At 70.6% G+C, this 55,866-nt stretch carries 55 protein-coding genes and 1 pseudogene (1 of these 56 only partly in view); 27 read left to right on the top strand and 29 right to left on the bottom strand.

Annotated features, from left to right (window positions below; genetic code table 11):
- Positions 1-879 carry the start of a VMAP-C domain-containing protein gene (locus tag ACWGDX_RS26125; protein WP_453629298.1) on the bottom strand. It extends 1,227 nt beyond the left edge of the window, so only the first 879 of its 2,106 coding nucleotides appear in the window; the start codon lies at positions 877-879; its stop codon lies beyond the left edge, outside the window.
- Positions 876-1,505 (bottom strand): CU044_2847 family protein, encoded by a 630-nt coding sequence (locus ACWGDX_RS26120; protein WP_453629296.1) that lies wholly within the window; start codon positions 1,503-1,505, stop codon positions 876-878. Before ACWGDX_RS26120 ends, ACWGDX_RS26125 begins: the two co-directional genes overlap by 4 nt.
- Positions 1,506-1,693: 188 nt before the next feature.
- Between ACWGDX_RS26120 and ACWGDX_RS26115 the strand changes: the two genes are divergently transcribed.
- Positions 1,694-1,876, top strand: a complete 183-nt coding sequence (locus ACWGDX_RS26115) for a DUF6104 family protein (RefSeq protein ID WP_453629294.1) — start codon at positions 1,694-1,696, stop codon at positions 1,874-1,876.
- On the opposite strand, the gene ACWGDX_RS26110 is transcribed toward ACWGDX_RS26115, so the two are convergent.
- Positions 1,797-2,690 carry a hypothetical protein gene (locus ACWGDX_RS26110; RefSeq protein ID WP_453629292.1) on the bottom strand — a complete coding sequence of 298 codons (894 nt, stop codon included), beginning with the start codon at positions 2,688-2,690 and terminating at the stop codon, positions 1,797-1,799. The genes ACWGDX_RS26115 and ACWGDX_RS26110 overlap by 80 nt on opposite strands.
- A gap of 170 nt (positions 2,691-2,860) precedes the next feature.
- Between ACWGDX_RS26110 and ACWGDX_RS26105 the strand changes: the two genes are divergently transcribed.
- On the top strand, positions 2,861-3,769 hold the full coding sequence (locus tag ACWGDX_RS26105; RefSeq protein ID WP_453629290.1) for a DUF4097 family beta strand repeat-containing protein: 909 nt from the start codon (positions 2,861-2,863) through the stop codon (positions 3,767-3,769).
- A 1-nt stretch (position 3,770) separates the two neighbouring features.
- Positions 3,771-4,835, top strand: a complete 1,065-nt coding sequence (locus tag ACWGDX_RS26100) for a helix-turn-helix transcriptional regulator (RefSeq protein ID WP_453629288.1) — start codon at positions 3,771-3,773, stop codon at positions 4,833-4,835.
- Positions 4,836-5,090: 255 nt separating this feature from the next.
- On the opposite strand, the pseudogene ACWGDX_RS26095 reads toward ACWGDX_RS26100, so the two are convergent.
- The 3 genes and pseudogenes from ACWGDX_RS26095 to ACWGDX_RS26085 all read right to left on the bottom strand — a co-directional run.
- Positions 5,091-5,183, bottom strand: a pseudogene (locus tag ACWGDX_RS26095) (Clp protease N-terminal domain-containing protein); the annotation flags it as partial.
- Positions 5,184-5,217: 34 nt separating this feature from the next.
- Positions 5,218-6,180, bottom strand: coding sequence for a zinc-binding dehydrogenase (locus ACWGDX_RS26090; RefSeq protein WP_453629286.1), 963 nt, complete (start codon positions 6,178-6,180; stop codon positions 5,218-5,220).
- 122 nt (positions 6,181-6,302) lie between these two features.
- On the bottom strand, positions 6,303-7,628 hold the full coding sequence (locus ACWGDX_RS26085) for an NAD(P)-dependent malic enzyme (protein ID WP_453629284.1): 1,326 nt from the start codon (positions 7,626-7,628) through the stop codon (positions 6,303-6,305).
- A 518-nt stretch (positions 7,629-8,146) separates the two neighbouring features.
- Here ACWGDX_RS26085 and ACWGDX_RS26080 point away from each other — a divergent pair.
- From ACWGDX_RS26080 to ACWGDX_RS26070, 3 genes are all read left to right on the top strand, one after another.
- Positions 8,147-9,109 carry an ABC transporter substrate-binding protein gene (locus ACWGDX_RS26080; RefSeq protein ID WP_453629282.1) on the top strand — a complete coding sequence of 321 codons (963 nt, stop codon included), beginning with the start codon at positions 8,147-8,149 and terminating at the stop codon, positions 9,107-9,109.
- Between the two features lie 69 nt (positions 9,110-9,178).
- Entirely contained in the window at positions 9,179-10,129 is a 951-nt protein-coding gene (locus ACWGDX_RS26075; RefSeq protein ID WP_453629280.1) for an amino acid ABC transporter permease, read from the top strand.
- Positions 10,130-10,167: 38 nt separating this feature from the next.
- Positions 10,168-10,920 carry an amino acid ABC transporter ATP-binding protein gene (locus ACWGDX_RS26070; protein ID WP_363085977.1) on the top strand — a complete coding sequence of 251 codons (753 nt, stop codon included), beginning with the start codon at positions 10,168-10,170 and terminating at the stop codon, positions 10,918-10,920.
- A 137-nt stretch (positions 10,921-11,057) separates the two neighbouring features.
- Here the strand turns inward: ACWGDX_RS26070 and ACWGDX_RS26065 are convergent, their stop codons facing one another.
- Positions 11,058-11,819 carry a class I SAM-dependent methyltransferase gene (locus ACWGDX_RS26065; RefSeq protein WP_453629278.1) on the bottom strand — a complete coding sequence of 254 codons (762 nt, stop codon included), beginning with the start codon at positions 11,817-11,819 and terminating at the stop codon, positions 11,058-11,060.
- 89 nt (positions 11,820-11,908) lie between these two features.
- On the opposite strand from ACWGDX_RS26065, the gene ACWGDX_RS26060 reads away from it, so the two are divergent.
- Positions 11,909-12,556 carry a CGNR zinc finger domain-containing protein gene (locus tag ACWGDX_RS26060; protein WP_453629276.1) on the top strand — a complete coding sequence of 216 codons (648 nt, stop codon included), beginning with the start codon at positions 11,909-11,911 and terminating at the stop codon, positions 12,554-12,556.
- On the opposite strand, the gene sodX is transcribed toward ACWGDX_RS26060, so the two are convergent.
- On the bottom strand, positions 12,442-12,876 hold the full coding sequence (gene sodX / locus ACWGDX_RS26055; RefSeq protein WP_453629274.1) for a nickel-type superoxide dismutase maturation protease: 435 nt from the start codon (positions 12,874-12,876) through the stop codon (positions 12,442-12,444). The genes ACWGDX_RS26060 and sodX overlap by 115 nt on opposite strands.
- Before the next feature lie 150 nt (positions 12,877-13,026).
- On the opposite strand from sodX, the gene sodN reads away from it, so the two are divergent.
- Positions 13,027-13,422 (top strand): superoxide dismutase, Ni, encoded by a 396-nt coding sequence (sodN, locus tag ACWGDX_RS26050; protein WP_066955106.1) that lies wholly within the window; start codon positions 13,027-13,029, stop codon positions 13,420-13,422.
- A gap of 7 nt (positions 13,423-13,429) precedes the next feature.
- Here the strand turns inward: sodN and ACWGDX_RS26045 are convergent, their stop codons facing one another.
- Both ACWGDX_RS26045 and ACWGDX_RS26040 read right to left on the bottom strand, forming a co-directional pair.
- The gene (locus ACWGDX_RS26045; RefSeq protein ID WP_453629272.1) at positions 13,430-14,569 is read right to left on the bottom strand and encodes a tyrosine-type recombinase/integrase; all 1,140 of its coding nucleotides are present in this window, start codon (positions 14,567-14,569) and stop codon (positions 13,430-13,432) included.
- A gap of 24 nt (positions 14,570-14,593) precedes the next feature.
- Positions 14,594-15,094, bottom strand: coding sequence for a helix-turn-helix transcriptional regulator (locus ACWGDX_RS26040; RefSeq protein ID WP_453629270.1), 501 nt, complete (start codon positions 15,092-15,094; stop codon positions 14,594-14,596).
- 121 nt (positions 15,095-15,215) lie between these two features.
- Between ACWGDX_RS26040 and ACWGDX_RS26035 the strand changes: the two genes are divergently transcribed.
- The 6 genes from ACWGDX_RS26035 (at position 15,216) to ACWGDX_RS26010 (ending at position 21,029) form a co-directional block, all read left to right on the top strand.
- Positions 15,216-15,410 (top strand): helix-turn-helix transcriptional regulator, encoded by a 195-nt coding sequence (locus ACWGDX_RS26035; protein WP_030207232.1) that lies wholly within the window; start codon positions 15,216-15,218, stop codon positions 15,408-15,410.
- A gap of 520 nt (positions 15,411-15,930) precedes the next feature.
- A complete protein-coding gene (locus ACWGDX_RS26030; RefSeq protein ID WP_453629268.1) occupies positions 15,931-17,211 on the top strand; it encodes a DUF3631 domain-containing protein in 1,281 nt (426 codons plus the stop codon).
- A gap of 315 nt (positions 17,212-17,526) precedes the next feature.
- Entirely contained in the window at positions 17,527-18,102 is a 576-nt protein-coding gene (locus ACWGDX_RS26025; protein ID WP_453629319.1) for a hypothetical protein, read from the top strand.
- Positions 18,092-19,789 carry a relaxase/mobilization nuclease domain-containing protein gene (locus ACWGDX_RS26020; protein ID WP_453629266.1) on the top strand — a complete coding sequence of 566 codons (1,698 nt, stop codon included), beginning with the start codon at positions 18,092-18,094 and terminating at the stop codon, positions 19,787-19,789. The genes ACWGDX_RS26025 and ACWGDX_RS26020 overlap by 11 nt, the downstream gene beginning before the upstream one ends.
- A gap of 57 nt (positions 19,790-19,846) precedes the next feature.
- Complete coding sequence (locus ACWGDX_RS26015; protein WP_453629264.1) at positions 19,847-20,287, top strand: hypothetical protein; 441 nt, start codon at positions 19,847-19,849, stop codon at positions 20,285-20,287.
- Between the two features lie 169 nt (positions 20,288-20,456).
- The gene (locus ACWGDX_RS26010) at positions 20,457-21,029 is read left to right on the top strand and encodes a hypothetical protein (protein ID WP_453629262.1); all 573 of its coding nucleotides are present in this window, start codon (positions 20,457-20,459) and stop codon (positions 21,027-21,029) included.
- A gap of 141 nt (positions 21,030-21,170) precedes the next feature.
- Here the strand turns inward: ACWGDX_RS26010 and ACWGDX_RS26005 are convergent, their stop codons facing one another.
- From ACWGDX_RS26005 to ACWGDX_RS25990, 4 genes are all read right to left on the bottom strand, one after another.
- A complete protein-coding gene (locus ACWGDX_RS26005; RefSeq protein WP_453629260.1) occupies positions 21,171-21,716 on the bottom strand; it encodes an HAD domain-containing protein in 546 nt (181 codons plus the stop codon).
- A gap of 37 nt (positions 21,717-21,753) precedes the next feature.
- Positions 21,754-22,446, bottom strand: coding sequence for a class I SAM-dependent methyltransferase (locus ACWGDX_RS26000; RefSeq protein ID WP_453629258.1), 693 nt, complete (start codon positions 22,444-22,446; stop codon positions 21,754-21,756).
- Between the two features lies 1 nt (position 22,447).
- Complete coding sequence (locus ACWGDX_RS25995; RefSeq protein ID WP_453629257.1) at positions 22,448-23,359, bottom strand: phosphotransferase family protein; 912 nt, start codon at positions 23,357-23,359, stop codon at positions 22,448-22,450.
- Between the two features lie 78 nt (positions 23,360-23,437).
- Complete coding sequence (locus ACWGDX_RS25990) at positions 23,438-24,187, bottom strand: hypothetical protein (protein ID WP_453629255.1); 750 nt, start codon at positions 24,185-24,187, stop codon at positions 23,438-23,440.
- A 223-nt stretch (positions 24,188-24,410) separates the two neighbouring features.
- On the opposite strand from ACWGDX_RS25990, the gene ACWGDX_RS25985 reads away from it, so the two are divergent.
- The 3 genes from ACWGDX_RS25985 (at position 24,411) to ACWGDX_RS25975 (ending at position 29,921) form a co-directional block, all read left to right on the top strand.
- Positions 24,411-25,766, top strand: a complete 1,356-nt coding sequence (locus ACWGDX_RS25985; protein WP_453629253.1) for a tetratricopeptide repeat protein — start codon at positions 24,411-24,413, stop codon at positions 25,764-25,766.
- Position 25,767: 1 nt separating this feature from the next.
- Entirely contained in the window at positions 25,768-26,298 is a 531-nt protein-coding gene (locus ACWGDX_RS25980; protein WP_453629251.1) for an NUDIX domain-containing protein, read from the top strand.
- A 560-nt stretch (positions 26,299-26,858) separates the two neighbouring features.
- Entirely contained in the window at positions 26,859-29,921 is a 3,063-nt protein-coding gene (locus ACWGDX_RS25975; RefSeq protein WP_453629249.1) for a hypothetical protein, read from the top strand.
- Positions 29,922-30,438: 517 nt separating this feature from the next.
- Here the strand turns inward: ACWGDX_RS25975 and ACWGDX_RS25970 are convergent.
- From ACWGDX_RS25970 to ACWGDX_RS25960, 3 genes are all read right to left on the bottom strand, one after another.
- Positions 30,439-30,771, bottom strand: a complete 333-nt coding sequence (locus ACWGDX_RS25970) for a hypothetical protein (protein ID WP_365903982.1) — start codon at positions 30,769-30,771, stop codon at positions 30,439-30,441.
- 49 nt (positions 30,772-30,820) lie between these two features.
- Positions 30,821-31,639: a metallophosphoesterase family protein gene (locus ACWGDX_RS25965; protein ID WP_453629247.1), complete on the bottom strand. Its 819-nt coding sequence runs from the start codon at positions 31,637-31,639 to the stop codon at positions 30,821-30,823.
- A gap of 255 nt (positions 31,640-31,894) precedes the next feature.
- Entirely contained in the window at positions 31,895-32,968 is a 1,074-nt protein-coding gene (locus tag ACWGDX_RS25960; protein ID WP_453629245.1) for a LysR family transcriptional regulator, read from the bottom strand.
- A gap of 205 nt (positions 32,969-33,173) precedes the next feature.
- Here ACWGDX_RS25960 and snpA point away from each other — a divergent pair, with 205 nt between their 5' ends.
- Together snpA and ACWGDX_RS25950 are read left to right on the top strand one after the other, a co-directional pair.
- A complete protein-coding gene (gene snpA, locus ACWGDX_RS25955) occupies positions 33,174-33,836 on the top strand; it encodes a snapalysin (RefSeq protein ID WP_453629244.1) in 663 nt (220 codons plus the stop codon).
- A 117-nt stretch (positions 33,837-33,953) separates the two neighbouring features.
- Positions 33,954-34,649 (top strand): hypothetical protein, encoded by a 696-nt coding sequence (locus tag ACWGDX_RS25950; protein WP_453629242.1) that lies wholly within the window; start codon positions 33,954-33,956, stop codon positions 34,647-34,649.
- Positions 34,650-34,943: 294 nt separating this feature from the next.
- On the opposite strand, the gene ACWGDX_RS25945 is transcribed toward ACWGDX_RS25950, so the two are convergent.
- From ACWGDX_RS25945 to ACWGDX_RS25930, 4 genes are all read right to left on the bottom strand, one after another.
- Positions 34,944-35,390, bottom strand: a complete 447-nt coding sequence (locus ACWGDX_RS25945) for a DUF6304 family protein (RefSeq protein ID WP_382863345.1) — start codon at positions 35,388-35,390, stop codon at positions 34,944-34,946.
- 269 nt (positions 35,391-35,659) lie between these two features.
- Positions 35,660-36,289, bottom strand: coding sequence for a GNAT family N-acetyltransferase (locus ACWGDX_RS25940; protein WP_453629240.1), 630 nt, complete (start codon positions 36,287-36,289; stop codon positions 35,660-35,662).
- A gap of 81 nt (positions 36,290-36,370) precedes the next feature.
- Positions 36,371-37,435: a family 2 encapsulin nanocompartment cargo protein polyprenyl transferase gene (locus tag ACWGDX_RS25935; RefSeq protein WP_453629238.1), complete on the bottom strand. Its 1,065-nt coding sequence runs from the start codon at positions 37,433-37,435 to the stop codon at positions 36,371-36,373.
- Positions 37,436-37,690: 255 nt separating this feature from the next.
- The gene (locus tag ACWGDX_RS25930) at positions 37,691-39,097 is read right to left on the bottom strand and encodes a family 2B encapsulin nanocompartment shell protein (RefSeq protein ID WP_453629236.1); all 1,407 of its coding nucleotides are present in this window, start codon (positions 39,095-39,097) and stop codon (positions 37,691-37,693) included.
- A 512-nt stretch (positions 39,098-39,609) separates the two neighbouring features.
- Here ACWGDX_RS25930 and ACWGDX_RS25925 point away from each other — a divergent pair.
- Together ACWGDX_RS25925 and ACWGDX_RS25920 are read left to right on the top strand one after the other, a co-directional pair.
- Positions 39,610-40,200 (top strand): N-acetylmuramoyl-L-alanine amidase, encoded by a 591-nt coding sequence (locus ACWGDX_RS25925; RefSeq protein WP_453629234.1) that lies wholly within the window; start codon positions 39,610-39,612, stop codon positions 40,198-40,200.
- A gap of 171 nt (positions 40,201-40,371) precedes the next feature.
- Entirely contained in the window at positions 40,372-41,403 is a 1,032-nt protein-coding gene (locus ACWGDX_RS25920; RefSeq protein ID WP_453629232.1) for a pyridoxal-phosphate dependent enzyme, read from the top strand.
- Positions 41,404-41,452: 49 nt separating this feature from the next.
- On the opposite strand, the gene ACWGDX_RS25915 is transcribed toward ACWGDX_RS25920, so the two are convergent.
- Positions 41,453-42,037 carry a TetR/AcrR family transcriptional regulator gene (locus ACWGDX_RS25915; RefSeq protein WP_453629230.1) on the bottom strand — a complete coding sequence of 195 codons (585 nt, stop codon included), beginning with the start codon at positions 42,035-42,037 and terminating at the stop codon, positions 41,453-41,455.
- Between the two features lie 144 nt (positions 42,038-42,181).
- The gene (locus ACWGDX_RS25910; RefSeq protein ID WP_453629228.1) at positions 42,182-43,789 is read right to left on the bottom strand and encodes a Na+/H+ antiporter; all 1,608 of its coding nucleotides are present in this window, start codon (positions 43,787-43,789) and stop codon (positions 42,182-42,184) included.
- 35 nt (positions 43,790-43,824) lie between these two features.
- On the opposite strand from ACWGDX_RS25910, the gene ACWGDX_RS25905 reads away from it, so the two are divergent.
- The 3 genes from ACWGDX_RS25905 (at position 43,825) to ACWGDX_RS25895 (ending at position 45,746) form a co-directional block, all read left to right on the top strand.
- Positions 43,825-44,085 carry a UBP-type zinc finger domain-containing protein gene (locus tag ACWGDX_RS25905; RefSeq protein WP_453629226.1) on the top strand — a complete coding sequence of 87 codons (261 nt, stop codon included), beginning with the start codon at positions 43,825-43,827 and terminating at the stop codon, positions 44,083-44,085.
- Between the two features lie 267 nt (positions 44,086-44,352).
- On the top strand, positions 44,353-44,766 hold the full coding sequence (locus ACWGDX_RS25900; RefSeq protein ID WP_066950067.1) for an ATP-binding protein: 414 nt from the start codon (positions 44,353-44,355) through the stop codon (positions 44,764-44,766).
- A gap of 35 nt (positions 44,767-44,801) precedes the next feature.
- Positions 44,802-45,746, top strand: coding sequence for an RNA polymerase sigma factor SigF (locus tag ACWGDX_RS25895; protein ID WP_363079689.1), 945 nt, complete (start codon positions 44,802-44,804; stop codon positions 45,744-45,746).
- Between the two features lie 133 nt (positions 45,747-45,879).
- On the opposite strand, the gene ACWGDX_RS25890 is transcribed toward ACWGDX_RS25895, so the two are convergent.
- Complete coding sequence (locus ACWGDX_RS25890) at positions 45,880-46,314, bottom strand: hypothetical protein (protein WP_453629224.1); 435 nt, start codon at positions 46,312-46,314, stop codon at positions 45,880-45,882.
- 147 nt (positions 46,315-46,461) lie between these two features.
- Here ACWGDX_RS25890 and ACWGDX_RS25885 point away from each other — a divergent pair, with 147 nt between their 5' ends.
- Both ACWGDX_RS25885 and ACWGDX_RS25880 read left to right on the top strand, forming a co-directional pair.
- Positions 46,462-47,430: a diacylglycerol/lipid kinase family protein gene (locus ACWGDX_RS25885; RefSeq protein WP_453629222.1), complete on the top strand. Its 969-nt coding sequence runs from the start codon at positions 46,462-46,464 to the stop codon at positions 47,428-47,430.
- Between the two features lie 316 nt (positions 47,431-47,746).
- The gene (locus ACWGDX_RS25880; protein WP_004937597.1) at positions 47,747-48,004 is read left to right on the top strand and encodes a WhiB family transcriptional regulator; all 258 of its coding nucleotides are present in this window, start codon (positions 47,747-47,749) and stop codon (positions 48,002-48,004) included.
- Between the two features lie 252 nt (positions 48,005-48,256).
- Here the strand turns inward: ACWGDX_RS25880 and ACWGDX_RS25875 are convergent, their stop codons facing one another.
- Together ACWGDX_RS25875 and ACWGDX_RS25870 are read right to left on the bottom strand one after the other, a co-directional pair.
- Entirely contained in the window at positions 48,257-49,762 is a 1,506-nt protein-coding gene (locus tag ACWGDX_RS25875) for a PAS domain-containing sensor histidine kinase (RefSeq protein WP_453629317.1), read from the bottom strand.
- 433 nt (positions 49,763-50,195) lie between these two features.
- Positions 50,196-51,266 carry an SIS domain-containing protein gene (locus tag ACWGDX_RS25870; protein ID WP_453629221.1) on the bottom strand — a complete coding sequence of 357 codons (1,071 nt, stop codon included), beginning with the start codon at positions 51,264-51,266 and terminating at the stop codon, positions 50,196-50,198.
- A 159-nt stretch (positions 51,267-51,425) separates the two neighbouring features.
- On the opposite strand from ACWGDX_RS25870, the gene nagB reads away from it, so the two are divergent.
- Entirely contained in the window at positions 51,426-52,208 is a 783-nt protein-coding gene (nagB, locus tag ACWGDX_RS25865; RefSeq protein WP_453629220.1) for a glucosamine-6-phosphate deaminase, read from the top strand.
- A gap of 138 nt (positions 52,209-52,346) precedes the next feature.
- Here nagB and ACWGDX_RS25860 read toward each other — a convergent pair whose 3' ends face one another.
- From ACWGDX_RS25860 to ACWGDX_RS25850, 3 genes are read right to left on the bottom strand one after another with little or no spacing between them, the layout of a single operon-like run.
- Positions 52,347-53,879: a glycoside hydrolase family 3 protein gene (locus tag ACWGDX_RS25860; protein WP_453629218.1), complete on the bottom strand. Its 1,533-nt coding sequence runs from the start codon at positions 53,877-53,879 to the stop codon at positions 52,347-52,349.
- Between the two features lie 7 nt (positions 53,880-53,886).
- Positions 53,887-54,804, bottom strand: coding sequence for a carbohydrate ABC transporter permease (locus ACWGDX_RS25855; RefSeq protein ID WP_453629216.1), 918 nt, complete (start codon positions 54,802-54,804; stop codon positions 53,887-53,889).
- Complete coding sequence (locus tag ACWGDX_RS25850) at positions 54,801-55,796, bottom strand: carbohydrate ABC transporter permease (protein WP_453629214.1); 996 nt, start codon at positions 55,794-55,796, stop codon at positions 54,801-54,803. The genes ACWGDX_RS25855 and ACWGDX_RS25850 overlap by 4 nt, the downstream gene beginning before the upstream one ends.
- Positions 55,797-55,866: the final 70 nt, after the last annotated feature.

Raw genomic sequence — 55,866 nt, 5'->3', positions numbered from 1 at the left:
CGGGGTGAGCGCGCGGTCGGCGCCCGCGCCGAGTCCGCTCTGCACATCGGCCCAGGTGCGGCCGGTGCCCACCCGGCTGGTGTGGCGGTCCGCGTGATAGCGGTCATGGGCGTGGAACACGGCCTGGTAGTCGTCGTCGGACTCGGCTCCGGCCATCGCGGCGGGCACCGGCAGCGAGCGGAGCTGCTCGATACCGATCGAGGTGCCGCCCAGACCGCCGACGAGCTGCGACTTGAGCACACCGACCACCTCGCCGCGGGCCGGGTCGACGGCGGGTCCGCCGGAGACACCCGGCGGCAGCAGGTCCCCGCCGAGCCGCATCTGCTCGTCCGGATCGCCCCAGCCGCCGAGCGTGCCCTGCACGGTGCAGAAGCCGCTGAGCCGCTTGAGCCGGCCGCCCACCTCCGTCCACCCGGAGTAGAGCACCTGCCCGCCGGCGAAGTAGGCCGCGGGCCGCTCGGTGACATAGACACAGGGGTGCTCGATGGGTCTGCCGAGTCTGATGAGCGCCAGATCGGGGCCGGGCCAGCTCCCGGGCGTACCGAACGAGCGTGCCGCGAGCGCGTCGCGCGGCGGCTCGGGAAGCGCGGCGACCACGGAGCCCGTCACCGACGACTCGCCCTCGCCGCTGCCGGGGCCGGTCTCGAAGACCACTGTCACGTCCCGCCCCTCCCCCTGCATCGCCACATGCGCACACGTGAGAACCCAGCTCGGGGCGATGAAGAAGCCGCTCCCCAGGAAGCCGCCGCCCGGTTCATCAGGGGCATACCCGTAGGCCGGGCCATGGATGCGCACGGTCGCCGCCGCGACGAGGTCCTTGAGCGCACGCCGGGTCTCGTCCGAGGCGCCCGGCGCGCCCCGGCCGAACCCGTCGATCATGGTCCGCTCCCGGCCGGAGGCGTGAGCCCGCCGGGGTGCGCCGGTGCGCCGGGTGGTGCGCCCCCGGGCTCCGCGCCGGGCGCCGGAGCCGTCGGCGCGCCCCCCGCCGATGCCCCGCCGGAGGGCGCCGCTCCGGACGGCTCGCCTCCGGGCGATGCCCCGCCGGGCGATGTCCCGCCCGGTGACGCTCCGCCGGACTGCGGCGCCCCGGAGGGTGCGGCCGTGGGCGGTGCCATCGCCTGGGGAGGCACGAGCGGCGCCGCCGACAGATCAGCGGGCGGTCCGCCGTTGTTCCAGGTGAGAGTCACCTTGATCGCCCCCTTGGCCTCACCGTCCGCGAGCAGTCCCACGACCTTGCCCGCCTTGGCGGTCAGTTCGATGCCGAACTCGATGCTGACCTCGTCGGGCCGCACCGTCCTCAGCGGTCCCGCCAGCGACCTCGCGACACTGGTGACCACCCCGTTCAGACTCTCCACCCGCGCCTGCACCTGATCGGCGAATCCGGTGTCCGAGTAGGTCAGCCCCCCGGAGGGCCGCCTCAGCTCCTCGGCACCCGAGATCCGGGCCCATACGGGCGTGCCGTCAGGCATCTCGATACGGGTGATACGGACTTCTCCGTCCTCCATGACGCCCCCGTTCCCCCAATTCCCCGCAGGTTAACGGCAGTACGGAGCCGAAGCGAGGCAATGGAGGAGGACGGCGATTCGCCCCCGCCCGGTTCCCCGGTGGTCCCGGACGCGGCCGGGAGGCCGGGCCGCGCGCCGCCGTACCGCCCCTCACCAGGCATTGAGGACCAGGCATTAGGCTGTTCGGCATGTACTTCACCGACCGTGGGATCGAGGAGCTGGAGAAGCGGCGCGGCGGGGAGGAGGTCACTTTCGAGTGGCTCGCCGAGCAGCTCCGTACGTTCGTCGACCTCAATCCCGACTTCGAGGTGCCGGTCGAACGGCTCGCGACATGGCTGGCCCGGCTGGACGACGAGGACGAGGACGGGTGAGCACCCGGCACGGTCCGGCGCGCAGCCGGTCGTACGCGAGCGTCAGCATCCCCTGAGTGATCAGCAGGGCACCGGCGAAGGCCCATCCCGCGCTGTGGCGGCGCGCCGCCCAGAGCGTGAGCGGGACACCGGCCGCGAGCTGGCCCGCACCGGCCAGCCGGGCCCGGGGGCCGCGCAGCCAGGGCCCGAGCGGCCCCTCCTCGACGACATCCAGCTCGGCCCGTACGGTGTCGCGCCAGCCCGCCCACTCCACCTGCTCGGCACCCGGCTGGACACGCGCCACCTCCCGCAGCCGGTCGGCCGGTTCACCCGGACCCAGCCCGACCGGGAGCACGACCCCGGCCCTGGAGAGATACGCGGCGAAGGCGAGCAGCCGGTCCCGGGAGTCGGCGTCCGGGTCCTGACGGGTCAGCGGTTCCAGGGCCGGGAGGTCCAGTACGGGATCGAGGCCGAGACGGGCCGTGAACGTACGCATCGCCTCGTCCTCGCCCACCGGGGTGCCGTCCGCCAGCCAGACATAGCCGACCGTGCGCCGGAATCCGGCCGCCAGGGTGTATCCGGCGCGGTCCGCGTCCCACCAGAGGGCGAGCACCGGCCAGTTGACGCCGACGGCGAGCGCGGTGGACCAGCCCGCGACCACACGGTCGACCGGCTCGCCGCCGTCCCGCCAGGGCTTGCCCTCGGGCACCAGCACGCTCCAGCCGGGGCCCGCCGGGACGAGCAACAGCCGTTCGCGGAGCAGATGGGCGGCGGGCCGTACCGCCGCCGGCTCGGCCCGGCAGAGCAGCAGAGCCCCCACGGAAGTCGCGTTCATGCCTCTTACGCTAGGACACTTCGCCCGGATATGAGCGCTATGCCCGTCGAGAGCCCCTGGGGTTCCCTCGGGTTCGGCCACCCGGCCTTGACTTCCCGGAACCGCGATATATCGTGTTTCTCAGGAGACGCGATATGTTGCGTCAAGGCAGGCCCTGGGAGGTCAGCACGATGCCAGAGTCGACATGGGAAGTCGCCGGGCCGACGAAGCTCGCCTTCGACGACCCGGTGACCGCGGTCCATGTGCGCATCGTCGACGGGACGGTGAATGTCGTCGGCACGGACGAGTCCGCGCCGAGCCGGCGGGGCGGCGCCCGGCTGGAGATCTCCGGTGTCGAGGGACCGCCGCTGACCGTGACCCGGAGCGGCTCCACGCTCACCGTGGCCCATGGGGAACTGCCCTGGAAGGGCCTCCTCAAGTGGCTCGACCGCGGCGGCCCGCACCGCAGCGCCGTCGTCTCCCTCGCCGTCCCCTCGGGCGCGGCGGTGGAGGTCGGGGTGGTCGGGGCGGGGGCCGTGGTCTCCGGGATGCGGGGACGTACGGACGTCCGGGGGGTCAGCGGCGACACCACACTCGTCGGGCTGTCGGGCGAGGTCCGCGCCGACACCGTCTCCGGAAGTCTGGAGGCACAGGCCGTCACCGGCGATCTCCGCTTCAACTCGGTCTCGGGCGATCTGACGGTCGTGGAGGGCGCGGGATCCTCCGTACGGGCCGACTCGGTCAGCGGCGACATGGTCGTCGACCTCGATCCGGGGGACCGGCCCACGGACATCAAACTGACGTCGGTCTCCGGCGAGGTCGCGATCCGGCTGCCGCATCCCGCGGACGCGCGGGTCGAGGCGAACACGGCGAGCGGCCGGGTGGCCAACGCGTTCGAGGATCTGCGGGTCAGCGGGCGGTGGGGGGCCAAGCGGATCACCGGCACGCTGGGGGCGGGCACGGGCACACTCAGGGCGACGACGGTGTCAGGATCGATCGCGCTGCTGAGAAGGCCGCCGGCGCGGTACGAACCGGCCGTCCCGGTGCCGACGGACGCGGTGCCGACCGACGCGGTGCCGACCGATGTGAAGGAGCTCTGACATGCCCCCGGTCTTCGCCCATGGCCGACTCCGGCTCTATCTGCTCAAGCTCCTCGACGAGGCGCCCCGCCACGGGTACGAAGTGATCCGGCTGCTGGAGGAGCGCTTCCAGGGCCTGTACGCGCCGTCCGCCGGGACCGTCTACCCCCGGCTGGCCAAGCTGGAGGCCGAGGGGCTGGTGACCCATGCCACCGAGGGCGGGCGCAAGGTCTACTCGATCAGCGACGCGGGCCGCGCCGAACTGGCGGGCCGCGGCGGCGAACTGGCCGATCTGGAGCTGGAGATCCGCGAGTCGGTCTCCGAACTGGCCGCGGAGATCCGCGAGGACGTACGGGGCGCGGCGGGACAGTTGCGCAGCGAGATGCGCGCGGCGGCCTCCGAGACCCGTAAGGACGGCACGCGGACGGACTGGGACACGGCGTTCGCGGACAGCGAGTCGTGGCGCGCGGCGAAGGAGGAGCTGAAGCGCGCGAAACAGGAGTGGAAGGAGCAGGCACGGCGCGCGAAGGACGAGTCCCGCCGGGCCCGCGAGGACGCGCAGCAGGCGCGCCGTCAGGCCAAGGAGGCCCAGGAGACGGCTCGTCAGGAGATGCAGCGCATCGCGAAGCAGGTCCAGGACCAGGTGCAGGACCACTTCCTGCGCGGCGACTGGCCGACGGGGGTACGGGAGGGCCTGTCGGAACTGGCCGGCCAGCTGGGCGGCCTGACCTGGGGTGCCAGGCCCGAGCCCACACCCGCCAAGCCCGGCGCCGGGGAGTCCGGGGCCGCCGAGCCCGGGGCCCGAGAGCACAGCTCCACCCGCCCCGGATCGGCCGAGCCGGCGTCAGCCCGGTCCAGTACGGCCGAGCCCATGGCACCGGCGCAGGACCCCGCCTGGCTCAAGGAGACCCCGGAGACCGGTGACCCTGCCCGCGATCTGGACCGTCTCCTGGACCGCTTCCGGGACGACATCCGGGACGCGGCGCGGGACAACGGCGTAACCCCCTCCCAACTGGCCTCCGCCCGCCGCCACTTGTCCACGGCGGCGGCCCATATCAGCGCGGTGCTGCGGTTGCCGGGGGACTGACGGGCGGCCCCGAATGGCCGAGAACGGACTGAAGTGCCTGTAGCGGGGCGGTTCGGAAGGAAGATATGAAGCCCCGGAACTGGACAATCGCGGCGGGCATTTCGTTCCTCGCCATGACGCTGACGGCGCTCCGGCGTCGGCGTGCTGTCCGGCTCCGCGCGAACGCACGGTGACCGACCGTCCCGTTCGCCGGGGGGCTGTCGGGCCGTCAGCCGGTCGCCGGAGGGGCTGACGGGGGTCCGACGGGGGCGCGCCGCCGAACATCGTCCGCTCCAGCGTCCCGTACGTCGCCCCGTGGTCGGCCAGGACCTCCGCCACCACGCCCGGCCTGGCCGTCAGAGCCAGGAGGCTCCGGGCGCCGCGGCCGGACGACGTCAGGGCGTCAGGGCGTCAGCACGACCTTCCCGAACAGGTCGCCCGCCGCCATCCGTTCGAACCCCTCCCGCGCCCGGTCCAGCGGCAGTACCGCGTCGATCACCGGACGTACCCCCGCCGTCGCGCAGAACGCGAGCAGATCCTCCAGCTCGTCCTTGGTGCCCATCGTCGAGCCGACGACCCTCAGCTCCAGGAAGAAGATCCGGGTCAGCTCGGCGTGCGCCGGGCGGTCACCGCTCGTCGCACCCGAGATCACCAGGGTGCCGCCGCGCCGCAGACACTTGATGGAGTGCGACCAGGTCGCCGCACCGACCGTCTCGATGACCGCGTCCACCCGGTGCGGCAGCCGCGCGCCCGGCTCGAACGCCTCCAGCGCGCCCAGTTCGACCGCGCGCGCCCGCTTGGCCGCGTCACGGCTCGTCGCGTACACCCGTAGCCCCGCCGCGCTGCCGAGGGCGATCGCGGCGGTGGCGACCCCGCCGCCCGCGCCCTGGACGAGCACGGAATCCCCGGGCCGTACCCCGGCGTTGGTGAAGAGCATCCGGTACGCGGTGAGCCAGGCGGTGGGCAGACAGGCGGCCTCCTCGAAGGTGAGACCGGCGGGCTTGGGCAGTACGTTCCACACCGGCACGGTGACCTGCTCGGCGAAGGTGCCCTGGTAGTGCTCGGTGAGGATCGAGCCGGTCTCCCGGGGCCCGACGCCATGACCGGTCTGCCCGATGACGGAGTGCACGACGACCTCGTTGCCGTCCTCGTCGATCCCGGCCGCGTCGCAGCCGAGGATCATCGGGAGCCTCTCCTCGGGCAGCCCCACCCCGCGCAGCGACCAGAGATCGTGGTGGTTGAGGGAGGCGGCCTTCACCGTGACGGTCGTCCAGCCGGGCCGTACCCCGGGCGCCGGGCGCTCACCCAGCACCAGGCCGGCGAGGGGGTCGTTGAAGTCGGTACGCGCTACGTAGGCGGCAAACATGATCTCGACCCTAGAGGCGCGGGGCGGCGCGCGGGAACTGTCCGGGCCTGTGACGCGGGCCGCGCCGCACCCGTCGAGGGGTACGACACGGCCCGTACGCACACAGCGCCGCCGACGGTGCGTCAGCGCCGCGCCACGCCCTCCGCGCGCGCCGCCGCGGCCACCGCCGCCGTCACGGCGGGCGCGACCCGCTCGTCGAACGGCGAAGGGATCACATAGTCCGCGGCGAGTTCGTCACCGACGACATCCGCGAGCGCGTTCGCCGCGGCGAGCTTCATGCCCTCGGTGATCCGGGACGCCCGCACCTGGAGCGCTCCCGCGAAGACCCCCGGGAAGGCCAGCACGTTGTTGATCTGGTTGGGGTAGTCGCTGCGCCCGGTCGCCACGACCGACGCGTACTGGTGCGCGATGTCCGGGTGGACCTCGGGGTTCGGGTTGGCCATCGCGAAGACGAACGCCCCCGGCGCCATCGAGGCGATCGCCGGCTCCGGCACCGTACCGCCGGACACGCCGATGAAGACGTCCGCGCCGGAGAGCGCGGACTCCAGCGAGCCGGAGAGCCGGGTCCGGTTGGTCAGCCCGGCGAGCTCCCGCTTGACGTCGGTCAGATCGCCGCGGTCCGGGCTGACGAGGCCCTTCCTGTCGGCCACGGCGACATCGCCGATGCCCGCCTCCAGCAGGAACTTGGCGATGGCGACACCGGCCGCGCCCGCGCCCGAGATGACGGCGCGCAGCTCGCCCAGGGGACGCCCCGTCAGCTTCGCCGCGTTCCGCAGGGCGGCGAGCGTCACGATGGCCGTGCCGTGCTGGTCGTCGTGGAAGACCGGGATGTCGAGCCGCTCCTGGAGCCTGCGCTCGATCTCGAAGCAGCGCGGCGCCGAGATGTCCTCCAGATTGACTCCGCCGAAGGAGGGCGCGAGCCGTACGACGGTCTCGATGATCTCGTCCGTGTCGGTGGTGCCGAGCGCCAGCGGCACCGCGTCCACCCCGCCGAACTGCTTGAACAGGATCGCCTTGCCCTCCATCACGGGGAGCGAGGCCTCCGGCCCGATGTCGCCGAGTCCGAGCACCGCCGTACCGTCCGTCACGACGGCGACGACCTGCGACTTCCAGGTGTAGTCATGGACCAGCTCGGGCCGGTCCGCGATGGCGCTGCACACCTTGGCGACGCCGGGTGTGTACGCGAGGGACAGATCGTCCTTGTCCCGGATCGGCACGGTCGCCTGGATGGCCATCTTGCCGCCGCGGTGCAGCGCGAAGGCCGGATCGAATGCCTGATCGAAGGGCTCGCCCTGAGCGCTGCCCGTACCGCTCCGGGCGCTGCCCGTACCGCCCTGAGCGCTCCCCGTACCGCCCGGACCGCCACCGGCGGTGCCACGGGCGGCGCCACGGGCTGTGCCACTGGTGCCGGCGTCGGTGCTGCGAGGATTCACGATCTCCGCTGCCATGTGCTGATGACCCCTTACGTCTTCATGGTTGAGGGTGGCCACTCCTGGTTGAGGAGGGGTGGGTGGGCACCGCGTCCGTGCCCCGCGAGGGCGGTTGGCCCGCCCGGCGGGGTCCCTGCGGACGCGCGGGCGCGCCGCACACGCGCCCTGGGCCCCGGATGAGGGGTGTGATGTCCTTCTTACCCGACGGACCTCCGCGTCCACGAGTCCATATGGCCGCGACGACACGACCCATGGCCGAACCGTCCGACATCGCTGACATACGGCATGGATCATGTTCGGGAACGGTAGGGAACCGGAGATCCTCCGGCCGGAAGAAGGCATTCCAACAGATGGTCCGGTCTTGAGGTACCGCCATGTTGGGGGTGGGGGGTGTCCCGTTACCCGATTTTGACATGCTCGGCCCCCTGAATGGGCCAGTCCGAATGGCAGGATGCCCTAATCACAAATGGTCGCGGTACTCGAAGGCGCGTTCCCGGCCACTTGGCAGCTCCCCTCACCGCCGGAGGATCCTGATCATGATCGCACGCACCACCCGCCGTACGACCGCCGCGAGGTCCCGGATCGCCACGGCCGGCGCGATCGCGGTCGCGGGCACCCTGCTGCTGACCGCCTGCGGCGACCAGACGGACAGCGGCAACGGAGGTCCGAAGACCTCGGAGACGAACAAGGCCCCGCTCTTCGATCAGCTCCCCAAGGCGATCCAGGACAAGGGTGTCATCAAGGTCGGCTCGGACATCGCGTACCCGCCGATCGAGTTCAAGGACGAGTCCGGCAAGACGGTGGGCTTCGACCCGGACCTGGCGGACGCGATGGGCAGACAGCTCGGGGTGAAGTTCCAGTTCGAGACCGGCACGTTCGACACCCTGCTCACGGGTCTGCGCTCCAAGCGGTACGACATCGCCATGTCGGCCATGACGGACACGAAGGACCGTCAGAACGGTGTGGACGGCGACACCGGCAAGAAGGTCAGCGAGGGCGTCGACTTCGTCGACTACTTCACCGCCGGTGTCTCGATCTACACCAAGAAGGGTGACGACAAGGGCATCGCCGCCTGGTCCGACCTCTGCGGCAAGAAGATGGTCGTCCAGCGCAACACCGTCTCGCACGATCTGGCCGAGGCCGAGAGCAAGAAGTGTACGGCGGCGGGCAAGGGCAAGATCTCCCTGGAGCCCTTCGACAACGACCTGGAGGCCCAGACCCGGCTGCGCGCCGGTGGCGCCGACGCCGGCTCCAGCGACTTCCCCGTCGCCGCGTACGCCGTGAAGACCTCGGGCGGCGGCAATGACTTCCAGCTCGTGGGCGAGCAGGTCGAGGCCGCTCCGTACGGCATCGCCGTGGCCAAGGGCAACGAGCTGTCGAAGGCGCTGCTGGCCGCCCTGAACGAGATCATCAAGAACGGCGAGTACGGCAAGGTCGTCGCCAAGTGGGGCGTCGAGGCCGGCGCTGTCACGGAAGCCAAGCTCAACGGCGGATCCTGAGCCCGTCCGCGCACGGCTTCGAAACACAGCCTCGGAACACGGCCTCGAAGGCCCTGAAAGGCGACATCCGTGACGGTTGACATCCACACATCGGACGGCCCCCAGGACGGCCCAGGCGACACGGCACCCATCCCGCCGGAATCCATCAAGGCGATTCCGGTGCGGCACTACGGGCGGTACGTGTCCGCGGTGATCGCGATCGGCGCGCTGGTCGCGCTGGTCTACGCCTTCGCGAAGGGCGACGTGACCTGGGGCGCCATCCCCGACTACTTCTTCGACAGCCAGATCCTGACGGGCGTCAGGAACACCGTGGTCATCACGGTGCTCGCGATGGTGCTCGGGGTCGTGCTGGGCATCGTCCTGGCGGTGATGCGGCTGTCGAAGAACCCGGTGACGTCCACCATCGCGTGGTTCTACATCTGGTTCTTCCGCGGCACCCCCGTCTATGTACAGCTCCTGGTCTGGTTCAACCTGGGCATCGTCTTCGAGTACATCAACCTCGGACCGATCTACAAGGACGAGTGGTCCTCGTTCATGACCCCGTTCCTCTGTGCGCTGCTGGGCCTCGGGCTCAACGAGGCGGCGTACATGGCGGAGATCTGCCGGGCCGGCCTCCAGTCGGTCGACGAGGGCCAGACGGAGGCGGCGCACGCGCTGGGCATGAGCCACGGCAAGACGCTGCGCCGGATCGTCGTACCGCAGGCGATGCGGGTGATCGTGCCGCCCACCGGCAACGAGGTCATCAATATGCTCAAGACCTCGTCGCTGGCGGTGGCCGTGCAGTACACCGAACTGCTGCGGGCGACCCAGAACGTCTCGCAGAGCTCGGGCGCCACGGTCGAGATGCTCTTCCTCGCCGCGGTCTGGTACATCATCCTGACCTCGGTGCTCAGCATCGGCCAGTACTACCTGGAGCGTCACTACGCGCGCGGGTCGAGCCGCAGCCTGCCGCCGACACCGTTCCAGCGCGTCCGTGCCAATCTGCTCTCCCTCGGCCGGCCCAAGGGAGGCACGGCATGACCCGGACGGTGAAGGACGGCGATATGAACGGGACCCCGATGGTGCGGGCCGAGGGCGTCCACAAGTCCTTCGGTGCCGCGCACATCCTCAAGGGCATCGACCTGGAGGTCGCGCCGCGCGAGGTCTTCTGTCTGATCGGGCCCTCCGGCTCCGGCAAGTCGACCTTCCTGCGGTGCATCAACCATCTGGAGAAGATCAACGCCGGCCGGCTGTCGGTCGACGGCGAGCTGGTCGGCTACCGCCAGAGGGGCGACAAGCTGTACGAGCTGAAGGACAGCGAGGTGGCCAGGAAGCGCCGGGACATCGGCATGGTCTTCCAGCGCTTCAATCTCTTTCCGCATATGACGGCGATCGAGAACATCATGGAGGCGCCGGTCCAGGTGGCCGGCGAGACCAAGGCCGTGGCCCGTGCCCGTGCCGAGCGGCTGCTCGACCGGGTCGGTCTGGCCGACAAGGCCGGCAGCTATCCCTCCCAGCTCTCCGGCGGCCAGCAGCAGCGCGTGGCGATCGCCCGCGCGCTGGCCATGGAGCCGAAGCTGATGCTCTTCGACGAGCCGACCTCGGCGCTCGACCCCGAGCTGGTGGGCGATGTCCTCGATGTCATGCGCGATCTGGCCCAGGACGGCATGACGATGATCGTGGTCACCCATGAGATGGGCTTCGCCCGTGAGGTCGGCGACGCCCTGGTCTTCATGGACAACGGTGTGGTGGTCGAATCCGGCCATCCGCGCGAGGTCCTGACGAACCCTCAGCACGACCGGACGAAGTCGTTCCTGTCGAAGGTGCTGTAACGGAGGCATGGACCGGCGGAAGCATCGGCCGGCGGGGCGGTACGGACGACTCCGTACCGCCCCCGCCGTACGGCGCCGCCGTACGGCCCCCGCCGGCGCGGCGGTGGCTACTTGGGCGGTGGCTACTCGGGCGGTGGCTACTTCAGCGCGAGTACGAGGGTGTCGGAGGGCGAGGCCCACACCGCGCGCGCCTCACCGAAGCCCGCCTCCAGGAGCGTCCGCGTGTGCCAGTCCAAGGAGGGGGTGTCCCCGTCGGCGTGCTCTCCGTAGATCTCGAACCGCTCGGCGGTCGGCGCGGCGAGGACGGGGTCCTTGCCCGCGAGGTCCCACCAATCGGCCCAGTCGAGGGCGCCCGCGGCCCTGGCGCGGTCCATACCGGCGTGCCGGTGCGCGCGCTCCACCGCGTTGATCCGGGGGGTGTCCGGGTCCGTCATGTGGTCGGCGTTCATAAAAACGCCGCCGTCCCTGACGAGCCCCGCGAGCTGTCCGTACAGCGCGGCCAGCGGCGCGGTGTTGAGCCAGTGGAGCGCTGTCGCGGTGAGGACGGCGTCGTACGGACCGGGGGGCAGCAGCCGCGTCCAGCCGGGGTCCGCGAGATCCGCGGTCACGAAGCTCACGCGCTCGTCCCCGGCGAAGTAGCCCCGGGCGATGGCCAGAAGGGCCGGGTCGAGGTCGACACCGGTGCTGGTGGCGGCGGGGAACCGGCGCAGCAGCCGGTCCGTGATGCTCCCCGTGCCGCACGCGAGGTCCAGCACCCTCGGCTCCGGGCCCGCCACGGCCTCGACCATGTCCAGCATCACCCGGAAGCGCTCCTCGCGGTCCGGCATGTACCACTCCTGCTGGCGGTCCCAGCTCTCCTGCCAGGCCCGCCAGTCGGTCCCGGCCGCCGTCTCGGTCATGAGCGCCTCCCTTGTAATACCCTAGAGCCATAAACAGCCATTACATCCCTGCCCGCCCCGACTTTAGACCGCTTCCGTAAGGACTACAAGTGGAACTGGCCTCTTACTCGGACTCCGCCGTACGCCTGGTCAACACCGAGGAACCGGCCCGCGGCACGGACACCCTGACCTCGGTCGAGGCCGTCCGCGCCCTCTTCGGCCCCAGCTCCCAGGCGGCGCGCCGCGCCACCGACGCGGATGTCACCCGCTTCCGCTCGGTACGGGCCCGGCTGCGCGCGGTCTTCACCGCCGCCGACGCGGGCGAGGCCACCCAGGCGGTGGATCTGCTCAACTCGCTGCTGCTGGAGTTCCCCGTCAGCCCGCAGATCTCCGGCCACGGCTATCTCGACGACGAGGGCCATCCGCGCTGGCACATGCATCTGGCGGACCACCCCTCGAACGCGACGGCCGGATACGCGGCGACCGCGGCGATGGGGCTCGCGTTCCATCTGACCGAGTACGGGGTCGACCGGCTGGGGCTGTGCCAGGCGGCGCCGTGCCGCAACGCCTATCTGGACACCTCCACCAACCGGTCGCGCCGCTACTGCTCCGACCGCTGCGCGACCCGGGCCAATGTCGCCGCCTACCGGGCCCGCAAACGCCTGGAGACCGAGCGCTCCGCCGGGACCGGCCGTACCGCGGAGACCGTCCGCACCGCCGAGACGAGCCAGGAGATCACCGCGCGCACCGACCGCTGATCGCCCAGCGGCCGGTACCGCGCCCTGACCCGCCCCAGCAGCAGTTCCTCGGGCACCGTCCCGAACACCCGGCTGTCACCCTCGGCGCCGGGATTGTCCCCGAGCACCCACCAGCCGCCGTCGCGCCGCTCCACCAGCCGTTTCACGATGAGCAGGTCCTGTTGCAGCGGGTGTTTGAGCACCGCGACGTCGCCCGCCTTCACCGGGGCGCGATAGTGCACCAGGAGCTGATCGCCGTGTTTGAGCGTCGGATACATGGACGGACCCATCACCTCCGCGATCCCCAACTGCACTCTCGGCTGCCGCCCGTGCTCCGTCATCCGGCACCTCCCGGTCCCACGGTACGTTCCGCCACCAGTCCCATATTCACCCCGGACTTTTGTCCTAAGCCCTAGGGGGCACTCGCGAAATCAGACTTCTCACCGAGTAATGTCGCACCTGAGAAGACGATCACGAGGAAGGACAGCTCCATGCTTTCCCGCCTGTTTGCCCCGAAGGTGAAGGTCAGCGCCCACTGCGACCTCCCCTGCGGTGTGTACGACCCCGCCCAGGCCCGCATCGAGGCCGAGTCGGTCAAGGCCGTCCAGGAAAAGATGCAGGGCAACGACGACGCCCACTTCCAGGCGCGCGCCACGGTCATCAAGGAGCAGCGCGCCGAGCTCGCCAAGCACCATGTCTCGGTGCTCTGGAGCGACTACTTCAAGCCCCCGCACTTCGAGAAGTACCCGCAGCTCCACCAGCTCGTCAACGACACCCTCAAGGCGCTCTCCGCCGCGAAGGCGTCCACAGACCCGAAGACGGGCGAGAAGGCGCTGGAGCTCATCGCCGAGATCGACCGTATCTTCTGGGAGACGAAGAAGGCTTGATCTTAGATCATGCCCTCTGACCTGCGATTTCCTTGGTTGCAGTGTCTCCGAGTCCGCACCCGGTCCGCAGGCCGCCGAGAACGGCGTCCATGACGGTCCGGGTGCGGTCTTCTTCGCCCGGCCACAGGTGGGCGTAGATCCGCAGCGTGATGACGGCGGACGCGTGACCGAGGACCAGCTGGACCTGCTTGACGCTCGCACCGCCGGCGATGAGCGCGGAGGCGTAGAAGTGACGCAGGTCGTGGGTCACCATGTGCGGCAGCTCGACGGGCTTGCGGCCCTCGCGCTCGGCCGCCTGGAGCGCCTTGCGGGCGCAGTTCCATTCGGTCTTCCAGCGGCGGTAGTTGAGCGGTTCGCCCTCCTCCATGGTGAACAGCCACTCCTTGGAGGGGCGTGCGGCGAGGTGCGTGAGGAGCGCATCGGTGACGACTTCGCCGACCGGGACGGTTCGCCGGGACTTGGCGGTCTTCGGCGGGCCGATCTTCCCGGACTGGAGGCGCTGGCGCTCGACTCGGATGACGCCGACCTTGAAGTCAACGTCCGACACCTTGAGGCCGAGCAACTCGCCTATTCGCAAGCCTGATCCGGCAAGCGTGACGATGGCCGCGCGGATGTACGGCGGCATCGTGCGCGCCATGGTCTCGACCTGCGCAACCGTGGGTGGGGTGACCTCCTCGTCCTGCATGGGCGGGAGGGTGATCCGGCGGCACGGGCTGGAGGCGATGACCTTGTCCTCGACGGCCGCGGTCATGAGGCGTACGAGGACGTCGTAGACGTTGCGCACGCTGCCGGGACCGAGCTGCTCGGACAGGCTCTTGAAGAGCACCTGGAGGTCGTTGCGGTGTATCGCCGCCATGGCGCGGGCGCCAAGTGCCGGGACGAGGTGGAGCCGGAGCGCGTTGTCGGTGATCCGCTCACCCGCCTCGCTTGAGATGAGCGACTCCTCCCATTTCTTCGCGTACTTCTCGAACGTGATCCGTCCGGCCTGCGGGTCAACGTACTGGCCCGTGACGATGCTGGCCGTGACCTCGTCGAGCCAGCGCTGGGCGTCGAGCTTCCGGTCGAAGTGGCGGGCGTGTTCCTTGCCGTCGAGGTCGCGATATCGGGCCCGCCATTTGCCGTTGGGGCGCTTCTGGATGTTGGCCAAGTGGCCTCTCCTTCGTCTCGGTTGTCAGTAGTGGCCACCGTCCTCGATGTCGCCGCTGAGGGTGCGAGCGTCCCGCTCGTCGCCCATGAGGCGGAGGCACTGCTCGTGGATCGCCCGCGAGCTGTCGGGATGGGCCTTGATGTGGTCGGCGATGGCGACCACGGCGTGATGGAGGCGGTCGCGTGCGTCGCGGGCCTCGTAGAACGACTCGACGGCTTCTTGGACCAGCCGCCGACTGTCGATGTCGAGCCCCTCCAGGGGTGGGGACATCAGCTCTTCGAGGGGGAGCTCGAAGACGCGGGTGAAGGCAAGGGCCTCGTCGAGATTGATGCGTCGGCGAGGTGTGCCGTTCTCGATGCGCCAGACCGCTGTCTGGTTCATCTTGACGCCAGCTCTGGTCACCCGCTCCGCCAGCTCGGTCGTGCTCCACCCTCTGACCTCGCGCTCCAGGGCCACACGCGCGGCCACATTCCCCTCGCTGTAGAGCAGCGGCACCTCGCCACCCTCGGGCCTATCGCCTGCCACCGAACCTCCATCATCACCGTAGCTATCCAAATTGAAACATGAGCTTCCCGATTTGGGTAACCGGGGATCGTCGGGTACGACTCTATGCAGATCGAATCACCACCTACCCGAATGGGAATGCATGCGATACCTGACCACCGCCGAGGTCGCCGAGCGTTACCGCACAGCCGAGAGCACCGTCCGCTACTGGCGCCAGATCAAGAAGGGACCGCGCGGCATCAAGGTCGGCAAGCGGGTGCTCTACCCCGAGGCCGAGCTGCTGCGCTACGAGCGCACGCTGATCGACGGCCGAGACGAGTGGGGTCTGGCCTCATGAGCCGCCAGCAGCCCCGAACACAGCAACGGCCCCCGGCGCGCCAACGCCGAGGGCCGGAGATTCCCCAGCACGTCGCCCATCCCTGAACGCACGAACCGATGAGAGGCGGGACCTTGCCCGTCCCGTCCCTCACCTGAGAGGAACGTCGATGGAGGACTCTACGTCCCCCGCCACCTCGAACACATCCCACAAGGTCGTCTGGCCCGCCGCCGCGGTCCCCGGCCAGGGCATCCCGTGGCTCGGCCCGGACCGAGCGGACGGCCGGTCCGCCCTTCCGGGGGCCGGCGATCGACCGGACCGTGCCGCTGGTCCGGGCGGTCCGGGACCGGACCAACCCACGGCCGAAACCCGGACCGAAGTTCCGGACAACCCGGACCAGGAACCCGGACCGACGGAGAACGCGCAGCTCAACGGCCTATCGGACCGGACCGGGAACCCGGACCATGGGCCCGGTCCGGAAGCCACGAACCGCGCGGAGAGTTCCGGTCAGTCGGATGGCGAACCCGGACCATCGGTCCCGGTGGACCACGGTGATCCGGGGACGGTCCCCGAACCCGGACCGGGAATTGGGGACCGCGAGCGCGCCGGTCTCACGGCGGACCGGGACCAGGACGGGACCGCCGTACTGGACGAGCTGCGTGCCGCGATCGGCCGGTACGTCGTACTGCCGAGCGAGGAGGCCCTGACCGCAGTCACCTTGTGGGTGGCGGCCTCCCACATCCAGCCTGCCCTCCAGCACGCGCCGCGCCTGGCGGTGGTGGGGCCGACCAAGGGATGCGGCAAGTCCCGCGTCCTGGACGTGCTCCACGAGACCGTGTCCCGGCCGATGATGACGGTGAACACCTCGTCGGCGGTGGTCTTCCGGATCATCGGCGAGGACCCGCCGACACTTCTGGTGGACGAGGCCGACACCATCTTCGGCCCCAAGGCCGGCGACAAGGAGGACCTCCGGGGCCTGCTGAACGCCGGACACCAGCGCAACCGCCCCGCCTGGCGGATATCCGGGCCGGAACACAAGCCCACCGCGTTCCCCACCTTCGCCATGGCCGCGCTGGCAGGCATCGGCGACCTGCCGGACACGATCATGGACCGCGCCGTCGTGCTCCGCATGCAGAAGCGCAAGCCCGGCGAGAAGGTCGCCCCCTTCCGCTCCCGGCACTCCGTCCCGGAACTGAACGCGCTGCGCGACCGACTGGCCGCATGGCTGACCCCACTCCGCGGGACCGCGCACCGGCTGGTGCCACCGATGCCGGTCGAGGACCGAGCCGCGGACACCTGGGAGCCCCTGGTCATCGTCGCCGACATGGCCGGCGGCCACTGGCCCGCCCAGGCCCGCGCCGCCTGCCTGGCGATGACCCGGAACAAGGTGGTCCAGGACGAACAGACGACGCTGAAGACCCGGTTGCTCCGGGACATCCGCCGAGTCTTCGAGCAACAGGGCGACAAGGAAGCGCTGCGCAGCCACGACCTGCTCGCCGCCCTCCTCCAGGACGCAGAAGCGCCCTGGGCCGAGTACGGCACCAAGGGCCTAAACGCCTACCACCTGGCCAACCTGCTGCGCGACTTCGGCATCAGCCCGGCCAACCACCGTTTCGAGAACGGCAGGCAGGCCAAGGCGTACGCCCGAAACCAGTTCCTCGACGCCTGGGCCCGCTACTGCCCCGACCCCGCCCCACCGGCCCCCGCAGCCGGCGAGACCGCGCCCACACGTCGGGCCCAGGGCAAGCCACCGACCCCTCCGTCGGGGACGTTGCCCATCGGTCCGCCCGGCGGGCCTGCCGGCCCCAGGCCCACTCGCTGACACCAGCTCCGTATCAATCCGTCGCATCCGTCCCCGCGCAGGTCAGCGCGGGGACGGAGTTCCTCGCCGATACGGATCACTCCGTACCTGCGACCGCCTCCGTACCTGTCCTGACCAGCTACGGGACGGATGCAACGGACGTGACGAAGCCCCACCGCACACGACCACCGGAGCACCACCATGCCCGAAACGAGCACCGACAACGCCCCCACCCGCCGCCGCAAGGGATTCTTCGGCCTGACCCGCCGATCAGCAGCAAGCTGGAGCGAACGAGCCTCTAACGAGGCTTCGTCCGCGATTGCCCCCGCCCCAGGGGTGGCGGAGGAGAAGGCCGAGCGCCAGGGGGCGCCCGAGACGGAGGAGGGTGCAGCCGAGACCAGCTGCTCGCCCGCACCCGACTCCGTCGCCCCGAGTACTCAGCCGCCGACCGACGTCCAACCGCCCGTCGAGCAGCCCTCCTGGCGGGATCTCGATGCCCCCGTCCTGCCCGCGCTGATGAACCGCAAGCGCACGGTGGAGAAGCGCGACCAGGAGAAGACCATCCGCTTCACGCGGACCGCTGTAAGCGTGATCAGCGCCGCAGCCCACCAGCGCGGTCAGAAGTTCGCCGGATTCGTCGGGGACGCCGCCCTGGCCGTCGCGCTAGGCAAGGCGGGGCTGGTCGGCAGCCCGGAGGACGTCCCGGTCCGCCCGCTGATCGAGGCCGTTGAGGCACACACGGTCGCGCTGAACCGCATCGGCGGCAACCTCAACCAGATCACCGCAGCCATCCACCGAGGAACGGTGCCCGAGCGCGCCGAGGCGGTGCTGGACCGCGTCGAGCAAGCGGCTGAGAGCAGCTACCGACTGATCGACCAGCTCCTGACGGAGGGCACCGCGCATGGTTCCTGACGTCTCCACCGGCTCCGACACCCGCGGACTGATCGTCTACCTGTTCGGCCCCGGCCGCCGCGACGAACACACCGACCCGCACATCGTCGCCGCCTGGGACATGGACGGCGCCCCTGACCCCGGCCGCGACCCGGCAGCCACCTACTCCCTGCTCGCCAAGCGCCTCGACCACCATGTCGACCTGCGCACCAGGGAGCTGGGCGGCAAGAAGCCACCTCAGCATGTCTGGCACTGCCCGGTCCGTACCGCGCCTGGCGACCGCTACCTCACCGACGCCGAGTGGGCCGAGGTCGCCCGCCGCATCGTTCACGCCACAGGCATCGCCCCCGAAGGAGACGAGAAGGCATGCCGGTGGATCGCCGTGCGGCACGCCGACGACCACATCCACATCATGGCCACCACCGTCCGCGCCGACGGCCGCCGCCCCCGCACCCACCACGACGGACAGCGGGCCCAAGCCGAATGCCGAGAGATCGAGACCGAGTTCGGTCTGCGCCGCCTGAAGCCCGGCGACCTCACCGCGCCCCGCACTCCCACCGGCGCCGAACGTGCCAAGGCGGAACGCCAGGGCCAGACGGTCACGGCACGGCAGTGGCTGCGCGAGCAGGCGTACGCGGTCGCCGCCGCCGTACGAACCGAAGCCGACTACTTCACCGTGCTGCAGTCCCTCGGCATCAAGGTCAAGACGCGCCTCGGCCCCGAGACCGGCGACGTGATCGGCTACAGCCTCGCCGCACCTGGCGACACCAACGCGGCTGGCGAACCCGTCTGGTATGGCGGCTCGAAACTCGCCCCCGACCTCTCCATCAACCGTCTACGCGAACGCCTCCCCGACCAGAAGGTGGCCGACCACCCGCGGTATGTGGCGGACCCCACCGACCCATGGCGGCACACCACCACCGCCATCCACACCGCACGCACCGTCCTCGACTCCGATGACGATGCCGCCGCCCAAGGGCACCTGTCCGCCTTCGGCGATGCCCTGCACAACATCGCCAGCGCCGCGACCGGCCCCCACCGGGCGGAACTGCGGGCGGCGGCGATGGCGTTCAACCGCGCCCGCCGCTCCGCCACCCGCGCCGACCACCAGGCCGCCACCGCCCTGCGCAAGGCCGCCAAGGAACTCGCCTACGCCTCCAACAAGCCGGGCGGGCTCGCCGTCGCCCTGCTCTTCGCCACCGTGCACCTGGCCCGCGCCGCCGCCAAGTGGCACGAACAGCGCGGCCACGAACAGCAGGCCGCTGCGGCCGAGGAAGCCCTCCGCCACCTCCAGGCGGGCTACCAGCGGGCCGCCGCACCCGTCCTGGCCGACTTGGCCCACCGCGCACCACGAGCCGCAACCGCCCGCCGCTACGAGCAAGACGTTCGCGAGGCCCTCCCCGACCACACCGACCGGATCCTCGCCGACCCCACTTGGATCGCCCTGACCACCACCCTCGCCCACGCCGAAACTGCCGGCCACAACCCCCGACGCCTCCTGGCCGAAGTGGGCACCCAGCGGGAACTCGACAGCGCCGAGCACCCCGCCGAGGTCCTCCACTGGCGCATCACCGCTCAACCGAACCGGCGGACGCAAGCAGCTCGCAGCCGAAGCACCACCAGCGGCACCTCGGCCATGTCCGCCACGCCACACCCTCCGGCCACACCAGTGGCCATGAGGCCCGAAGAGCGCAGTCGACACCGCTGACCCCGGTCAGATGCCCTTCTGCGGGCGCGTGTCCTCATCACGCCATAGCCTTCCGGCGTGCGCTATCTCGCAGAACCATTCATCGTCGGCGTCCTGAAGCGGGGGCGTTCCGTCGAGCAGTTCCTTGGACCGACTGGAACCCCCGAGAGGCCGGGGGTCCGCTGGGTCGAAATACGACCGTCCCGAGGGTCCTACGAGGTCTACCTCCACACCGCTCTCGACTGCGAACCCCTGACTGGCGACCTGGATTCGCTGCCACCGTTGTTCGACGACGAGGAAGAGGACTTCGGCCTGCTCTTGGCAACCGCGAGTGAGCCGCTTGCTGCCATGCACGCTGCCGAGAGCCAAACCGGAGCCGCACTCGAACGCTGGGTGAACCAGTCCATGGCAGGCGATGAGTACCGCGACTACGTACTGGCCGGCCGCCCCGCAACGACACCTGACGACCGGCCGTGGCCCACTCCGCAGTCGTCGGCCGCCAGGTCGGCGACCTCGTAGACGATCAGCGGGACCCGTTATCCAGCCCTCGCGTGGGCACCGGAAGCCGTCGCCGGAGGCGATCGCTGAGTTCACAGCCTTTCGCGCCCGGCCGCACCCGGCAGTCTGCTGGTCGGTGATTGACATGATGGGCGCCGGTGAGTTCTCAGGTGTCTCTAGAGGAGCGACTATGGCGGTCAAGGCCGAAGCCGATTTCGGAGTCGCCGGACGGGACGAGTGGTCCTACGCGCCGGCTGTCGGCGTGGGACCGCTCCGGTTCGGTATGACCGTCGACGAAGTGGTCGAGGCGGCTGAGACACCCGGCCAGACGAAGGTCAGCGATTGTGCACCGGACCACGCGATCTTCTCGCCGACCTGGAAGGTCGAGGTCCGCCGTCACGGGGCGGCTCCTTCTCCATCTGCCGTCACAACCTATGTGAGTCAAGCTGTGGGCCTCTTCTGCATTGCTGTCGACGCCGTGTACGGTCCCCAGGTCGCATACGACGGAATCCCGCTGGTCGGGCGAGACCTGTCGGAGCTGGAGAGCGACGCAATCGCGTATGCCGAGGCAATGGACGTGTACTTCCGCTACACGCCCGAGGGCTACGCAGGACCGGATGATCCCGGGGTCGTCATGCGCGGGCAACTAGTCGGGCCGGTCCTCCGATCGCGCCCGTTGTTCATGGTGACGCGCGACGGCGCGAATACCGAATGGGACTCGATGCCCTCCGAGGAGTACCGCCTCAACGGGTCGACGGCCTGACGTGGCGTGACTCATGACGAGGAGGCCCGAATACGCCAGCCCACCACCCGAATACCCCAGCCCACCAGTCGAGGTCGCGTTCGGGCCGCCCGCTACGCACCCTGATGCCCTCGCTGTCCGTGGCAGCGAGGGCATCAGTCGTCAGGCGGCTCGGGCTACGGGAAACTGCGCGACCCACTTCGTCACCTCAGTCAGGTGCTCGGGCTGCAGCCCGAGGTGTGGGTCGGGCTGAACGAGAAGGGTCGCCGTTCCGCGGGCGGTGCGCTCCGCCGCCCAGGCGTGGTCGAGGCCGGTGAAGTCGTCGTCGATCCAGACGGCGGGGGCGTCGCCCAGCCAGGCGTCGACGTGGTCGCGCTTCCAGAGGTAGCCGTTGGGGTGGCTGGTAGTGATCTGGGGACGTGGCAGGTCGACGTGCGGCAGGGCCGGGAGGTCGAGAAGGGGCCCGATGAGGGTGGTGGCGTCCTGGCGCCAGCTGGTGCACCAGACGGGAGTGACCAGGCCGGTGCGGATCACGTCCATGAGAAGGCGGCCGTGGTCGGGGTTGAGCCAGACGGTGACCGGGTTGTCGGCGCTGCGGCCGGTGGGGACGACGTCGTGGCGGTCGTGGGTGGCCGGGGTCGAGCCGTCCGCGCCAGGGAAGGGGATCAGGACGCCGTCGATGTCGAGGAGCAGATAGGGCGGGCGCATCGGTTCCTCCAGGGGAAGCCGGGGCGACGGATGGCTGTCAGAGCTTGCGGGCGCGGATCAGCAGGGTGGTGGGCCAGTGGCCCCTGCGGGGGTCGGTGAACTCCTGGGCCGAGATGAGCCAGAAGCCGGCCTGGCCGAGGTGCCTCTCCCAGCGGTCGGTGTCGAACTCCCAGCGGGCGATGGGGAGCCGGGTGCGGTCGGGAAGAGTGACGTGGTCGTGGCAGGGACGGTCGTCGCCTGAGGGGCTTCGGCCGCCACGCTGCGGGTGCGGGACGGAGAAGGCGAGCACCCGGCCGGGCGTGAGGTGCTCGGCGACGGCTGGGAGGAGAAATTCGGGGGCTACGAGACCGACGGCGCCGAAGACGGAGTAGACGGCGTCGAACTGCTCTTCGGAGGCCTGCAGTTGGTGCAGGGCGTGGCCGACGACGAAGGTGAGGTTGTTCAGCCGTCCGTAGTGGGAGCGGGCCCGGCGGACCTGGAGGCCGACCAGGTCGATGCCGGTGACGTGGGCGCTGTGGCGGGTAGCGAGGTGGGCGGCGTTGTGGCCGGGGCCGCAGCCGAGTTCCAGGAGTCGCTTGCCCCGCAGGTCGGGGCCGAGGACGTCGGCTCCGGGCCCTTGGCCGGGTCTCGTCGTCCACTCCATCCGGGCGGGTACTGCCAGAGGTTCGGCGAGTCCGGCGGCGGTGCGTTGGAGGGCGTGGGCGTGCCAGGGGGATGCCTGGGCGAGCACGTCAGATCTCCAGGAGGTGGAGGACGTCGGTGAGGTGGCGGCGGACGGCCTTGATGTAGGCGGGGTCGGTTGCCGGGTCGTTGATCCAGCGGACGGCCTGCTCCATGAACCACTCGACGGCCCACATGCGGTGCCAGCCCAGGGCCCAGTTCTCGGCGGTGAGCCCGCCGCGCGGAGCGAGGGCGTCGGGGGTGCCGCCGACGGTGACGTACTGCTCCAGGAAGACGCGCAGGCGCACGGGGTGCGGGGGATCGATGGTTCCGTGCCAGCTGGCGACGTCGAGCAGGCCGGGACCCGTGAAGGCGCGGGCGAAGTCGAGCAGTCGCCAGCCGCGCTCGCCGATGTGGAGGCTGGTGGGGTGGAACTCGGAGTGCACCCAGCCGAACGGTTCCAGCGTCGCTCCGGCCGAGCGGGCCTCGGCCGCCTGGGCGATCCGGTCGAGTGCATCCTCGATGTCGTCGGCGTCCTGCCACCGGTCGGCCTTGCGCAGCCGTTCGAGATGCTCCAGCGCCCGAGTCGGCAGCGTGCGCAGTCGCTCCTGGTCGAGGACGGGCAAGGGAGGAGCCGTACGGGTGCCGTGCAGGACCACGGCCGCGGCGACGCCGTCGAGGTCGTCAGCCTCGCGGACGGACGGTCCGAGGTCCTCCATGAGCATGCCGAGCCAGCCGTCCAGGACGGCGGAGGCGTGGACCTGGGGGACGGGGACGCCGAGGGTGTGGGCCAGGCGGAGGGCCTGGTCCTCGCTGTCGAAGGGTTTCTTGGCGTATTTGAAGATGGCGGTGGCGCCGTCGGGGAAGGTCACGCGCTCGACGCCGGACATGGACCACACGCGTACCTCCTCCCGTACGGCGGTGGTCTGGCCGGTCGCGGTGAGCAGGTTGTCGAGGAGTTCGGTGCTGGGGTTCGTGGTCACGGGAGGGCTCCGGGGAGATGGTGGCGTCCGGGGCGGGCGACGGATGCCGGCCCGCCCCGGAGCCTGATCGGGTGGTGGTTACGCGGCGGGGTTCACGCGGTGGGCGTAGACCTGCTCGATCCAGCCCGCCTTGAACGCGGCGAGGTCGTCACGGAAGTTGGCCATCGAGGCGCCGTAGGGCGCGACCACGCCGCCGGACTGGTCCGGCACGGACTGGCAGCCGTGCACGAGCCGGCCGCCGAGCGCGGCGTGGGCCTTGATGGACTCGATCCGGCGGTGCTCGTTGAACCAGCCGCCGTGGTAGACCTCGTCGAGCATCCCGCCCATCTCGTCGTCCAGGTCGAAGACGACGGAGGTGGCGGCGGGGAAGAACCAGCACGGGCCGACGTTGGAGATGTGCCCGTCCAGCTCCACCTTGTTGAGCGCCATGAACGTGGCCGCCTCGCGCAGCATCCGCAGGTGGCCGGCGGTGATCTGCGGCAGGCCGAGGCCGGCCAGGTGCTCGTCGCGGAACAGGTACGCGTACACCTCGTACGCGGTCGCCAGGACCTGGGCGGCGTCGGACGTGGACTCACCGTGGTTCTTGATGAAGTCGAGCGCGAGCTGCTCGACCGCGCTCTCGGTCGTCTCGTCCACGTCCAGGAGCTGGACCTTGACCAGCTTCCAGTCGGCGACGAGCCAGGTGTTCGACTCGAAGCGGAAGAAGTACTCGGCCGGGTCGATCGTGATGCGTCGGCCGTCGACCTGGATGCCGGGCAGGCGGCTCCAGCGCGGGTCGAACGCCTCGGGCAGCTCGACCGTGATGGCCGTGGTGTCGATGGTGGTCACCGTGTCTCCGTCTCTGATCGGCCGGGTCCGGGCACAGGAATGCCCGAGCCCGGTGTGGGCGTACGGAACTTCGGGGAGCCGCCCGGACCAAGGGGGAGCCTGGATCACGGTCACGCCGTTCCGGGCAGCTGCTGATAAGTGAACCGATGGTCACGCTCAGTGGGTACGGTGGAAGCCAGTTGAAGCGGTATACGCGGTTTACAGCTCCAGGGCGGAGGTGATCATGGCGGCGCAGAGAGACCCCAACTCCCGTCTGCGCGACGCCATCGCGGCGGTCGACTGCACCTACGACGCCCTCGCCAGAGACGTGCGGCGCATCGCCGCCGAGAACGGCGAAATCCTCCAGACCAACAAGTCGGCCATCTCGCACTGGGTGAATGGCACCCGTGCCCCGTCCGGCCGGGTAGGTCAGTACCTGGCCGAGGCACTGTCCCGCCGAGCGGGACGCACGGTCACCCAGGCCGAGATCGGCCTCCAGATCGGTGATGTCGAAGAGCCGGCGGAATCCGACCCCGTCCTCGCGGTCACCGACCTGGGCCGGGCCGACGTCGAGCGCCGACGCTTCCTCGCCATCGCGGCCTTCACCACCGCCGGCGTCGCCATGCCGCTCGGTTACGACCACGAAGCCACCGCCCGCATGCTCCGCGCCCGCTCGGGCACGTCCCTGGTCGGCGCGGAGGACATGGACGTCGTACGGCAGATCACCGCGGCCTTCAGCGCCGCCGACGAGCGTCTCGGCGGCGGGCACGGCCTGACCACCGTCACCGCGTACCTCGCGGACACCGCCGCACCCATGCTGCGCGGACGCTTCCCCAGCGAAGTCTTACGCCGGGCCGCCTTCGGCGCTGTAGCCGAACTCACCTACCTCGCAGGGTGGAAGCACCACGACCTAGGCCATGAAGGCGTGGCCCAGCGCTACTACCAGGTCGGCTACAAGCTCGCCTGCGAAGCCGACCCCCACGGCCACGCCGCCTGGATGATGCGCGCCCTCGCCCACCAGGCCCTGAGCCTCAAGCAGCCCCACCACTGTGTCGACCTCGTCGAAGGCGCCCTGCGGCGCGGCCTCGGCCATGTCGACGGCCAGACCGAAGCACTCCTCCACATCACTCACGCCCGCGCCTACGCCGCGGTCAACGAGAACCCCTTGGCCGCGCGCGCCCTGCTTGCTGCCGAAGACGCCCTCCTCCGCGACGACGGCCCCCAGCCCAGCTACTCCCGCGTCAGCGGCCCCGCCGCCGGCACCGTGGCCAGCCACACCGCCCGCACCCTGACCGACCTCGCCGACCACATCGGCACCGAGCAGCAGCACCGAGACGCCCTCAACCGCTGGGACCCGGAGAAGTACAAGCGCGTCCACGCCCTCACCCACGCCGACCTCGGCGACAGCCTCGCAGCCCAGGCCCGTGCCGACGAGGCCGTCGCCGCCTGGACCCAAGCCCTGATCCTCATGGAGGGAATGACCTCCGACCGCACCCGTAAGGCGATCACGTCGATCCGCTCCACGCTCGCGGTCTACCAACGCCGCCGCGTTCCCGGCGCAGCCGATCTCGCCCGCAGCGCCCGCGAGGCCCTCGCCTAACATGCCCAACAACCCGCCCGCCGAAGGGAACACCGTGGCCCAGCAGACCAACGACCAGCCGAAGGCCCTCAAGCCGGCCCTGGAATCCATGACCCTGCTGGTCGCCGCCGTGATCGTCCACGACAAGGCCACCAACCGCGTCGTCCTCCTCCAGCGCAGCGAGAACGCCAAGTTCGCCCAGGGCCTGTGGGACCTCCCCGTCGGCAAGAGCGAACCGGGCGAACCCATCACCGAAACCGCGGTCCGCGAGCTCTACGAGGAGACCGGCCTCACCGTGAAGCCTGAGTCCCTCAGGGTCGCCCACATCATCCACGGCGCCTGGGGCGTCGAGGCCCCCAACGGCTTCCTCACGGTCGTCTTCGCCACCCACAAATGGACCGGCGAACCCGAAAACCGCGAACCCAGCAAACATGCCCAGGTCTGCTGGGTCGACGCCGATTCCATCCCCGTCGGCTTCGTAGACACCACGGCCAGCGCCCTCCATCGTTACCTCAACAGCGGTCCTCAGGTGTCACTTGACGGCTGGAAGTAGACGAGTACCACCTGTCGGACGACGCATGACAACAAACACGGCTGATTCCCACCTAACTCGACGAGCCCGTGTGTCCACATCGTCCATGCCGACAAGTGGGACAACCGTTTCCGATGAATCGTTCGCCCGTCCGCCGAACAACTCGACGTCCATTACGCCTTTCCCTCCGGATAGTGTCCTCAGCAACGACGATGTCCACCCTTCCGTCCCGCCGCCGCGTCCCCCACCGGACACCCCGCGCAACCTCGACGGCCAGCCTGAGCACGGTGAACCCCAACTGCAGCTCACTGTGGTGCGCTTGCACGAAATCCGCCGCCGCCAAACCCAGATCTACGATCATTCCCGTTCTCCTGCCTACTCGGTGACGCGGCGTCGACCGCCGCTGCCCCCTGGTTTAGGCGGGTGTGGAATCGTCCTGAAGGGCCATCGGACAGCCGCCGGACAGCCGACGAGTAGCACGGTGCGTGCCTGCGGGAACGTCCGGTGTCCGCTGTCCTGCGGACGTCCGGCCGGACATTGCCTAAGCTCGGGTCTAACCAGTGACCACGGGGAGGGGACGGGTGGCAGCGGGCTTTGGACAGGTCGACGGCAACGCGCCGAGCGCGGCACGGGAGTTGGCGCATCGGCTCCAAGAGGTAGCGCGAGGGGCGGGGTACTCAGGGGTACGGGAACTGGCCGACGGCAGCGGCGTGGGCCGCAGCACCGTCTCCGACGCGCTGACCGCACGGCGGGTCCCCACCTGGGAGAAGCTCGCCGCCCTGCTCCGCGGCTGTGACGTCACCCCCGACCGGGACTGGGCTGCAGTCAGAGAAGCCGCCCAGCGGGCGGTGAACGCGGAGAAGCGGGCCGCCCGCGCCGACGGCTCTGAGCCCTCAGCCGAGACGCCCCCTGAGGCGGACGAGCCCCCCGCTTTGGTAGGCCCGGGAACGTTCTCCATCCGCCCGCCCTACGGCGAGCTGCCGCCGCGTCTGCGGGGCCGCGATGCGTTGTTGGCTCAGCTGGAGACCAGACTGGCCGAGGGCGAGAGTCGGCCGCAGGTCCTGTGCGGCCTCGGTGGCTGCGGCAAGACCGCCGTGGCCCTGCACCTGGCCCGTCAGGCCCGGGATCGCGGGTACCGTGTCTTCTGGCTGTCTGCGGCCACCCCGGAAGGGCCCGTCACCGGTATGCGAGAGGTGGCTCGCGAACTGGGCGCCGACGACGGGGACATCGAAGCGGCCTGGTCTGGTCGCACCAGCGCCACCGATCTGGTGTGGGGCCTGCTCGACCGCGCCGAACACCCGTGGCTGCTGGTGCTGGACAACGCCGACGAACCCGCGTGGCTCGCCGCGCCAGGTGGCACGCCCGGCGACGGGACTGGCTGGCTGCGCTCAAGCCTCTCCGGCCTGACGGTGGTCACCACCCGGGTCGGCAACCCCGACGTCTGGGGCCGGGAAGCCGACACCCACCGGGTCGGCGTCCTTAGCCCCGCCGACGGGCGGGATGTCCTGCTCGACCTCGCCGGGGAGTCCGGCGGCCCGGCGGAGGCACAGACACTCGCCGAACGACTCGACGGACTGCCCCTGGCACTCAAACTCGCCGGCTCCCACCTTGCCCGCGCGGCGCGCGGCGCCGGACTCCTGCGCAACCGGAGCCGCCGGCCTGGCGGCCGGCTACGAAGCTTCGCGGCCTACGCCGACGCGCTCGGCGAGGTCGGCGCCGAACTGCTCGACCAGGGCGGGCACTGGCGGCCCGAGGAATCCGACGCCGAACGCGCGCACCGCCGTCTGATCGGCCGCACCTGGGAGTTGTCCCTGGACCTGCTGGAGGAACAGCAACTGCCGGAGGCCCGCACCCTTATGCGGCTGCTGTCCTGCTGCGCCGCGGCTCCGTTCCCCGTCGACCTGCTGGACCCCGATGTCCTGCCATGCCCGCCCAGCACGGATGCGGACCGGGCGGACCGGATCGACCGGGCCCTAGAGGCCCTGGTCGACCTGAACCTGATCGACGTCGTTGACATCGGGCCGAACGGTCTGGCCGACAAGGCGGAGCCGTTCCCGTGTCTCGTCAGCCACCGGCTGGTGCGGGAGGTCAACGCTCTGCGGCTCGCCGACGACCCACCTGAAGAGCGTCTGGCAGTGTGGCATGCTGCGGCCCGACTCCTCGCGCAGGGCGCGGCCCACGCCCCCGAACAGCCGGCCAACTGGCCCTGGTGGCGTCTGCTGGCCCCCCATGTCACTGCCGCCCTGGACGCCGCACCAGAGAGGAACGCCGGGACAGGAGACGACGCGCTGCTGCTGCCGCTGTTGCGGGCCGGGCTCGCCGCCTACGCCTTCTTCAACTTCTCCAACCTCCCCGCCTCAGACATGGACGCGGCACTCGCCCGCCTACTGCTCCGCCGAGCCGCCGTCCTCCCCGAAGACCACCCGGTGCGGCTGTCCGTCCGTCACCGCGCCACCCTAAGCCTGCTCGACGGCGAGGAGGAACTGCGTGAGTACGAGGACGTCCTGGCCAGCCAGCTGGCGGTCCAGGGTCCGGACCATCCCGAGACGCTGATCACCCGCTATAACGTCGCCCTCACCCGTCACAAGTATGGCCGGATCACCGATGCCGAGGAGGAAGCGGAACTACGCGCTGTCCTGGAAGCCCGCCGCCGGGAGCTGGGCCCCGACGACCCATTCACCCTTCTCACCCACGCCACCGTCGCCCAGCGCATGATGGCACGAGGCCACGGGGAAGAGGGGTCGCTCGCCGAGTACCGGGCACTGGCCGAGAACCTCGATAGCCGCACGCCGGGGGACCACCGCTTTCTACCGCTACACAACCGACACCAGCTGGCGCACGCACTGGACTCCGCCGAGCGGTGGGCCGAGGCCGAAGCCGAGTACCGCTCGGTGCTGACCGACCTGGAGGGGTATGGCGCCGAGGGAATGACGCACACGCTGTACTGGAGCATGCTCCAGTGCCTGTGTGACAACCTCGCCCACCAGGACCGTCGCCGGGACGCCATTGTTCTGCTCGACGCGTCGCTGCCCTGGTTCGACGGCAGTGGGGACAGGCGTTCTCCCACCCTCCCGGAGGCGCTCGGGCTCCGACACCTACGGGGCGACATGCTCCGGTACTGCGACCGCCCAGCCGAAGCCGAGCAGGAGATCCGCGCCGTACTGGCGGACCGACTACTCACCGTGGACGCTCGGGACTCGCAGGTGCTGTCCGAACGCCACTGCCTGGCCCACACGCTGAAGGCGCTGGAACGCCATGGGGAGGCGCAGGACGAGCTGCGGGAGGTCGCAAAGGCATACACCGACATCCTGGGAACCGCCGACGCCTACGCCCGGAAGGCGGCCTACTGCCTGGCCCGAATGCTGCACGCGCACGAGGGTCGGACCGAGGCGCTGCACTGGTACGAGCAGGCCCTCGCGGGAGAGATCACCGCACTCGGAGCCAACCACGAGGAGGCATTGATGACCCGCTTCCGCCTCGCCCAGTGCCGTCACGACCTGGGCCTGCTGCCGTCGGCGGAGGCCGCGGAGGCGTACGCGGCAGTCCTGGCCACTTTGGAAGACCGGCTCGGGCAGGACCACGCCTGGGTCACCACCGTCCGCAAAGCGCTGGACGCCATCGAGGCACGGAGGCCCAGCCAATGATTTGACATCCCCGCACCACCACTGACGCCTACGTCCTCATCCTCCCTAGTCGACCGCGTCGGCCTGCCCCTTTACCCTCACCTCGCCCCGAAGCTCGCGACATCTTTATCCATCATCTGACACTCATCCTCCACCCGGTTAAGGACCTCCCACTCGCACACCAGTGCCAGCGACCATGCCGTAGCGGAGAACTGCCCCATCACTAAGACGACCGCGTGCCGGTCCGCACACAGTCCGCAGGACACCCGCTCAAGGCCGTCGCCCCCCATCGCCACCAATCACTAAAAGGCCAGGTCAGCGACCCGCAGGAGACATCCCCGCAGGTCACCGACCCGGCCCGTTCCTAGGAGACGAAGAAGGCTTGATCTATTGATCAACCCCTCTGACCTGTGGTTTCCACCCCCACAGCGTCTACCTGACCGCACCCGGCCCCCAGGCCGCCGAACACGGCGTCCCTGACGGTCCGGGTGCGGTCATCTTTTCGGTCGGGGGACGTGTCCGTCCGGGGCGGGGGGGATCAGTCCTCCGGGAACGGGGTGTCGCTCCAGCGGAACCAGGCTCGGTCGCCCTTGATGTGGAGCAGGAACTCCGCGACGGGGCCGTCCGGGGAGTGGAGGGCGACCGCGTGTTCGACGGCGTCGTAGGACGCCTCCCACGCGTCCTGGTTCTCGTCGATGTGGTCGAGCAGTGCCAGCTCGTGGTCGAAGAGCGGCCGTACCGACTCGAAGGCCGGGCCGGGGGTGAACCGGCCGCTGAGCCAGGGGAAGTCGGCCACCTCGATGGCGATGTGCCCGACCGTCCGCCCGTCCTCGCGCGCCACGACGTGCCAGACCTCATCCGTGAAACCCACCGGCTCTCTCCCGCCTCCGTCTGCCGAACCCGTTCCGTCGGGCAGCATCTCAGAGGCGCGGACCGGTACGGCCGTCCCGGGGGCCGAAGATCTCCAGCGCGTCGGCGTCGCTCGCGCGGGCGTGGAGGAAGTAGTCGGCCCACCCGGCGATGCCGGGGAAACCGGACCGCTCCGTCAGCGCGGTGACGGCGGCGTCGATGTCGAAGTGGGTGACGCGCAGTTCGACGCCGGGGCCGAGCAGGGCCCAGTGCGCGCCCGGCCGGCCGTACGGCATGCCGACGCTGCCCGGGTTGACGACCTGGCGGCCGTGGGCGAGCCGTACGAAGGGCATATGGGTGTGGCCGCACACAACCGTACGGATGGACTCGTCGAGACCTTCGAAGACCTCCGTCCAGCGAGCGAGGCGGGAGTCGACGAGGACGACTTCCTCGTCGTTACGCGGCGTCGCGTGGCAGAACAGGACCTCGCCGAGTCCGGACACATGGAGCCGCCGTGTCAGCGGCAGCCGGGCCAACAGGGCGAGTTGGTCCTCACGCAGCCGGCCCGCGGCCCAGGAGGCGATCTCGTCCGGGATCGCCGGGGGCCGGCCCCGGCGCTCCTCGACCAGTTCGCGGTCGGCGTTGCCACCGATCAGTACGGCCCGCTCCCCCAGCTCCGCGAGCCGGTCGAGCACCTCGACCGGCTGCGGTCCCGCGGCGATGTCACCGGTCACCACGATGCGCTCGGCGGCGCGGACGTCGGGTTCCGCGAGCACGGCGTCCAGGGCGGGCAGCACGCCATGGATGTCGGAGAGCACGGCCGTACGGCTGACACGGGCCGGTGGGTGTGGAAGTGGAGGTGGGGATGGGGATGGAGGTGCGGTCGCCATGAAGCCCATCCTTCCCCGGGGCCATGGCGGACGACGCGCTGTTCGCCCGGCGCGGAAGGTCGGCCGGCTGGCGCGCGCGGGGCGCCGGGCGCGCGAGACGCGGGGCGCGCGGGGCACCGGGCACGCGGGGCACGTGCGGGTGCGGGGCGCCTGCGGGAGGCGGGCGGGCGTCACCGTCTTCGCCCGTACGGACGCCCCGCCTCGCGGTACCACGGCAGGCTTCCCCCGCAGCGAACTCCTCCGCCAGGCGCCGCCTCAGGCCGCCGGAGCGTGCAGGAGCGGGCTCTTGTTGCGGGTCAGCCAGAGACGGTAGTCGGCCGCTCCCAGGGCGGCCTCGCGGTAGGCCTCCTCCAGATCGCGGAAGACCTCCGCGCCGATGGACAGCCGCCCGGTGCCCAGGGCTCCGGGATCGTGGCCGGGGCCCAGGTCGGGGTTCGGGCCGCGGTCGAGGTCGGGGCCTGGACCGGTCTCCCGGGGCGCCGGTCCGTCCTCCCCGCCCGTCGCCGGACGCGAGAAGAGCAGCAGCCGCACCGCCAGCGGGTCGTCCCTCAGGGGTCTTATCACCATGTCCTCGCGCGGGCGCGAGGTGGGCTGGCAGGGCGCCACCGCCTCGCCGACCGCGATGAGTGACGCGGCCGTCAGGTAATCCCCGTGCAGGACGGGCGGGTTGAGTCCGGCCGCGCCCAGCACCCGGCGCAGCCCGTCCCATTCACCGTCCACCGTGGGATCGACCATCCAGCGGTCCCCCGCGAGATCGGCGAGTTCCACCACCGGGCTGGCCGCCGCCGGATGGTCGCGGGCCATGGAGATGAACTGCGGTTCCCGCTCGACCAGTACCCGCCTCTCCAGCCCCTCCGGGACATTGAGCGGGCAGCCCTCCACCTCGTGCACGAAGGCCACATCGAGCTGCCCCGCCGCGACCGTCCGCAGCAGCGCGTTGGCCGAGACATCCATCTGGAGCGAGATGTCCGTGCCCGGCAGCCGCTGTCTGAGCCGGCGCAGCCAGCCCACCAGCGCTCGGCTCGCGGTGGATCCGATCCGCAGCCGCGGACCGCCCGTCAGACCGGCCGCCGCCCGCGCCTCGGCGACCAGCGCGGCCATCCCGGAGACCAGCGGCCGGGCCCGGCTCACCACGGAACGGCCCAGCGGGGTGGGCCGGCAGCCGGTGCGCTCACGCGAGAACAGCTCGGCGCCCAGGGAGTTCTCGATACGCCGCAGCTGGGTCGTCAGGGACGGCTGGCTCATCCCCAGCTGCCGTGCCGCCTTGTGCAGACTGCCGGTGTCGGCAATGGCGCACAGGGCACGCAAGTGCCTCACCTCCAGCTCCATGTCCCAGAGGGTAGAGCCGCCTCATGAGCCGCACCAGGTGTCCAAATCGCAGTAATTGGCAGCGCATTCACTGAAAGGCGGCCAGGGTGATGCGCTGGTGCTATCGGGAATTGACATCATCCGCCGGGCGCCCGGCTCCCCGAGACTCTCCCGTGCCGAACCCGTTCACCGAACCCGTTCACCGGACGAGTAGGGAGCCCCCCACATGAAGCACCCCAAGACGGCGATTTCCGCGATCTGCGGAATTGGTCTGGCATTCGCGACCGCGTTCAGTGTCGCACCCACGGCCACCGCCGCCGACGCCGCCACCACCGCACCCGCGGCCGCCGGTTCGTACGCCGCCTACGCCGGCTCGAAGGCGGAGGCCGCCGCCAACAAGGCGTTCTTCGACGCCGTGCTGAAGTCCGTGGCCGAAAAGCGCGCCGCGAACCCGGGCGTACAGGCCGTCACCGTGGTCTACAACGCGTCGAACGCGCCGAGCTTCGCCAGTCAGATAGCCAGCAGCACATCGATCTGGAACAGCGCCGTCAGCAATGTGAAGCTCCAGTCGGGCAGCAATGCCGATTTCGCGTACTACGAGGGAAATGACTCGCGCGGCTCGTACGCGAGCACCGACGGTCATGGCCGGGGTTATATCTTCCTGGACTACCGGCAGAACCAGCAGTACAACTCCACCCGTGTCACCGCGCACGAGACCGGGCACGTCCTCGGCCTCCCGGACCACTACTCCGGTCCGTGCAGCGAGCTGATGTCGGGTGGCGGCCCCGGCACGTCCTGCCAGAACTCCCAGCCGAACGCCGCCGAGCGCGCCCGGGTGAACCAGCTCTGGGTGAACGGCCTCGCCGCCGCCCTCGCCAAGGTTTCCTGACCTCGGCCCCCGACCTCCCCCCACGGGCAGGACCGAAGTACAGAACGGCTCGACAGGGGCGCCCCGAACCGCACCAAGGGGCGCCCCTTCCCCCGTTCCCCTTGGTAACGTCTCTCGGTGGACTTCAGTACGGACACCGGCGCGTCGCCGGACGACGAGTTCGGCCGGGGCATCGAGGGCGATTTCGAAACGCATGTGACGGTACGGGCCGACCGGCCGGACACGATCGCGTCGCTCGGTGCGTGGGCGGCGGCCCACGGCCTCAAACTCACCCATATCGTTCTGGACCGCGGCCGCACCCCCTCCCAGCCGATGCTCACCCTGCACGGCACGGGCAGCCTCGACGAGCAGCGCCGGGCGGCCGAGCAGTGCGTGGAGCGTCTGGCGCGGGCCGGATTCACCGTCGTACGGACGAAAATAGAGGCGGCGCCCTGGAACGCGGGCGTACCGCAGACCGACGCGGAGGCGGCGACGCTCCCGGCGCACTGCCACTTCGAGCACCACATCAAGTTACGGCTGCCGATCCCCTACGACACCAAGCGGCTCACCGCGGTCGTCGAGGGGCACTCCGCGCATATCTCGCGCAATGCCCGGCGGGTGCTGCCGGGCGGGGTCCAGGAACGCTTCGTCACCCAGCGCGCGCGTGGGGTCGGCCGGCCGGTGGCGCGTGCCCGGCTGGACGCGCTCCTCGACCAACTCATCGCGGCCGGTTTCCAGCCCGTCGACATCGAGGAGGAATTCGTCCTCCACGACGACAACCCGGCCGTGGACGGTGGCTGGATCGAGGAGTCGGCTGCCCCGTCGGGCGGTTGACGGACGGCGGCGCAAGGGGCCGGGGTCCTTGGCGCGTTGGGTGCCGGACGGCGGGTCCTCGGAGCGTTGGGTGCCGGACGCCGGACGAACCGGCCGCCCGCCCCATCAGGCCCGCCCCATCGGAGTGGTCCCATCGGGGCCCCATCGGGGTGGCCCCATCAGTGGTCCGCCGAGCCGGGTCCCACCGGGCTCGGCGCGTCTCGTCCGCCGGGACCGGTTCGCCGACGCGCCGGCCGCGCGCCGCACGCGCCGGGCCGGCCGTCATGGCCTCGTCCTCGAAGAGACCTCACACCATCAGGCCGCCCCCACCAGCGACTTGCCGCCCAGTTCCATACCGGCCGGAAGCTGACGCCGGATACGGTCGAGCGCCTCCTCGAACCCGCCCCCGGCGATACCCGACGCATAGGCCGCCCCGCCGAAGTGCAGAGTGAGACTGAGGTCCGGTCCCCGGCCGCCCGAGGACTCGGCGCCGCGCTCGCCGAGCGCCAGCAGACAGCTCAGCGTGGCCTGCTGGACCGCGCCCTCCGAGGTGACGGGCAGCGGGATGTCCCACTCCATGACGCACGACGCCAGAGCCTCGCCCGCCCCTACCGCTTCCAGCGCGGCGAAATCCGCTCCTTCGTACTCGACTCCCCTTATTCGGGTGCGCACTTGCCGCCCACCCGCGGTGAGGGTGATCGCTTCCGCCCCCTGGCGGTCCCGGTACCAACCCGCCCATGTGTCCGTCGACTCCGCTGTCATGGCGCGGACTGTAGCGCTAGCGGATCTTCCCTCGCAGCACGGGTCACCGCTTCCTGTCGTACTTCCGGACAAGTAAACCGTTCCCGAAAGTCCGCGCCCTCTCCGGTACGAGCGTGCCGACGGCGAAAACCGGCCGCGGACTCCGACTGCCCGGCCGGGCCCGGTGTCCGGCCACTCCCCCGGCGTTCGGCCGCCCTGCCCAGGGGGTCAACGGTCCCGCCCAGGGGCTCGACCGTCCCGACCAGGGGCTCAGCCACTCCGCCCGGCTCTCAGCCGCCCCGCGGCTCGCGCCACATCGGCCACATATGCGGTCCGCCGGGCAGATCGACCGTGGTCCCCATGAAGGCGAAACCGAGCCGTTCGTACAGCCTGCGGCTGCGCTCGCTGCTCGCCTCCAGATAGACCGCCACGCCGTCCCGGTCACAGCGCTCCAGCACCGGCGCGATCAGTGACCGGCCCAGACCGCGCCCCTGGTGCTCCGGAGACACCGCGATCATCATCAGATACTCGTGCGCCCGGTCGTGCGGATGGATCACACCCGTCAACCGGCCGACCAGCTCGGCGCGCTCATTGTCCGGATCGGCCGTCTCCCGCATCAGGGCCGGAGTGTCGTCCTCCCCCTCGGGCATGCCCGCCGGCACATGGAGCCAGAGGGCCATGGCCGTCTCGTCCTCCATGATGTCGACCCGCCCATGGGCGAGCGCGATATCGGCGAACACCCCGAGGAAGAGACCGTGCACCTGGTGACGACGGGCCGCGTCGGGAAAGACCCAGCAGCTCACCGGGTCGTCATCGAAGGCCTGTTCGAGCAGCCGTACGAGGGTCGCCCGGTCGCTCTGCCCCGCCTGTCTGATCCCGCTCCCGGCGCTCCCGGCGCTCCCGGCGCTTTCCGTGCCCATCCCGCGGCCCTCCTCGTGGATCGCCGACTCACCGACCGTCAGTCCGACGCTGCGATCCTAGAGTTGGGCCGCACGGCCCGCTCAGCGGGTACGGCGCGTGACGAACTCCGCCAGAGCCAGCAGGTCGCCCGCCGCCGTCAGATCGGGGACCGCCCGCGAGAGCTGGTGGACCGCCCTGGACATCCGGTCCGCCGCCTGCTGCTGCGCCCAGTCGCGCCCGCCCGCCCGCTCGACGGCGGAGGCCGCGCGCCGGACCGCGTCGGCGTCCATCGGCCCCCGGTACAGCTCGGCCAGTTCCCCGGCGGCCGGGGTGCCCGAGGACAGGGCCGCGACCACCGGCAGGGACTTCTTGTGGGCCACCAGATCGGCACCGGCCGGTTTGCCCGTACGGTCGGGGTCGCCCCAGATCCCGATCAGATCGTCGATCAGCTGGAAGGCGAGACCCGCCTCCCGGCCGAAGGTGTCGAGCGCGGCGACCTGCTCCGCCCCCGCGCCCGCGTACAGCGCGCCCAGGGCACATGAGGTGCCCAGCAGGGCGCCCGTCTTGGCGGTCGCCATCGCGACGCACTCGTCCAGCGAGACATCGTGCGGATCGCGCCGCTCGAAGGCGCAGTCCGCCTGCTGGCCCGCGCACAGCTCGATGACACAGGCCGCGAGCCGGGCCGCGGCGGCGCCCGACGCCGGATGCGGGTCCTCGGCGACCAGCCGCAGGGCGAGGGCCATCATGGCGTCGCCCGCGACGATGGCGTCCGGTGTGCCGAACACCTTCCAGGCGGTGGCACGGTGCCGTCTGGTCGGGTCCTCGTCGATCACGTCGTCGTGGAGCAGGGTGAAATTGTGGGCCAGTTCCACGGCGACAGCCGCCCGTACGGCCTGCTCCGGGTCGCCGCCCAGCGAGCGGGTGGCGGCGAGGACGAGCGCCGGTCTGATCGACTTGCCCGCCCTGCCCGAGGCCGGGGTGCCGTCGGCGTGTTCCCAGCCGAAGTGGTACATCGCGATCCGGCGCAGTGGGACGGGCAACGACTCGACGGTGGAACGCAGTTCGGGATGGACGGCGGTGCGGGTGCGCTCCAGGAGAGCGACGGCCTCCTGGCCCTCGGTCGCGGCGTCCGCGCCGCTCTCGACGGTGGCATCCGTGCTGGTCATGGTCACGGTCACTTCCTCTGCGGCCTATGGGGGACGGGGGCGGGGGCGGTACGGGACCGGGGCGACCGGGGGTGGCGCGGGGCGCCGGTGCCCGGAGCCCGGGTGGTCGGGGCCCCGGGTGGGCCCGGCCCGGGTGGGCGGTGGACCGGCCCGGGTGGACCCCGGTGGGCCGGCCGTACGGTTCGTCCGTACCGCCGGCCCGGTGGACCGGCCGTACCGTTCGTCCGTGCCGCCGGCCCACCCGGGACCGTCACCTCACTTCCAGCGCCCCACCTCCACGTTCTCCAGCACGCCCACGGCGTCGGGCACCAGAATCGCGGCCGAGTAGTAGGCCGTGACCAGGTACGAGATGATCGCCTGCTCGTCGATGCCCATGAAGCGGACCGACAGACTGGGCTCGATCTCGTCCGGGATACCGCTCTGCTGGAGCCCGACGACTCCCTGCTCGGCCTCGCCCGTACGCATACAGATGATCGAGGTCGTCCGGGCGTCGGAGATCGGGATCTTGTTCGATGGGAAGATCGGCACACCGCGCCACGCGGGCACATGGTGGCCCGCGACCTCCACGCTGTCCGGATAGATCCCCCGCTTGTTGCACTCGCGCCCGAAGGCGGCGATGGCGCGCGGGTGCGCGAGGAAGAGCTTCGAGCCCCGGCGGCGCGAGAGCAGCTCGTCCATGTCGTCCGGGCTGGGTCCGCCGTCGTGCGGCTGGAGCCGCTGTCCGTAGTCGCAGTTGTTCAGCAGACCGAACTCGCGATTGTTGATCAGCTCGTGCTCCTGGCGCTCGCGCAGCGCCTCGACCGTGAGCCGCAACTGCTGCTCGGTCTGGTTCATCGGCTGGTTGTAGAGATCGGCGACCCTGCTGTGGACCTTCAGCACCGTCTGCGCGACGCTCAGCTCGTACTCGCGCGGTGACGCGTCGTAGTCCACGAAGGTGTGCGGCACGACCGCCTCGCCGACATGCCCGGCGGACAGATCGATCTCGGCCTCGCCGTACTTGTTCGTCCGCTGGTGCGGTACGAAGGCCAGCGATGCCAGATGGCCGCTGAGCGAGTCCGCGCGCTCGGCGAGGTTCAGCACGTCGGCCCTGCTCAGCACCAGGACGGTGCACGCGGTCGCCGCGCGCGCCGTGTATCCCCAGGTGGCCTCCCCGTCCACCAGGGCCTGATCGCCGAAGTACGCGCCGTCGGCGAGCACTTCGAGCACCGCCTCGTCGCCGTACGGGCCCGTGCCCACCTTCTCGACCCTGCCGTGCGCCAGGAGAAAGACCTTGTCCGCCGAGCCGCCCGCCGCCGCCAGCACCTCGCCCGCCTCGAACTCCCGCTGTTCGCAACGGCGTGCCAGCTCGGTGAGCGCCTCTTCGTCGCCATACCCACGCAGCGCCGGCAGCTCCCCCAGTTCGGCGGGGATGACCGTGACCCGGTCTCCGGTCTGTACGAAGGTCACCCGTCCGTCACCGACGGCGTAGCTGAGTCGGCGGTTCACCCGATAGGTGCCGCCCTGCACCTGGACCCACGGCAACATCCGCAGCAGCCACCGTGAGGTGATCTCCTGCATCTGCGGTACCGACTTGGTGGTGGTCGCCAGGTTCCGGGCGGCGTCCGTTCCCAGACTCTGCTGGGGCGGCGGCTGCACTGCGCGGACCTCGTCACCAACCGACATGAAGTCTCCCTCTCGATCATGAGCTGACCTGCAAGCAGAAAGCTTCCAGCACGGGGAGTGCGCGCGCCATTACACAAACGAGTGGGACTGGATCACTCGCCACGGGGCAGAACACACCGAATTTCATCCCGACGGCCCAGCGCGGCGTCCCTTCACCGTCCGTCCGCGCCGGGAAGCGTCTCCCGCGAGGTCGCGTACGACATCCCGTACGACATCCCGCTCTCCCGCCTGTACGACGACTCGCCCCCGAGCACACCGACAGCGCGTCGACAGCGCATCGGCAGCGCGTCGGCAGCGCGTCGGCAGCACACCGAATACCCAGCCCGCGACTCCCGCGACACCGCTCCATGTCCGGATCGGCTCGCACACCGTGCGAACGGCTCGTAGCGCCGCGGACCTTCGGGTAGCAAGCCGCGGTACGAGACATTCCGTCCACCGGAAGCCCATCTGCCGACAGGTCACCCGTCTCCAGGTCAACCACCAACAGCTCGCCCATCAGAAGGGAGTCGGCCATGGCCCGACCCATGTCCGCAGGACGTTTTCTCGACGCGCTCACCAACGAGGGCCTCACGGTCGTCGAAGTCGACGACTGGCGTACCCACAACCGGGACCACAAGGGCCCCTGGGGCCCGGTCCACGGCGTGATGATCCATCACACCGTCACCCGGGGCACCGACGCCACCGTACGGCTCTGCAAGAACGGCCACTCCGCCCTGCCGGGGCCGCTCTGCCACGGTGTGATCGCGAAGGACGGCTCCGTCCATCTCGTCGGCTACGGCCGGGTCAATCACGCGGGCCTCGGCGATGTCGAAGTGCTGCGGGCCGTGATCGCGGAGAAACGGCTGCCCCCGGACAACGAGGCCAACACCGACGGCAACCGCTACTTCTACGGCTTCGAGTGCGAGAACCTGGGCGACGGCGAGGACCCGTGGCCCTCCGAGCAGTTGGAGGCCATCGAGAGGACCGCGGCGGCCGTCTGCCGGCACCACGGCTGGACCGCCGCGTCGGTCATCGGGCATCTGGAGTGGCAGCCGGGCAAGGTCGATCCCCGGGGCTTCACGATGGCGTCGCTGCGCGCCCGCGTCCGGGACCGCCTCAAGTGAGGTCCGCGTCCGCGTGGGGCCCGCGTCCGCATGGGGGCCGGTCCCGCACGGGGCCCGCATCCGCATGAGGTCAGGCCCGCATGAGGCCGGGTCCCGCATGAGCGCCGCGTCCCGTAGGAGACCCGCAGCTCCTGTGCGGCCCGATCCGGCCGTGGGCCGGACAATGGCGGGGTGACCTCCTACGAAGCGCTCGACCCCGGAGCCCTGCGGCCACGGCTTCCGTCGCCGCTGCGGCCGGCCGAGGACGAGCGCTTCGCCCGGCACGGCGTACGGCTGCTCCTCAAGCGCGACGATCTGATCCACCCCGAGCTGGTGGGCAACAAGTGGCGCAAGCTGATGCCCAATCTGCGGACGGCCGCCGAGGACGGCCGGCGGACCCTCGTCACCTTCGGCGGCGCGTACTCCAACCATCTGCGCGCGACGGCGGCGGCCGGGCGGCTGCTGGGCTTCGACACCGTGGGGGTCGTACGGGGCGAGGAACTGGCGGGCCGGCCGTTGAATCCGTCGCTCGCCCGGTGCGCGGCCGACGGGATGCGGCTCTGTTTCATGGACCGCGCGGCCTACCGCCGCAAGGGCGAACCCCCGGTCGTCGGCGCCCTTCTCGCACGGGAGGGGCTCGATCCCCGCGCCGTGCATGTCATTCCCGAGGGCGGCAGCAACGAGCTCGCCGTACGGGGCTGCGTGGAACTCGGCCGGGAGCTGCGCGGTGCGGCCGGGACCGTCGCCGTCGCCTGCGGGACCGGCGGCACGCTGGCGGGGCTCGCCGCCGGGCTCGGCGCCGGACAGCGGGCGCTGGGGTTCCCGGTCCTCAGGGGCGGCTTCCTGGGCCGGGAGATACGGGACCTCCAGCGCGCCGCGTTCGGCGGCCCCGCCGGGGAGTGGGGGCTGGACGACCGCTTCCACTTCGGCGGTTTCGCCCGTGTCCCCCCGGAGCTCGACGCGTTCGCCCAGGACTTCGAGGACCGGCACGGGCTCGCGGTGGAACGTCTCTATGTCGCCAAAATGCTGTATGGACTCACGGCCCTGGCGGAGGAGGGTCTCTTCGCACCCGGCACGACGGTGGCCGCCGTCATCACAGGCGGCCCGGAGCCTCGCGAACCGCACGAGCCGCATGCGCCACGGGAGCCGCACAATCCGCGCGAACCGCATGAGCCGCGCGCGCCGCACGCGCCGCACGCGCCGCCGAAGGGCCGGAACGCCTGAGCGCCATTCGTCGGACAAGCCCCAGCCCCCGGAGGCCAGCCCCCGGAAGCTAGCCCCCCGAAACGGTCGCCGGCATGCCGTAGCGGAGGCCGTCGACGACCAGGTCGAGCAGCCGCGCGGCGCGCGCCTCGCCCTCCTCGCCGGGGGCGACCCGCCACAGGAAGCCCAGCACCAGCAGCACATCGTCCGGGGCGGTGCCGGGCCGGATCGCGCCGTCGTCCTCGCAGGCGCGCAGCAGCGAGGTGAGGGCCCCGATGACCAGGTCGTAGGCCTCGCCGGCCAGCGCCTCGTCGGTGAGGGCGTGCAACACGTCCGACAGACCGTGCTTGACCCGGCCGTAGTGCGCCAGCCGGTCGAACCACCGCCGCAGGGACTCCAACGGCGTGTGCTCCGCGAGCAGTTCGGGTGCGTAGGCCCCGAGCCGCTCCACCTCGTGCCGGTAGACCGCCATGATCAGGGTCTCGCGGGTGGGGAAATGCCGGTAGAGCGTCCCCGGGCCGACACCGGCCCGCTTGGCGATGGAGTTCAGTGACGCGTCGCTGGAGGCCGCGAACGCGTCCCGCGCCACCTCGACGATACGGGCGCGGTTCTGCCGCGCGTCCGCCCGCACGGGCTCGTTCCGCTGCTCGGCCATGCCGTCTCCCAGCCCTCTCGTCCCTCTCGTCGGGGACCACGCGGGTCCGCCTGCCTGCCGGAGACCTCTCCGGCCAAGTAGAGCACATCCTGTTACGCGCGCGGCCTGCGCGGATCCGGTACCGCCCGGTGTACGGCACACCGGTCAGGTGCCGTCCGCGCCGTCCTCCCGGTACGCCGCCGCCTCCTCCAGGTCCAGTCTGCGCAGCAGCGTCCGCATCATCTCGTCGTCGATACGGCGCCGGTCCCGCAGCTCCACGAAGACCGCCCGCTCCGCCTCGATCATCTCTCCCGACAACCGCCGGTAGGTCTCGTCCGCCGACTCCCCGGTCACCGCGTTGACCGCCCCGAGCCGCTCCCACACCGCGTTGCGGCGGCGCGCCAGGACCGCGCGCAGCCGCTCCGCCAGCGGCTCGGGCAGCGCGTTGCGCTCGTCGGCCAGCAGTTCGTCGAGCCGTCGCTCCGCCGCCGCGGACGCCTCGCTCTGCGCCTGCGCCTCAGCCAGGGTCTCCGCCTGGCGGTCGCGGCCCGGCAGTCTCAGCACCCGGATCAGCACCGGCAGGGTGAGCCCCTGCACGACCAGGGTGCCGATCACCGTCGTGAAGGTCAGGAACAGCACCAGATTGCGCCCGGGGAAGGGCCGGTCGTCGTCCAGCGTCAGCGGGATGGAGAAGGCGATCGCCAGCGACACCACCCCGCGCATACCCGCCCAGCCGACGATCAGCGGCGCGGTCCAGTTGGTCTCCGGCTCGCGCTCCTTGATCCGCCGGAACATCGCGCGCGGCAGGAAGGTCGCCGGATAGACCCAGATGAACCGGACCACCACCACCGCCACGAAGACCCCGGCCGCGTAGAGGAGCGACTCCCCGACCCCGTACGTCCCGAGCCCCTCCAGTACGAACGGCAGCTGAAGCCCGATCAGGGCGAAGACCGCCGACTCCAGGACGAACGCGACCATCTTCCACACCGCGTGCTCCTGGAGCCTGGTCGCGAAGTCCACCTGCCAGGACCGGTGTCCCAGATACAGCGCGACCACCACGACGGCGAGCACGCCCGACGCGCCCACCTGTTCGGCCAGCGCGTAGGCGACGAAGGGGATCAGCAGCGAGAGGGTGTTCTGGAGGAGGGCCTCCCTGAGATGCGTACGCAGCCAGTGCAGCGGCACCATCAGCAGCAGTCCGACACCGATCCCGCCGAGCGACGCCAGCGCGAACTCCCGCAGCCCGCCCGCCCAGGTCGCGCCCGCGCCGGCCGCCGCGACCAGCGCCACCTTGAACGCGGTGATCGCGGTGGCGTCGTTCACCAGCGACTCACCCTGGAGGATGGTGGTGATCCGGCTCGGCAGCCGCAGTCTGCGGGCGATGGCCGTGGCCGCCACGGCGTCCGGCGGCGCGATCACCGCGCCCAGCACCAGGGCCGCGGTCAACGGCAGATCGGGCACCAGCAGATAGGCGAGCCAGCCCACCGCGACCGTGGCGAAGAGGACATAGCCGACCGAGAGCAGGGCGACGGGTCTGATGTTCGCCCGCAGATCGAGATACGAACTGTCCACCGCGGCCGTGTACAGCAGGGGCGGCAGCAGCAGTGGCAGCACGATGTGCGGATCGAGTGTGTAGGTGGGCACACCGGGCACGTACGAGGCGATCAGTCCCGCCGCCACCAGCAGCAGCGGTGCCGCCACGGGTGTCCTGCGCGCGGCACCGGCGATCGCCGCGCTGCCCGCCACCAGTGCCACCAGGGGCAATACGTCCATCCCACCGTCCTCACACGCGTCGTAACCTGGTCATCATGAGTGAGTGCCCCCATGTTGCGGAACTTCCGCGTCCCGAGCCCGCCCCGCGGGGTGAGACCTGCGCGGAGTGCCTCGCGGTCGGCAGCCACCCCGTTCAGCTGCGGCTCTGCCTGGTCTGCGGACAGGTCGGATGCTGCGATTCCTCCCCTTATCAGCACGCCACAGCACACTTCAAGGAAACGGGTCACGCGGTGATGCGGAGCTTCGAACCCGGCGAGAGCTGGCGCTGGTGCTATGCCGACGGTGCGATCGTCTGAGCCTACGGTTCGATCGTCCGGCGGCTGGGTACGTCAACCCTCCCCCGGTTGCTCGCAATTGAGCATCGCAGACCTCTAGCCACTTTCTGTGTTCATGTGCTTACCATGAGTGACAGTCGTCGGACGGGGGTCCCCGGCGACACGGCACCACGGAATCGCGATAGCGTCGCCAGTCCAGACCGGCTACGTACCGACTACGTACCGCGAGGCTTCGGGACATCCCCCGTTCCGGAGCCCTGAAGAGCTTGTGCCACCTTGGAGGTGAGGGTGTCCCAGATCGCAGGCGAGCCCGGGACCCAGGACTTCGTGGAAGTCCGGCTGCCCGCTGCGGGTGCCTACCTGTCCGTGCTGCGTACGGCCACGGCCGGCCTCGCGGCGCGCTTGGACTTCACCCTCGACGAGATCGAGGACCTGCGTATCGCGGTGGACGAGGCCTGCGCGATCCTGCTTCAGCAGGCCGTACCGGGCTCCGTTCTGAGCTGCGTCTTCCGTCTCGTGGAGGACGCGCTCGAAGTGACCGTCTCGGCCCCCACCACGGACGGACGCGCGCCGGAGCGCGACACCTTCGCCTGGACGGTGCTCTCGGCGCTGGCCGGCAAGGTCGACTCGACGGTGGCGGAGGACCGTACGGTCACCATCAGCCTCTACAAACAGCGCGGCGCGGGACCCGGGCCGGCGTGAGGAACGGGGACGGTCCGGTGCGTGACGAGGGGCGCATCCCACGGGAACCGCGGGGAGGGCACGAAGCTTCCGAGGAGCTGGTGCTCGCCCCCGCGGGCATCCCGGAGCAGCAGGCCCGTCCCCACCCGGAGGACGGACTTGACGGCCACACGGCCGCGGCGGAGCAGGCGCAGGCAGAGCGGGCGGCCTTTATGAGCGAGCAGCACAACGAGAAGCACCACGATCCACATGACCGCAGCGGTGCGCGGGCGATGTTCGTCGAGCTGCGCGAGCTGCCCGACGGCTCGCCCGAGCGGGCCGACCTCAGAAACCAGCTCGTGCGGATGCATCTGCCGCTGGTCGAGCATCTGGCGAGACGGTTCCGCAACCGCGGCGAGCCGCTGGACGATCTGACACAGGTCGCGACCATCGGCCTGATCAAGTCGGTGGACCGGTTCGATCCGGAGCGCGGTGTCGAGTTCTCGACATACGCGACACCGACGGTGGTCGGGGAGATCAAGCGGCACTTCCGGGACAAGGGCTGGGCGGTGCGGGTGCCGCGCCGGCTCCAGGAGCTGCGGCTCTCCCTGACGACGGCCACGGCCGAACTCTCCCAGCAGCACGGCCGTTCGCCCACGGTCCATGAGCTGGCGGAGCGGCTCGGCATCTCGGAGGAAGAGGTCCTGGAGGGGCTGGAGTCCGCCAACGCGTACTCCACACTGTCGCTGGACGTCCCGGACACGGACGACGAGTCCCCGGCGGTGGCGGACACACTGGGCGCGGAGGACGAGGCACTGGAGGGTGTCGAGTACCGCGAGTCGCTCAAGCCGCTGCTGGAGGATCTGCCCCCGAGAGAGAAGCGGATTCTGCTGCTCCGCTTCTTCGGCAATATGACCCAGTCGCAGATCGCGCAGGAGGTCGGCATCTCCCAGATGCATGTCTCGCGGCTGCTGGCCCGCACCCTGGCACAGCTTCGCGAACGGCTGCTGGTGGAGGAGTGAGCGGCCGCCAGGAGTGAGCCGGCGCCAGGAGTGAGTCACCGCCAGGAGTGAGCGGCCGGCGGCGAAGGAGCCGGTGAAGGGGCAGAGGCGTTACGGGAGGACGGTACGGGCCCCGGCGCGCGGGACGCGCTGTTCAGGCGTCGCGGGCCGGGCCACGGATACCGAGCGCTTCCGTGGTCGTCGGGTTGACGATCAGGACCAGACCCGTCACGGCGACCACCGCGAGCGCGATCCCGGCCGGGATCAGTCCGCCCGAGGCACGCAGCAGCGTCCAGGCGACGGGCAGCGCCATGATCTGGGTGATCAGCGCCGGGCCCCGGCTCCAGCCCCGGCGCAGCAGCAGTCCCCGGGCGGCGAGCAGCGGAATGGCACCGAGCACGATCAGGGTGATACCGCCCATCTCCGCCTGCTGGGGACTGTCGGGCCGGCCGAGCACACCCATCACCAGCAGATACACACCGCCGACGACCAGCGCGAGGGCTTCGAGCCCGCAGACGGCCGCCGCCGCGGTCAGGCGCGCGGGGCGGGGGGACGGCGCGGGGGCGGTGGTCTCTTCACTGCTGCTCACCCTTGCAGGGTAACCACAGCCCCTGCGGGCACCGCCCGGCAGGCCCGTACGGGCACCCCGGGCCGCCCGGCCGGGCTCCGCCGGACCCCGCCAGGCCCCGGCGTCCCGGAGGCGACCCTCCCGCGCCCGGCCGGTAATCTGCTGGGCATGCGCGCACTCCTTGTGGTCAATCCGGCAGCAACCACCACCAGTGCACGCACCCGCGATGTCCTCATGCACGCGCTCGCCAGTGAGATGAAGCTGGAAGTGGTGACCACGGAATACCGTGGACACGCTCGTGACCTGGGCAGACGCGCCGCGGACTCGGACGATGTCGAGCTGGTCGTCGCCCTCGGCGGGGACGGCACGGTCAACGAGGTCGTGAACGGTCTGCTCCACAACGGTCCGGATCCGGACCGGCTGCCGCGGCTCGCGGTGGTCCCCGGCGGCTCGACCAATGTGTTCGCCCGCGCGCTCGGGCTGCCCAATGACGCGGTGGAGGCGACGGGCGCGATCCTGGACGCGCTGGCCCTCCGTAGCGAACGTACGGTCGGTCTGGGACTGGCGGCCGGCACACCGGGGACGGCGGACGAGGCGGTGCCGTCCCGCTGGTTCACCTTCTGCGCGGGATTCGGTTTCGACGCCGGGGTGATCGGCCGGGTCGAACAGCAGCGGGAACGCGGAAAGCGTTCGACACACGCCCTCTATGTGCGGCAGGTCGTACGGCAGTTCCTGGAGGAGCCGCACCGCAGACAGGGGCTCATCACCCTGGAACGCCCCGGCGCGGACCCGGTCGAGGATCTCGTGCTGTCCATAGTCTGCAACACCGCGCCCTGGACCTACCTGGGCAATCGCCCGCTGTACGCCTCTCCCGAGGCGTCCTTCGACGCGGCCCTGGACATCCTCGGGCTGACCAGATTGTCGACAACGGCGGTGGCGAGATATGCCACGCAATTGCTCACATCGAGCCCCGATCGGGGACCTCATGGACGGCATGCGGTGTCTCTTCATGATCTGACCGACTTCACCTTGCATTCCAAGGCACCCCTCCCCCTGCAGATGGACGGAGACCACCTCGGGCTCCGTACGAGCGTGACGTTCACAGGCGTACGCCGTGCACTGCGTGTGATTGTGTGAGTGGAAGGGCCCAAACTCCTTCCACTCGAACGTTTAGCCTGGGATCCACCCCATGGAAGTACGGCTGTGACCTAGTCGACACCGAGGAATCAAAAAAAACTTTCCAGAAGGGGTTGTATCCGCCGCCGAGGTTTGCGAATCTCTACTTGGCGATCGGGACGGCCCGCAACATCGGCCTCCCTGAGAACCAGAACCCCTCCTCATTCCAAGGACCACACCAGCCCGTCTGGCGGTCGGCCCTTCCCTTGTCGAGGGATTCGTGAAAGCGTTCACATTCACAAGCAATCTGCACGTAATACCAAGAGAGGTAGCAGCCATGGACTGGCGTCACAACGCCGTTTGCCGCGAGGAAGACCCCGAGCTGTTCTTCCCCATCGGCAACACCGGTCCTGCGCTGCTGCAGATCGAGGAAGCCAAGGCCGTCTGCCGTCGCTGCCCCGTCATGGAGCAGTGCCTGCAGTGGGCGCTCGAGTCCGGCCAGGACTCGGGTGTCTGGGGTGGCCTCAGTGAGGACGAGCGCCGTGCTATGAAGCGCCGCGCCGCTCGCAACCGGGCGCGTAACGCGACCGCCTGAAGCACCCCGCACGAGCCTGAGCCCGGCGGAGCGTACAGCGAGTACGCATAGCCCCGCCCCCGAACCGCAGCGCGCAGTACCCCCCGATGCGCATCAGACAGTGAGCTTCGAGCCGAGCCCCGGACCGTCACCACGGTCCGGGGCTCGCTGCTGTTCGCGTCAACTCACCGCCGTATGCGTCAACACGGCGCCGCACACACCATCCGTACGGCTATATCTCGTGCGGGTGCTTTCCCGTGCGGCCCCGTGCGGCTACTTCTGCGGCTCCACCGGAATGTCCAGCACCACGCGCGTACCGCGCACCGGCGCCGGCACCATGTCGAAACCGCCGCCCAACTCACCTTCCACCAGCGTCCGTACGATCTGGAGCCCCAGATTGCCGCCCCGGCGCGGATCGAATCCCTCGGGCAGACCGCGTCCGTCGTCCTGGACGGTGATCAGCAGCCGGGTGTCCGAACGGGGGCCGTCCCCCCGTTTCTTGGCCGGTTCCCCGCCCCGGGTGCCGCTGCGGACGACCGAGACATCGACCCGGCCCTGCTCCCCCGGCTCGAAGGCGTGTTCAAGGGCGTTCTGGAGAATCTCGGTGAGCACCATCGAGAGCGGGGTGGCCACCTCGGCGTCGAGAATGCCGAACCGGCCGGTGCGGCGGCAGATGATCGTGCCCGGTGAGATCTCGGCGACCATCGCCAGCACCCGGTCCGCGATCTCGTCGAACTCCACCCGCTCGTCCAGATTCTGGGACAGCGTCTCATGGACGATCGCGATCGAGCCGACGCGCCGTACGGCCTCGTCGAGGGCCTCGCGGCCCTGGGGCGAATCCATTCGCCGGGCCTGGAGACGGAGCAGCGCGGCGACGGTCTGGAGGTTGTTCTTCACCCGGTGGTGGATCTCCCGGATGGTGGCGTCCTTGGTGATCAACTCACGCTCGCGGCGCCGGAGTTCCGTGACGTCCCGGAGCAGCACCAGCGAGCCGATCCGGGTGCCCTTGGGCTTGAGCGGGATCGCGCGGAGCTGGATGACCCCGCCGCTGCCCTCGACCTCGGTCTCACGAGGCGCGTAGCCGCTGGCGAGTTTGACCATCGCCTCGTCCACCGGGCCACGGGCCGGAGCCAGTTCGTCGGTGGTCCTGCCGAGGTGGTGGCCGACCAGATCGGAGGCGAGTCCCAGCCGGTGGTACGCGGAGAGGGCGTTGGGGCTGGCGTACTGGACGACCCCCTCGGCGTCGAGCCGGATCAGTCCGTCACCCACCCGTGGCGAGGCGTCCATGTCGACCTGCTGGCCGGGGAAGGGAAAGGATCCGGCGGCGATCATCTGGGCCAGATCGGAGGCGGACTGGAGATAGGTCAGCTCCAGCCGGCTGGGCGTGCGGACCGTGAGCAGATTCGTGTTGCGCGCGATGACACCGAGGACCCGGCCCTCACGCCGTACGGGGATGGACTCGACCCGTACGGGCACCTCCTCGCGCCACTCGGGGTCGCCCTCCCTGACGATGCGCCCCTCGTCCAGCGCCGCGTCCAGCAGCGGTCTGCGGCCCCGGGGGACGAGATGGCCGACCATGTCGTCCTGGTAGGAGGTGGGTCCGGTGTTGGGGCGCATCTGGGCCACGGAGACATAGCGGGTGCCGTCCCGGGTGGGCACCCAGAGGACGAGATCCGCGAAGGAGAGATCGGAGAGGAGCTGCCACTCCGAGACCAGCAGATGCAGCCACTCGAGGTCGGACTCACTGAGGGCCGTGTGCTGTCGTACGAGGTCGTTCATGGAGGGCACACAGGCGAGCGTACCCGCGCGGCGGGAACCGGTACGCACCGTGGTCTGTCGCGAACGGCCGCCGGGAAATAGGCTCGGCGTACGCATGGACAGCGAAGAATGGTCTAGTCCACAATAACGCTATAGAGCCTCCACCCTCCCCGCACAGGAGGGTGGACCGAGGTACCGGCGCTCTCTGCCCTGACTGCGGCGGAACCTCTCCCACGGCCGGACGGGACCGCACACCCGTCGGCCGGGCAACTCCGGGCTGCGGTGCCGGACGGGTTGAGGGTCCCGTCGCGGCGCCGCGGCCCGCGGGTGAGCGGCCGGCCGGCCGACGCCTTCCCCGTTCCCGGCCCGTACGTCTCCGCTCCCGCCCGCGCCTTCCCGCCCGTACGTTCCCGCCCGCACGTCTCCGTTCCCGACCGCGCGTCCTCGTCCCCCGTCAGTGTGTCTCCGTGACCTTCGCGAGGGCCCGGGGAGCGTCCGGGTCCTGGCCCCTGGCGAGGGTGATCTCGTACGCCAGGAGCTGGAGCGGAAGAATCTCCAGGATCGGCTGGAGCTCCTCCGGGACCCCGTCCGTGGGGAGCGCGAAGCCCGCCGACGCCGTCTCCACCTCCGCCGCCGGGCCGACCACGAACAGATCGGCGCCCCGGCCGCGCAGCCGTTCCAGCACCGGCCTCAGGGCCTCGCCGCCCTTGCCGTCGGGGACGACGGCGATCACCGGGGAGATGTTGTCGACCATCGCCAGCGGGCCGTGCAGCAGATCCGCGCCGGAGTACGCGAGCGCGGGGATGTAGCTGGTCTCCATCAGCTTCAGGGCCGCCTCCCTGGCCGTCGGATAGCCGTATCCCCGGGAGGTGATGACCATCCGTTCGGCGAAGCGGTAGCGGGAGGCGAGCGTCCGTACCTCGTCCCCGCGGGCGAGGATCCGCTCGGCGAGATCCGGCAGGACACCGGCCGCCGCGCCGTCACCGCCGCCGAGGCCCTCGACGAGGAGATAGAGCGCGAGCAGCGAGGCCGTGTACGTCTTGGTGGCGGGGAGCGCACGCTCCGGGCCCGCCAGGACGTCGACATGGAACTCGGACACGGCGGCCAGGGGCGAGTCCGGGCTGTTGGTGACCGCGAGGGTGACCGCGCCGGCGTCCCGGGCCGCCCGGGTGGAGGCCACCAGATCCGGCGAGCCGCCCGACTGGCTGACGGTGACGGCCAGCACATCGGTGAGGTCCGGCCGGGCGCCGTACGCCGTCGTGGTGGACATGGAGGCCAGCCCGCAGGGCAGGCCGCGCCGGATCTCCAGCAGATACTTCGCGTAGAGCGCCGCGTGGTCCGACGTACCGCGGGCGGTGAGCAGCACGAAGCGCGGGCTCCTCGCCGCGATCGCCGCCGCCACCTCGCGGATCCGGGGCATGCCGTCGCGCAGGACGCGCCGGAGCACCGCGGGCTGCTCCGCCATCTCGCCGGACATGATCCGGCCCGGCGGCTCGCCCTCCTCGGCCGGGAGCACGGCTGGCATGGTGGTCTCTCCCCTTGCTCGAAGACGTCCTCCGGCTCAGTCGACCACGGGGTTCCCGGGCCCCGCCAGCCGGACCCCGGAGATTCCCCGTACGGCGGGGCGCCTCTGCTAGATTGGTCTATACCACATCGGATACACCATCAGATCGGCAGGCCCAGCGTGGAAGTTGTCATCGTCCAGGACGCGACGGCGGGCGGCGAACTCATCGCGGAGAGCATCGCCGCCCTGCTGCGCCGCAAGCGCGACGCCCTGCTGGGCGTGGCCACCGGTTCGACCCCCCTGCCCGTCTACCGGGCCCTGACGGCCAAGGTCCGCTCCGGCGCCGTGGACGCCTCGGCCGCGCGGATCGCCCAGCTCGACGAGTACGTGGGGCTGCCGGCCGGACATCCCGAGTCGTACCGCTCGGTCGTGCTGCGCGAGGTGGTCGAGCCGCTGGGCCTGCCGGAGAGCGCCTTCCTGGGCCCCGACGGCGGCGCCGAGGACGTCCAGGCGGCGTGCGAGGCGTACGACCGCGCGCTCGCCGAGGCCGGCGGGGTGGACCTCCAGCTCCTCGGTATCGGCACGGACGGGCACATAGGGTTCAACGAGCCCTGCTCCTCACTCGCCTCACGCACCCGGATCAAGACGCTCACCCGCCGGACGAGAGCGGACAACGCGCGCTTCTTCGACAGCCCCGACGAGGTGCCGCACCACGTCATCACCCAGGGCATCGGCACGATCCTGGAGGCCCGCCATCTGGTGCTGCTCGCCACCGGCGAGGGCAAGGCGGAGGCGGTGGCACAGGCCGTCGAGGGCCCGCTCGCCGCGGTGGTGCCCGCCTCAGCGCTCCAGCTCCACCCCCACGCCACGGTGGTCGTCGATGAGGCCGCCGCGTCCAAGCTCAAGCTCGCCGACTACTTCCGTGACACCTTCGCCGCGAAGCCGGGCTGGCAGGGCATCTGACCCGCCTCCGCCGGCCGGTGGACACGACGGTGCCGGGCCGCCCCCGCGAGGGGTGGCCCGGCACCGTCACCTCCGTCGCGGCCGGGGCGTCCTCACCGGCGGCGACTCGTTCCTCCTGGCCCGCGTCCCGGTCCCGCGTCAGGCCTCCCGGCCCGCGATGACCTCCGCCGCGGCCTGTCCGCACACCCGCGCGGCGCCATAGGTCGCGATATGCAGGGCTCCCCTGGGCTCCGCCTCGTTCAGGCCCATCTCCACCACGACCGTCTCGGGACGGACGGCGAGCAGGGCGTCCAGGGCCTCGGCCATCCACGGGTGCCGGTGGACATCGCGCACGACGGCGACGACCGTACGGTCACCCGCGGCCGCGAGCACCCGCGCGACCAGCGCGTCCGTGTCCGTACCCGCGATACCGGCGCCGCTGTACGAGACCGTCTCCGTACCGGGAAGCAGCCGCTCCAGCTCCGCCGCGACACCCCACGGGGTCTCGTCCCCGACGGCGATGTTCGCGACGGGGGTGAAGGCGGCGACGAGCGGCGCGGTGTCGAGCGGCTTCGCCGTTCCCGTCATCCGCAGCGCGCGGCGGGCCGCCACCAGACCGATCGGGGTGCCGGGCGCGGTCCCCTCCTGTGAATCCGCGCCCGGCCCCGAAGCCCCCCTGGCCCGACGCGTCCAGTCGGCGAGACCGCGCACACGCGCGGCGGCGTCGGCCAGTCGCTCCTCGGGCAGATCACCGTTCCGTACCGCCGCGACCAGGGCGTCGCGCAGCCGCAGTACGGTGTCCTCGTCCGCCAGGCCGCCGCCGACACAGATGGCGTCGGCGCCCGCGGCGATCGCGAGGACGGAGCCGCGCTCGATTCCGTACGTCGCGGCGATGGCCTGCATCTCCATGCCGTCGGTGACGATCAGTCCCTCGAAGCCCAGCTCCTCGCGGAGCAGACCGGTGAGGATCTGCGGGCTGAGGGTCGCCGGGCGGTTCGGGTCGAGCGCGGGAAGCAGGATATGCGCGCTCATGACGCATTTGGAACCCGAGGCGATCGCTTCCTGGAAAGGCAGCAGGTCACGGGCGTGCACCGTGTCCAGATCCACATCGATACGGGGCATCGCGTGATGCGAGTCGACGGCGGTGTCGCCATGGCCGGGGAAGTGCTTGGTGCAGGCGGCGACCCCGGCGCTCTGGAGGCCCTCGACATACGCGGCGGTGTGCCGGGCCACCAGCGCCGGATCGGCGCCGAAGGACCGTACCCCGATCACCGGATTGTCACGGTTGGAGTTGACGTCCGCGGAGGGGGCCCAGTTGAGGTTGACCCCGCACTCGGCGAGCCGGCGGCCCAGCTCCCGGGCGACGGCCCGGGTCAGATCGGTGTCGTCGACGGCGCCGAGGGCGTGGTTCCCGGGGAAGGAGGAGCCGTGTCTGACCTCCAGCCGGGTAACATCGCCGCCCTCCTCGTCGATCGCGACGAGGACGTCGTCCCGGGCGCCCCGGAGCTGCGCGGTGAGCGCGGCGAGCTGGTCAGGCGAGGAGATGTTGCGGCCGAAGAGTCCGACGGAGGTGAGGCCCTCGCCGATGCGCCGCAGCAGCCACGCCGGGGCGGTGGTGCCGAGGAAGCCGGGCTGGAGGACGGCGAGGGCGTCGCGGGTGAGGGTGTCCGTACTGCTTACGAGCGTGGTCATCGGCCGATCAACCCTTCACTGCGCCGGAGGTGAGGCCGGTCGCCATGTACTTCTGCACGAGCAGGAAGAAGGCCACGACCGGGATGGCGATCAGGGTCGAGGAGGCCATCAGGGCCCCGTAGTCGATGCCGCGCGAGGTGGTGAAGTTCATCAGCCACACGTTGAGCGTGTACTTGTCGTTGTCCTGGAGGACGACATAGGCGAGGAGGTACTCGTTCCACGCCGTGATCAGGGAGAAGATCGCCGCGGCGGCGAGACCGGGGGCGAGCAGCGGGAAGGTCACCCGCCAGAAGGCGCCCATCCGGCTGCATCCGTCGACCATCGCGGACTCCTCCAGCTCCGGCGGGATGTTGATGACGAAGCCGCGGATCATCCAGGTCGCGAAGGGCAGGGTCGAGACGAGATAGATGACGATGACGCCCCAGTACTCGTTCAGCCCGCCCAGGTCGTTGAGCTGGATGTAGATGGGGATCAGCATCGCCGTCGGCGGCAGGAGCTGGACGGTCAGCAGCACGATCATGAAGAACTTGCGGCCGCGGAAGCGGAACCGGCCGATGGCGAAGGCGGCGATGGTGGCGAGCAGCATGCCGCCGAGGACCGCGACACCGCAGACGATCAGGCTGGACTGGATGGCGGTACCGAAGTTCGGCTGGTTCACCGCCCGGTGGAAGTTGTCGAAGGTGATCGACGAGGGCCAGAGGGTCTGGTCGTAGCTGCGGATCTCATGGTTGGGCCGCAGCGAGCTGATGACCAGCCAGTAGACCGGGAAGGCCATGAAGACGAAGACGACCAGGCCGACGAGGTTGTAGCCGAGCCGGTTCTTCTTGCGGTCCGGGCGCAGGACCTGGGGCCGGTCCTGCGAACCGGCCGGAGAGCCGGCCCGGGGGGCGGCCGGGCGGGTGGCCTGGGGGGCGGAGGCGCTCATTCGACCTCTCCGATCTTGAGCAGCTGGCGCAGGTAGTACACGGCGACGCCGGAGAGCAGCAGGACCGTGATGAGGGAAATGGCCGCGCCCTGGCTGAACGAGTTGGACTCGAATGCCTTCTCGAACGAGTAGATGCCGAGGACCGTGTACTCCGGCTCGGGCTTGTTGCCGCGGATCAGGAAGATCTGGCCGAAGACATTGAAGTCCCACAGTACGGACAGGGTGGCCACCATCTGGAAGACCGGCTTGATGACCGGCCAGGTGACATAGCGGAAGACTCCCCGCACACCCGCTCCGTCGAGAGACGCGGCCTCCTCCAGCTCCCGGGGGACCTGGGTCAGCGCCGCGTAGAGCGTGACGGCGACGAAGGGGATGGCGCCCCAGACGACGACCGCGCCGATGATCAGGAAGCCCTGTACGGGGTCGAGGAACCAGTTGTGGCCCTGGGCGTCCACTCCGAGGTACTTGGTGAGCACCATGTTCAGTACGCCGTAGTCGGAGTCGGCGAACCAGCGGAAGATGGAGGTCGCCACCAGCAGGGGCATCGACCAGGCGGCGACCAGCGCGGCCGTGAGGAGCAGCCGCGCCCAGGTGTCCATGCGCTGCATCACCATGGCGATACCGAGGCCGATGACCATGGTGGTCACCACACAGACCACCATGAAGATGACGGTCCGCCAGACGATCGCCCAGAACTCACCGTCGCCGAGGATATTGGTGAACTGGTCGAAGCCCACCCAGGGAGCGGGCTCCCCGGTCCACAGTTCGCGCCGGCCGACATCCTGGAAGGACATGATGACCGTCTTGACCAGTGGCCAGGCGAAGACGGCGGCGATCGCGACGAACGCGGGTGCTATCAGAAGGTACGGCAGCAGCGCGCCCGCCTTGCGCGGTCTGCGCGGCACGCCCTTGGGCGGCTGAGAGCCGCTGCCTTCGGTGACCCGCGCCACGGTTACCGGAGGATCGGCTGCTTTCATGTCGGCGGCACTCACTGTGCTTGCCTTCCGTTCGGACCTGGTACCGGAGAGCGGGGGGTGGGGGGGGGGGCCCGGGCCCCCCCCC

It is taken from the genome of Streptomyces sp. NPDC055025 (assembly GCF_053608565.1).
This window is presented reverse-complemented; position numbering and strand designations above follow the sequence as displayed.

Excerpts from the sequence above, each read along its gene's own strand:
- ACWGDX_RS25935 (WP_453629238.1), bottom strand. The coding sequence starts at position 37,435 with ATGACCAGCACGGATGCCACCGTCGAGAGCGGCGCGGACGCCGCGACC.
- ACWGDX_RS25870 (WP_453629221.1), bottom strand. The coding sequence starts at position 51,266 with ATGCCAGCCGTGCTCCCGGCCGAGGAGGGCGAGCCGCCGGGCCGGATC.
- sodN (WP_066955106.1), top strand. The coding sequence starts at position 13,027 with ATGCTTTCCCGCCTGTTTGCCCCGAAGGTGAAGGTCAGCGCCCACTGC.
- ACWGDX_RS26110 (WP_453629292.1), bottom strand. The coding sequence starts at position 2,690 with ATGAACGCGACTTCCGTGGGGGCTCTGCTGCTCTGCCGGGCCGAGCCG.
- ACWGDX_RS25945 (WP_382863345.1), bottom strand. The coding sequence starts at position 35,390 with ATGACAGCGGAGTCGACGGACACATGGGCGGGTTGGTACCGGGACCGC.
- ACWGDX_RS25885 (WP_453629222.1), top strand. The coding sequence starts at position 46,462 with ATGCGCGCACTCCTTGTGGTCAATCCGGCAGCAACCACCACCAGTGCA.
- ACWGDX_RS26105 (WP_453629290.1), top strand. The coding sequence starts at position 2,861 with ATGCCAGAGTCGACATGGGAAGTCGCCGGGCCGACGAAGCTCGCCTTC.
- ACWGDX_RS25905 (WP_453629226.1), top strand. The coding sequence starts at position 43,825 with ATGAGTGAGTGCCCCCATGTTGCGGAACTTCCGCGTCCCGAGCCCGCC.
- sodX (WP_453629274.1), bottom strand. The coding sequence starts at position 12,876 with ATGACGGAGCACGGGCGGCAGCCGAGAGTGCAGTTGGGGATCGCGGAG.
- ACWGDX_RS26020 (WP_453629266.1), top strand. The coding sequence starts at position 18,092 with ATGGTTCCTGACGTCTCCACCGGCTCCGACACCCGCGGACTGATCGTC.
- ACWGDX_RS26115 (WP_453629294.1), top strand. The coding sequence starts at position 1,694 with ATGTACTTCACCGACCGTGGGATCGAGGAGCTGGAGAAGCGGCGCGGC.
- ACWGDX_RS25930 (WP_453629236.1), bottom strand. The coding sequence starts at position 39,097 with ATGTCGGTTGGTGACGAGGTCCGCGCAGTGCAGCCGCCGCCCCAGCAG.
- ACWGDX_RS26100 (WP_453629288.1), top strand. The coding sequence starts at position 3,771 with ATGCCCCCGGTCTTCGCCCATGGCCGACTCCGGCTCTATCTGCTCAAG.
- ACWGDX_RS26090 (WP_453629286.1), bottom strand. The coding sequence starts at position 6,180 with ATGTTTGCCGCCTACGTAGCGCGTACCGACTTCAACGACCCCCTCGCC.
- ACWGDX_RS25960 (WP_453629245.1), bottom strand. The coding sequence starts at position 32,968 with ATGGAGCTGGAGGTGAGGCACTTGCGTGCCCTGTGCGCCATTGCCGAC.
- snpA (WP_453629244.1), top strand. The coding sequence starts at position 33,174 with ATGAAGCACCCCAAGACGGCGATTTCCGCGATCTGCGGAATTGGTCTG.
- ACWGDX_RS25925 (WP_453629234.1), top strand. The coding sequence starts at position 39,610 with ATGGCCCGACCCATGTCCGCAGGACGTTTTCTCGACGCGCTCACCAAC.
- ACWGDX_RS26080 (WP_453629282.1), top strand. The coding sequence starts at position 8,147 with ATGATCGCACGCACCACCCGCCGTACGACCGCCGCGAGGTCCCGGATC.
- ACWGDX_RS25875 (WP_453629317.1), bottom strand. The coding sequence starts at position 49,762 with ATGAACGACCTCGTACGACAGCACACGGCCCTCAGTGAGTCCGACCTC.
- ACWGDX_RS25880 (WP_004937597.1), top strand. The coding sequence starts at position 47,747 with ATGGACTGGCGTCACAACGCCGTTTGCCGCGAGGAAGACCCCGAGCTG.
- ACWGDX_RS26120 (WP_453629296.1), bottom strand. The coding sequence starts at position 1,505 with ATGGAGGACGGAGAAGTCCGTATCACCCGTATCGAGATGCCTGACGGC.
- ACWGDX_RS25910 (WP_453629228.1), bottom strand. The coding sequence starts at position 43,789 with ATGGACGTATTGCCCCTGGTGGCACTGGTGGCGGGCAGCGCGGCGATC.
- ACWGDX_RS26010 (WP_453629262.1), top strand. The coding sequence starts at position 20,457 with ATGGCGGTCAAGGCCGAAGCCGATTTCGGAGTCGCCGGACGGGACGAG.
- ACWGDX_RS26085 (WP_453629284.1), bottom strand. The coding sequence starts at position 7,628 with ATGGCAGCGGAGATCGTGAATCCTCGCAGCACCGACGCCGGCACCAGT.
- ACWGDX_RS25965 (WP_453629247.1), bottom strand. The coding sequence starts at position 31,639 with ATGGCGACCGCACCTCCATCCCCATCCCCACCTCCACTTCCACACCCA.
- ACWGDX_RS25940 (WP_453629240.1), bottom strand. The coding sequence starts at position 36,289 with ATGGGCACGGAAAGCGCCGGGAGCGCCGGGAGCGCCGGGAGCGGGATC.
- ACWGDX_RS26005 (WP_453629260.1), bottom strand. The coding sequence starts at position 21,716 with ATGCGCCCGCCCTATCTGCTCCTCGACATCGACGGCGTCCTGATCCCC.
- ACWGDX_RS25860 (WP_453629218.1), bottom strand. The coding sequence starts at position 53,879 with ATGACCACGCTCGTAAGCAGTACGGACACCCTCACCCGCGACGCCCTC.
- ACWGDX_RS25985 (WP_453629253.1), top strand. The coding sequence starts at position 24,411 with ATGGCGGCGCAGAGAGACCCCAACTCCCGTCTGCGCGACGCCATCGCG.
- ACWGDX_RS25915 (WP_453629230.1), bottom strand. The coding sequence starts at position 42,037 with ATGGCCGAGCAGCGGAACGAGCCCGTGCGGGCGGACGCGCGGCAGAAC.
- ACWGDX_RS25980 (WP_453629251.1), top strand. The coding sequence starts at position 25,768 with ATGCCCAACAACCCGCCCGCCGAAGGGAACACCGTGGCCCAGCAGACC.
- ACWGDX_RS26035 (WP_030207232.1), top strand. The coding sequence starts at position 15,216 with ATGCGATACCTGACCACCGCCGAGGTCGCCGAGCGTTACCGCACAGCC.
- ACWGDX_RS25855 (WP_453629216.1), bottom strand. The coding sequence starts at position 54,804 with ATGAGCGCCTCCGCCCCCCAGGCCACCCGCCCGGCCGCCCCCCGGGCC.
- ACWGDX_RS26070 (WP_363085977.1), top strand. The coding sequence starts at position 10,168 with ATGGTGCGGGCCGAGGGCGTCCACAAGTCCTTCGGTGCCGCGCACATC.
- ACWGDX_RS26065 (WP_453629278.1), bottom strand. The coding sequence starts at position 11,819 with ATGACCGAGACGGCGGCCGGGACCGACTGGCGGGCCTGGCAGGAGAGC.